Genomic DNA, 57,345 nt, shown 5'->3' on the forward strand with positions numbered 1-57,345 from the left:
GCGCCGGTCAGCGCGGCCGAGTACGGAATGCCCCAGGCATTGACGTGGAACATGGGCACGACCGGCAGGATGGCGTCGCGCGCGGAGATGCACATGACGTCGGGCAGCGCGGCCGCATAGGCATGCAACGTGCTGGAGCGGTGGCTGTAGAGCGCGGCCTTGGGGTTGCCCGTGGTGCCGCTGGTGTAGCACATGCTCGAAGCGGTGTTCTCGTCAAAGCTGGGCCAGTCGTAATCGGCCGCTTGCGCGCCTATCCAGCTTTCATAACTTTGCAGATTCGGGATGCCGGAATCGGCCGGCAGCTTGTCGGCGTCGCACAGCGCGATGTAGTGTTTGATGCTCGGGCAGCGGGCGTGCACGGCCTGCACCAGCGGCAGAAAGCTCAGGTCGAAGCACAGCACCTGGTCTTCGGCGTGGTTGGCGATCCAGGCGATCTGGTCAGGGTGAAGGCGCGGGTTGATGGTATGCAGCACGCGGCCCGAGCCGCTCACGCCGTAATAAAGCTCCAGGTGGCGGTAGCCGTTCCAGGCCAGCGTGGCGACGCGGTCGCTGAAGGCCAGCTTGAGGCCGTCCAGTGCCCTGGCGACGCGGCGCGCGCGCTGGCCGAGGTCTTTGTAGGTGTAGCGATGGATGTCGCCTTCAACCCGCCGGGAGACGATTTCCGCGTCGCCGTGGTGGCGTTCCGCAAATTCGATCAAACCGGAAATTAGCAGTGGCTGGCTTTGCATTAACCCGAGCATCAAGAGTCTCCATTGTTTTACGTAAACATCCGCAAGCGGCCCATCATGCCGCAGCACAGCGGCACGGTCATGCGGGATTGCCCGTGAATTCACGGGCCCATGTCAGGTAGGGGACAATTTGCCCATGACCTCCGCAAACCTTTCAGCGCCCGATACCGCGGCCACCGGCGACACCCTGGCTTGGCGCAACAGCTTCGCCGGCCTGGGCCCGGACTTCTACACCGAGCTTCAGCCCACACCCCTGCCCTCGCCCTACTGGGTCGGCAAAAGCCGCGCGCTGGCGCGCGAACTCGGGCTCGAAGACAGCTGGCTCGAATCAGCGGACACGCTGGAGGCCCTCACGGGCAATCGCCTGTTGCCGGGCTCTCGGCCCCTGGCCAGCGTCTACAGCGGCCACCAGTTCGGCGTCTGGGCCGGGCAGTTGGGCGACGGCCGCGCGCTGCTGCTGRGCGAAATAGACACCCCGCTCGGGCCGCAGGAAATCCAGCTCAAGGGCGCGGGCCAGACCCCCTATTCCCGTATGGGCGACGGCCGGGCCGTGCTGCGCAGTTCGATCCGTGAATTTTTGTGTTCCGAAGCCATGCACGGCCTGGGCATCCCGACCACGCGGGCGCTGTGCGTCACGGGTTCCGACGCGCCGGTGCGGCGCGAGGAAATCGAAACCGCTGCCGTGGTGACGCGCACCGCGCCCAGCTTTATCCGCTTCGGCCATTTCGAGCACTTCAGCTATACCGGCCAGCACGCCCAGCTTAAGACGCTCGCCGACTACGTGATAGACCGCTTCTACCCCGCCTGCCGCGAAGCGCCGCAGCCCTATGCGGCGCTGCTGGAGGCTGTCAGCGAGCGCACGGCGCATTTGATGGCGGCGTGGCAAGCGGTTGGCTTTTGCCACGGCGTGATGAACACCGACAACATGAGCATCCTGGGGCTGACCATCGACTACGGACCCTTCCAGTTCCTGGATGCCTTCGACCCCGGCCACATCTGCAACCATTCGGATGCCCAGGGCCGCTATGCCTACAACCGGCAACCCAATATGGCTTATTGGAACCTGTTCTGCCTGGGCCAGGCCCTGCTGCCGCTGATCGGCGAGCAGGAACTGGCACTGGCCGCACTGGAACCCTACAAAACCCTGTTCCCCGAGGCCCTGTACGCCCGCATGCGCGGCAAGCTGGGCCTGGCGGACGAGCGGCCCGAGGACAAGGCCCTGGTGGACGACACCTTCAAGCTGCTGGCCGCCAACAAGGCCGACTACAGCATCTTCTGGCGGCGCCTGAACGGCTTCACGCCGCAAAGCGGCCATGAGCCGGTGCGCGACCTGTTTTTCGACCGCGAATCCTTCAATGCCTGGGCCCTGCAGTATTCGGAACGGCGGGCCGGCGCCGACCCCGAACTGCGGGCCGCTTTGATGCAGAGGAACAACCCGAAATTCGTGCTGCGCAACCATCTGGGCGAGGAAGCCATACGCGCCGCGAAACTAAAAGACTTTTCGGGTGTCGATACCTTGCTTGCCCTGCTGCAGTCCCCATGTGAGGAACATCCCGGCCATGACAGCTTTGCCGGTTTCCCGCCGGACTGGGCTTCATCGATTGAAATCAGTTGCAGTTCGTAACATCAAAGTCAACACTCTCAGGACCTAGAACATGAGCGCCAAGATCCAGAAAACCGACGCCGAATGGAAAGCCCTGCTGGCCGAAAAAGGGGCCGAACCGGCCGCCTTTGAAGTCACCCGCCACGCCGCCACCGAACGCCCCTACACCGGCAAATACGAGGCCGTCTGGGCTGACGGCAGCTACCACTGCATCTGCTGCGGCGCCAAGCTCTTCGAGTCGGAAACCAAATTCGACGCGGGTTGCGGCTGGCCCAGCTTTTCCGAGGAAGCGGTGCCGGGCGCGATCGAGGAAATCGTGGACCGCAAGCACGGCATGGTGCGCACCGAAACGGTGTGCGCCAGCTGTGGCGCGCATCTGGGCCACGTGTTTCCCGATGGGCCGAGCCCAACCGGCCTGCGCTACTGCATGAATTCCGCCTCCCTGGACTTCAAATCAAAAGCCTGAAGCGGGAAAGGCTTTGGGGCCGGGCCGTGCGCCCGGCCGGGGATCATTCAAGGGCCTGCCCTTAGGCCAGATAATCAGCACATGAAAATTCTTTTCGACTTTTTGCCGATAGCGCTGTTCTTCGGCATGTTCAAGTACGCCGAAGGCCACAAGGACTGGGCCGCCTCTACCGCCACCGAATGGCTGGGTTTCATGGTGTCTGGCGGCGTGGTGGGCGCCACTGAAGCGCCCGTGCTGCTGGCGACCGTGGTGGTGATCATCGCCACGCTGGCGCAAATCCTCTGGCTCAAGGCGCGCGGCAAAAAGGTCGACACCATGCTGTGGGTGAGCCTGGGACTTGTCACCGTGCTGGGCGGCGCCACGATCTACTTTCACAGCGAGAACTTCATCAAGTGGAAGCCCACGGTGCTCTACTGGGTCATGGGCACGGCCCTGCTGGTCGGCCAGCTGGTCTTCAAGAAAAACGGCATCAAATCGATCATGGGCGCGCAGATGGCCTTGCCGGACGCGATCTGGCGCGTGGTCAACCTGAGCTGGGTCGGCTTTTTCGCCGTGATGGGCATCCTCAACCTGTGGGTGGCCTTCAATTTCCCCACCGCCACCTGGGTCAACTTCAAGCTCTTCGGCGGCCTGGGCCTGATGGTGGTGTTTGTGCTGGCGCAGGCGATTTACCTCAACAAGCACATCAAACCCGGCACCACGCCATGACCGCAGCCCTTTCCAGCGCCCTGCCCGTGCGCACCGCGGAAATCGAGCAGCAGCTCCAAGCGCGGCTGCAGCCCACGCGGCTGGAAGTGCTCGATGAAAGCGCCGCCCACGCCGGGCATGCCGGCGCCAACGCCGAAGGCTTCGGCACCCATTTCCGCATCCGCATCGCGAGCCCGCTGTTTACCGGCCAAAGCCGGGTGGCGCGGCACCGGCTTGTGTATGATGCACTGCAAAATTTCATTGACCAGGGCCTGCACGCCGTGGCGATCGAGATCATCGAGTCACCCTGAAACCTGGCGGCGCCCCCGGAATTTCGGCCGCGAAGGCCGGGCATCATCCAGACATCCACAGCATTCATCAAAGGACTGCAAGACATCATGAAGAAACAATTTTTACTGGCCACCGCCGTTGCGGGCCTGCTGGCCTTTGGCGCTCAAGGCGTGATGGCGCAGAACCTGGCCATCGTCAACGGCAAGGCCGTTCCAAAAACCCGCCTGGACTCGCTGGCCCAGCAGGTTGCCAAGTCGGGCCGTCCCGTGACGCCGGACATGGAAGCCCAGCTGCGCGAAGAAGTCATCGCGCGCGAGGTCTTCATGCAGGAAGCTGAAAAGCGCGGCCTGTCCACCAGCGACGACGTCAAGGTGCAGATGGAGCTGGCGCGCCAGACCATCCTGATCCGCGAGCTGTTCGCCGACTACCAGAAGAACAACCCGGTTACCGAAGCCGAGATGAAGGCCGAATACGACAAGTTCGCCGAAGCCAACGGCGGCAAGGAATACAAGGCCCGCCACATCCTGGTGGAAAAGGAAAGCGAAGCCAAGGACATCATCGCCAGCCTGAAAAAAGGCGGCAAGTTCGACGACATCGCCAARAAGMAATCCAAGGAYCCCGGMTCCGGYGCCAASGGTGGCGACCTSGAYTGGGCCAACCCCTCCAGCTACGTGCCGGAGTTCACCCAAGCGCTGGTCAAGCTCAGCAAGGGCCAGACCACCGACACCCCGGTGAAGACCGAGTTCGGCTACCACATCATCCGCGTGGACGACATCCGCACGGCGCAGTTGCCTTCGTACGACGAAGTCAAGCCGCAGATCGCCCAGCAGATGCAGCAGCAAAAGCTGGCCGCCTTCCAGACCGACCTGCGTAAAAAAGCCAAGGTGGAATAAGCGCCACCGAACCGGTTCAAAAAAGCAGCCTTTTGGCTGCTTTTTTATTGGGCGCTTTCCAATCGGGGGGCGATTTGCGTGAATTGCCGATTGACGAAGGTGGCGCGGGCCGTTCCAATGGCTCACATCTTTCAGGAGGTCCCATGTCAAACCGCCTTGCCTTGATCCCCTTCTCCTCATTTCCCGCCCCGCTGCTGCGCGGGCTGCTGCTCGGCGCGGCCCTGCTGCTCGGCCTGCCGGCCTTCGCGCAGAACGGCAAAACCGAAGTGCTCTGGCTGGGCCAGGCGGCCACGCGCATCACCACGCCCACGGGCAAGGTCATCATGATCGACCCGTGGCTCACATCCAATCCCAAGACGCCCGCCAATTTCCGCGCGCTGGAGGCGCTGGGCAAGGTGGACCTGATCCTGGTGACGCATGCGCATTTCGACCACTTTGCCGATGCGCCCGCGCTGGCCAAAATGCACAACGCGCCCATGTACGGCCCCGCCGGCCTGAACCAGACAGTGGCCGCGCTGGGCATACTGCCCGCGGAACTCGCACCGCGCTTCGGCAAGGGCGGCACCATCATGCCTTTCGGCCCCACCGGCGTGAAGATCACGGCGGTGCATGCCGAGCACTCCTCGGAGCTGGCCTACAAGAACCCGGCCACCGGCAAGGACGAGGTGCAGCCCGGCGGTGAGCCTGTAGGCTTCATCCTTGAAATGGAAAATGGCTTCAAGCTCTGGCACATGGGCGATACCGCAGTCTTCGGCGACATGCGGCTGATCGGCGACATGTACCGGCCCGACCTGGTGCTCATCCCCATTGGCGGCCATTTTGTGATGAACCCGGTGGACGCCGCCATGGCGGTGCGCGAAATGATACGGCCCAGGTTCGCGCTGCCCATCCATTACGGCACCACACCCGTGCTGCGCGGCACACCGGCCGAATTCAACGCGGCGCTCGGGACCGCGCCCGGCACGGCGCGCATGGTGGCGCTGGACCCCGGCCAGAAACTGGACTTCTGAGCGCCATGGCTGGCTCCGATCCTCTTTCCGCCCTTCCCCAACCCGTGCAGGATGCCCTGCAACGCGGCAACCTGGTCGAAGCCATCAAGCTGATGCGCGCCGGCACCGGCCTGGGCCTGAAGGAAACCAAGGATGCGCTGGAAGCCTATATGCGTGGCGAGCCGCCGGCTGGCGGCTTTGCCCCCAAGGCTTTGGCTACCGGCGCGCCCCTGCCCGCGCAGGTGCAAGAGGCGCTGGACCAGGGCAACAAGATAGAGGCTGTACGGCGCTTGCGGGGCCTGACGGGCATGGGGCTCAAGGAAGCCAAGGATGCGGTGGAGGGCGTGAGCGATGACGCGGGACCGGGCGCGAGCGACGGCCTGTCTCCCGGCCAGGTGCGCGGCTCGAACGGCTTGTGGTGGTGGCTTGTTGCGCTGGCCGTGCTGGGGCTGGCTGCGTTTGCGCTGCTGGGCTGCGCCTCCACGCCGCCGGCACCCGTCGCCGAACTGGCGCCTTCCGGCAGGCTCAAGGCCGCCATCAACTTCGGCAACCCCATCCTGGCGGTTCGCATGCCGGACGGTTCACCGCGCGGCGTCTCGGTGGACCTGTCCAACGAACTCGGCAGGCGCCTGGGCGTGCCGGTGGAGCTGGTGACCTTCACCTCGGCCGGCAAGGTGGTAGAAGCGGTCAGGGATGCGCAGGTCGACATCGCCTTTGTCGCGATAGACCCGGTGCGCGGCGCCGACATGCTGCAAACGCCGCCCTACGTCATCATCGAAGGTGCCTACCTGGTACGAAACGATTCACCGATACGCCGCAACGAAGACGTGGACCAGGCGGCGAACCGCGTCGTGGTCGGCAACGGCAGCGCCTACGACCTCTACCTGACCCGCGAACTGAAAGCCGCGAAGCTGGTCAAGGCCCCGACCTCGCCGGCGGTCACCGACGTCATGGTCGCGCAGAACATCGAGGTTGCGGCCGGCGTCAAGCAGCAGCTGGAGGCCGACGCGAAACGTGTGGCGGGCCTGCGCCTATTGCCGGGACGCTTTATGGTGATCAACCAGGCCATGGGCCTGCCCAAGGGGCGTGAGGCCGGTGCGCGTTACCTGGCGGATTTTGTTGAGGAGATGAAGGCCTCGGGGTTTGTCGCGCAGGCCTTGGCGCGGCATGGAATCGAAGGGGCGGCTGTCGCCCCGCCCAGCCGCTAAGTCCCTAAGGCCGGGAAATCAATCCCGCCGCAAGGATTGCAGCATCTGCAGCGCGGGCCTGTTGACCGCTGCCGCGTCGCCATTGCTCAGGATGGTGAACCCCACCTGCAGTTCGCCGATTGTGACCATTCCCTGGGTCAGGTTGAGGTATTCACCGGGCTTCGGCGCCCGGTCTGTGGCCGAGAAGTAGGCGCCGAACAGGCCCTGGCCCGACAGCTCACGCACGGGAAGCTCCGCCTCGACAGCCTGCGGCTTGGCCTTCTCGGCAGCGGCCGCCACCATCGCGCGCAGGAAGTCCGGTGTCAGCGGTTTGGCGTCGGCACGCATCGACCAGAGGGGCGTCACCATAATCTGGAAGTTTTTCTCGGTGATGGATGACAGGACGACGGTAGGCGGCAGCTCTGGCGCGGCGCGCCGTACCTGGCCCCGCCAGCCCACGGGAAGCGGGATGACCAGTGCCGGCCGCTCGGGCAGCGCCACACGCATGTCGGCGGCCATAGCGCCGCAGGCGAGCAATCCGGACAGGATGGCGATAGAGGCGCGTTTGAGCAGTCGATTCATGGTCATCTCAGGTTAACGTCGTTGATCAACCCACCCACTTGCGCGCGTTGTGCCACAGGCTCATCCACGGGCTGCGCTCGCTGGGAGTGCCTGACGTCCAGCTCTTCTGGATGTTGCGGAACACGCGCTCGGGGTGAGGCATCATGGCCGTGAAGCGGCCGTCGGCCGTGGTCACGGCCGTCAGGCCGCCGGCGCTGCCGTTGGGGTTGGCCGGATAGGCTTCCGTGGGCTGGCCGTGGTTGTCGGTGAAACGCATCGCGGCAATCGCCTTGGACGCATCGCCGCGGAAGGCGAAATTGGCGTAACCCTCACCGTGCGCGACCGCGATCGGCATACGGCTGCCGGCCATGCCTTGCAGGAAGATGCTGGGCGATTCCAGCACCTCGACCATGCTCAGGCGCGCCTCGAAGCGCTCGCTGCGGTTGGTGGTGAAACGCGGCCAGGCTTCGGCGCCCGGGATGATGTCGGCCAGCTCGGCGAACATCTGGCAACCGTTGCAGACGCCCAGGCCGAAGGTGTCCTGGCGCGCGAAGAATGCCTTGAACTCCTCGGACAGCACCGGGTTGAAGGTGACAGAGCGTGCCCAGCCTACGCCTGCCCCCAGGGTATCGCCGTAGCTGAAGCCACCGCAGGCCACAATGCCCTTGAAGTCGGCCAGTTTGGCGCGGCCGGTCTGCAGGTCGGTCATGTGCACGTCACAGGCTTCAAAACCGGCTTCGGTGAAGACGTAAGCCATTTCCACATGCGAGTTGACGCCCTGCTCGCGCAGCACGGCCACACGCGGTCGAGCCGACAGGTTGAGCGCAGGAGCGGCGGGCATCTTGGCGGGGTCAAAGCCCGGTTGAACGTGCAGGCCCGGGTCGGCGGGGTTGCCGGCGGCCGCGTGTTCGGTGTTGGCGCAAACAGGGTTGTCGCGCTGCTGGCAGATCTTCCAGCTGACAGAGTCCCAGACCTGGTGCAGGTCTTGCAACTTGGCCGAGAACACGGCCTTGGTGTCGCGCCAGACCTGGATCTCGCCCTTGCCGACTTCGAGCGAGGCGTGCTGCGGGCGGGTCTTGCCGATGAAATGGCTGAATGGGGAAAGGCCGTGCTCGCGCAGGGTCTGCATGACCTCATTGCGCGCGGCGGTGGCCACCTGGATCACGGCGCCCAGCTCTTCGTTGAACAGCGCCTTGAGCGTGAGTTCTTCGCGCCGCGCGCCGACCTGGCTTGCCCAGTTCTTGCTGTCGCCGGTGTCCATGCGGCTGTCGGAAATGCCGTCGCCTTCGACCAGCAGCATGTCGATGTTGAGCGACACGCCCACGTTGCCGGCAAAACCCATTTCACAGACCGCGGCAAACAAGCCACCGTCACTGCGGTCGTGGTAAGCCATGAGCTTGCCCTCTTTGCGCAGCGCGTTGATGGCATTGACGAGGTTGACCAGGTCTTTGGGGTCGTCGAGGTCGGGCACCTCGCCCTCCTCCTTGTTGAGCGTCTGCGCGAGGATGGAGCCGCCCATGCGGTTTTTGCCCTTGCCGAGGTCGACCAGGATCAGCGTGCTGTCGGCCTCATCGCGGTCCAGCTGCGGCGTCAGCGTGCCGCGCACATCGGGCAGCGTGGCGAAGGCGCTCACGATCAGCGAGACCGGCGAGGTGACCTTCTTGCCGGCGTCGCCCTCGCTCCACACGGTGCGCATGGACAGGGAATCCTTGCCGACGGGAATCGACACGCCCAGCGCCGGGCACAGTTCCATGCCCACGGCCTTGACGGTTTCATACAGCGCGGCATCCTGGCCGGGTTCGCCGCAGGCGGCCATCCAGTTGGCCGAGAGCTTGACGCGCGGCAGTTCAATCGGCGCGGCCAGCAGGTTGGTGATGGCCTCGGCGACCGCCATGCGGCCGGAGGCGGCCGCGTTGACGGTGGCCAGCGGCGTGCGTTCGCCCATGCTCATGGCCTCGCCGGCAAAACCGCTGTAGTCGGCCAGCGTGACGGCGCAATCGGCCACCGGCACCTGCCAGGGGCCGACCATCTGGTCGCGGTGCGTGAGGCCGCTCACGGTCCGATCGCCTATGGTGATCAGGAAACGCTTGGAAGCGACGGTCGGGTGGCYCAGCACGGCGATCGCGCTTTTTTGCAGGTCCACGCCGGTCAGGTCGATCGGCTTGACCGAGTGCTTCACGGACTTCACGTCGCGGTGCATCTTGGGCGGTTTGCCCAGCAGCACGTTCATAGGCATATCCACGGGAGCGGCCGCGTCCTTGTCGGACAGCATCAACTGCTTTTCTTCCGTCGCCACACCAATCACGGCAAAGGGGCAACGCTCACGGTCGCAGAAAGCCTGGAACTGCGGCAGCGATTCGGGCGCGACCGCCATCACGTAGCGCTCCTGGCTTTCATTGCTCCAGATTTCCTTGGGCGAGAGGCCGCTTTCCTCGAGCGGCACGGCGCGCAGGTCAAACTTCGCGCCGCGGCCGGCGTCGTTCACCAGTTCCGGGAAGGCGTTGGACAAACCACCAGCGCCCACGTCATGGATCGCCAGGATCGGGTTGGCCGCACCCAGCTGGGCGCACTGGTTGATGACTTCCTGGGCCCGTCGCTCGATCTCGGGATTGCCGCGCTGCACCGAGTCRAAGTCGAGCTGGGCCGCGTTGGCGCCTGAGGCCATGGAACTGGCCGCGCTGCCGCCCATGCCTATGCGCATGCCGGGGCCGCCCAGCTGGATCAGCAGTGTGCCGGCCGGGAACAGAATCTTTTTGGTGAGCGCCGCATCAATCGTGCCGACGCCGCCCGCGATCATGATGGGCTTGTGGTAACCCCAGCGCTGGCCGCCCACGGTCTGTTCGTATTCGCGGAAGTAGCCGTTCAGATTGGGACGGCCGAACTCGTTGTTGAAGGCCGCGCCGCCCAGCGGGCCCTCGGTCATGATCTGTAGCGGGCTGGCGATGTGTTCGGGCTTGCCGTAGTCGCCGTCAAACAGCCTGGACACCGTGAAACCGGTCAGGCCCGCCTTGGGCTTGGAGCCGCGACCGGTCGCGCCTTCGTCGCGGATCTCGCCGCCCGCGCCGGTGGAGGCGCCCGGGAAAGGCGAGATTGCCGTCGGATGGTTGTGGGTCTCGACCTTCATGAGCACTTGCATCTGCACGTCGTCGGTGGCGCTGTAGGTCTGGCGACCGGTGGATTCAGCCGGTTTGGCGTAAAACCGCTGGATTTTGTAGCCCTCCATGACGGAGGCATTGTCCGAATAGGCCACCACCGTGTGCTGGGGGTGCAGCTTTTCGGTGTTGCGGATCATGCCGAACAGGCTTTTTTCCTGCGGCACGCCGTCAATCGTGAAGTCGGCGTTGAAGATCTTGTGGCGGCAGTGCTCGCTGTTGGCCTGGGCGAACATCATGAGCTCGACGTCGGTCGGGTTGCGCTTGAGCTGCGTGAAGGCGTTGACCAGGTAGTCGATCTCGTCGGCGGCCAGCGCCAGGCCGAACTCGGCGTTGGCTTTTTCGAGCGCGGCCTTGCCGCCGGCCAGCACGTCAATCGTTTGCAGCGGCGCGCCCTGCAGCTCGGTGAACAGGCCCGCGGCTTCCGCGCGGTCGAACATCACGCTTTCGGTCATGCGGTCATGCAGCAGGCCGGCGACCTGCTCGCGCTGGGCGGCGCTCAGGGCGGTTTTGCTGAAAAAGCCGGTTTTCAGCGTGATGCGATATTCGGTGATGCGCTCGACGCGCTTGACGGCCAGGCCGCAGTTGTGGGCGATGTCCGTGGCCTTGGAAGCCCAGGGCGAGACGGTGCCGAATCGCGGCGAGACGATAAAGGCCAGGGCTTCACCGGCTTTGCCGTCGGCCGGGCAAGGTTCGCCGTAGGTGAGCAGCGCCGCAAGCTGGGCCTTGGCGGCCGCCGAGGGCGGCGACTCGGTCGCCACTAGGTGCACAAAGCGGGCGCTGATGCCGACGATCTTGTCGTGGATGGCTTGCAGGCGGGGAAGGAGTTGCTGGACGCGGAAGTCGCTGAGGGCGCTGATCCCGTGGGGTTCGCCCTCAAAAGTCGTCAGGTGCAGGGTCACGGTAGCGGTGGCCTTGTAGTGGGAAGTGGGCAGCTCATGGCTGTTTAGAACCTGTTCAACGTCTTTTTGGAGATCGCATTGGAGTGCAATCGGGATGAGTGGATGCTTCGGATGCGCCGCATGGGCTGATGCCCATGCAAGCAACCGGGGCGTCCAATCGCCCGATTTCACTCCAACCCTTCGGGCAAGTGCCTTTTCGGGCGGTCTGCGGCGTTGCGGCGCTTGCCCATAGCTGGGCTATGGGCTGCACACCGCGCCTTGCATCCCATCCCGAAAAGGTACTTGTGCGATTCCAAAAAGACATTGAACAGGTTCTTAGGGTTTAACACCGCCTGCAAGCGCCTGGTGGGACCGGGTTTTGCGGGGTACGCGTTAACCCGTAATTTTATCAGCGACTGGGGGCTTGCCGCGCCTGCCGGGCATCGCCAGCGAGCACTTTCGCGCTTCATTCGGGCCAAAAACGCAAAAGCCCTTGGCCCTATGCTGAAAATGCATGCGCCTGGGAGCGGTGGGATAATCGGGGCCATGAGTATTACTTACAAAGATGCTGACGGGATTGAAGGCATGCGCCTGGCCGGCAGGCTGGCTTCCGAAGTACTGGATTACCTCGCCCCCTTCGTGAAACCGGGCGTGACCACCAATGAAATCGACCGCCTGGCCCACGACTACATGACCCAGGTCCAGGGCACCATCCCCGCCACCCTGGGCTACGGCCCCCCGGGCTATGTGCCCTACCCCAAATCGCTGTGCACCTCGGTCAACCACCAGGTCTGCCACGGCATTCCCAACGACAAACCGCTCAAAAAAGGCGACATCGTCAACATCGACGTGACGGTCATCACCAAGGACGGCTGGCACGGCGACAACAGCCGCATGTACCTGGTCGGCGAGGCCTCGATCGCCGCCAAGCGCCTGTGCAACATCACCTATGAAGCCATGTGGCAGGGCATCATGCGCGTCAAGCCCGGCGTGCGCCTGGGCGACATCGGCTTCGCGATCCAGGCCTTCGCCGAAAAGCAGGGGTTTTCGGTGGTGCGCGAGTTCTGCGGCCACGGCATCGGCAAGAACTTCCACGAAGAACCCCAGGTGCTGCATTACGGCCGCCCCGGCACGCTCGAAGAACTGGTGCCCGGCATGACCTTCACCATCGAACCCATGATCAACGCCGGCAAGCGTGACATCAAGGACGGCCCCGAAAAAGACGGCTGGAGCATCGTGACGCGTGACCATTCGCTGTCCGCCCAGTGGGAACACACCATCCTGGTGACCGAGACCGGCTACGAGGTGTTGACCCTGTCCGCCGGCAGCCCGGCGATTCCGGCCTTTGTGCCGCAGCAAAGCCAGCTCCAGGCCACGGTCAGCGCCTGAGCGGGGCACCACCAGTGCCGGTACCGCGCGCGTCCTCCGACACGGCCCCTGCCACATTGAACGGCCTGGGCCCGGTGCGTGAGCAGTACAAGGCCGGCAAAGCCGACCTGCTGGCCTCGCTGGCGGCCAGCGGCGCATCCTCGCGCGGCATCCACAGCCTGCTGCAAAAATTCGCCCGCCACGCCGACGCCACGCTGCAGGCACTCTGGGAAGGCGCCGGTTTCCCGGCCGCGGCCTGCCTGGTCGCCGCTGGCGGCTTCGGCCGCGGCGAGCTGTTTCCCCATTCCGACGTGGACGTGCTGCTGCTGCTGCCGGACAACGCCGACGTCGACGCGGACCCGGCCCTGAAAGCCAAGGTCGAGCGTTTTATCGGCGCCTGCTGGGACGTGGGCCTGGAAATCGGCTCCAGCGTGCGGACCGCTTCCGGCTGTGTCGAGGAAGCCTCCAAGGACGTCACGGTGCAGACCTCGCTGCTGGAGGCGCGCCTGGTCGCCGGTTCGAAAAAAAACTTCCAGCAGCTGCAAAAACGCCTGGCCGCCGTGCTGGACCCGCAGGCCTTTTACGTGGCCAAGACCCTGGAATTGCGCCAGCGCCACAACAAGTTCGAGAACACGCCCTACTCGCTTGAGCCCAACTGCAAGGAATCGCCGGGTGGCCTGCGCGACCTGCAGGTGATCCTCTGGGTGGCGCGCGCCGCCGGCCTGGGCAAGTCCTGGGATGACCTGGCCCGCAAGGGCCTGGCCACGCCCTTCGAGGTGCGGCAGATCAAGGCCAACGAAGCGCTGCTGAGCCTGATACGCGCCCGCCTGCACCTGATCGCGAGCCGCCGCGAAGACCGCCTGGTGTTCGACCTGCAGACCGCCGTGGCGGAATCCTTCGGCTATTCGGCCGAGGCCGACGACGGCAGCAAGCTGCCGCGCCGCGCCAGCGAGGCGCTCATGAAGCGTTATTACTGGGCCGCCAAGGCCGTGACCCAGCTCAACCAGATCCTGCTGCTCAACATCGAAGAGCGGCTGAACCCCAACACCTATCCGCTGCGGCCCATCAACGAGCGTTTTTGCGACAAGGCCGGCATGCTGGAAGTGGCCAGCGACGACCTGTACGCGCGTGAACCGCACGCCATCCTCGAAACCTTTTTGGTCTACGAGACCACCGTCGGCATCAAGGGCCTGTCGGCGCGCACCCTGCGCGCGCTCTACAACGCCCGCGGCCTGATGAACAGCAAGTTCCGCAGCGACCCGGTCAACCGCGACACCTTCCGCCGCATCCTGCAGCAGCCCGAGGGCATCACGCATGCCATGCGGCTCATGAACCAGACCTCGGTGCTGGGCCGCTACCTCTGGATCTTCCGCAAGATCGTCGGGCAGATGCAGCACGACCTGTTCCACGTCTACACGGTGGACCAGCACATCCTGATGGTGCTGCGCAACGTGCGGCGGTTTTTCATGGCCGAGCACTCGCACGAGTACCCGATGTGCTCGCAGCTCGCGGGCGGCTGGGACAAGCCCTGGATTCTTTACATCGCCGCGCTGTTCCACGACATCGCCAAGGGCCGCGGCGGTGACCATTCAGAGCTGGGCTGCAAGGAGGTGCACATCTTCTGCCGCCAGCATGGCATTGCCGCCGAGGACGCAAAGCTGATCGAATTCCTGGTCGGCGAGCACCTGAGCATGAGCCGCATCGCGCAGAAGGAAGACCTCAGCGACCCGGAGGTCATCGCGGCATTCGCCAAACGCGTGGGCAACGAACGCTATCTCACGGCGCTGTATCTGCTGACGGTGGCCGACATACGCGGAACCAGCCCCAAGGTCTGGAATGCCTGGAAAGGCAAGCTCCTCGAAGACCTGTACCGCTACACCCTGCGCGTGCTGGGCGGCCGCGCGCCCGACGCGGATGCCGAGGTCGAGGCCCGCAAGCGGGAGGCCCTGACCACCCTGGCCCTGCACGCCGAACCCTTCGAGGCGCACAAGGCGCTGTGGGATACGCTGGACGTCAGCTATTTCATGCGCCATGAGGCCTCCGACATCGCCTGGCACGCGCGCCAGCTTTCGCGCCACGTCGGCAAGGCCAAGGCGATTGTCCGGGCGCGGCGATCCTCAGCAGGCGAAGGCATGCAGGTGCTGGTCTATACGCCCGACGCACCCGACCTGTTCGCGCGCATCTGCGGCTACTTTGACGAAGCCGGCTTCAGCATCCTGGACGCCAAGATCCATACCGCCCAGAACGGCTATGCGCTGGACACCTTCCAGGTCGTGAGCCCGACGCTGGCCGACCATTACCGTGAACTCGCGGCCATGGTGGAAGCCGACCTGGACCGCACCATCGAGGAGCCCGGCCCGCTGCCCCCGCCCGGCAAGGGCCGCGTGTCGCGCCGCGTCAAGAGCTTCCCGATCGCGCCGCGCGTGGACCTGCGGCCCGACGAAAAAGCCCAGCGCTGGCTGCTCAGCGTTTCAGCAAGCGACCGTGTCGGGCTGCTGTACCGCATCGCGCGGGTGTTGGCGCGCCACCGGATCAACCTGCAGCTGGCCAAGGTCAGCACCCTGGGCGAGCGCGTGGAAGACACGTTTTTGATCGACGGCCCCGAACTGCAGCACAACAAGGCGCAGATCGCGATCGAGACGGAGCTGCTCGAAGCGCTCAATACCTGATGGAATGGGATTTCAGACGGCCGGCTGGCGCAGGTAGCGCAGCAGCCGCCCCTTGTAGCTGCCTCCGGCCGGCAATTCGGTCACACGCGTCTCGGTGCGTGAATAGCCCAACCCATCCATCATGCGGTTAAAGCTCGCGCGGTTGCCGCGGTCCGGGTCCACGATCAGCACCTCGGTGTGCGGCAACGCATGCAGCTCGATGAACTGCGACAGCACCTCAGGCTGGCCGCGGTCGTAGAGCACGTCGCTGCCGATGATCAGGTCAAAGCGCTCCAGCAGAGGGTTGGCGCGCGACCAGTTGCCGGTCTGGTACTTCATCGCCGGCAGGTGGTTGAGTTTGAGGTTTTCGAGCAGGAATTCCGCCGCCAGCGGATGGCAGTCGCTGGCCGTGATGTTGCCGCCGCGCCTGTGCACGACCAGGCTGGCCAGCGCCAGGCCGCAACCGAGTTCCAGGATGCGCTTGCCTTCAAGCTCGAAGGTCAGCATGGCATGGGCCAGCACCCGGCCCGAGGGCCAGAGCAGCCCGAAGATGGGCCAGGCCGACGAGGAGATGCCTTCGCGTTCGGCCTCGCCCAGGGGATCATGGAATTGCTGGCGATCCAGCAGCGAGCGCAGCTGCAGGTCGTCGCCGCTCCCGCTCACGGTTTCATATTTGAGCAGGTAAGGCGGAGGGGAGGCAGCTCCGGTGATGGGAACTGCTCCCGACGCGGGAGCGAGCAACATCCGGAAATTTCCTTGCGTGGCAACACGCTCAAACGGGGCGAAATTGCCCTCAACCGGGGCCAGTGTACGCCTCCGCCGTCCCCGTCGCAGCGATGCTCACCTTGGCCTCGTCATCGGCCAACGCATCCAGACTCAGCGTTTTTCCAGCTGCTTGCCGGTCAGGCTCTTCAGGAATGCTTCGATGTCCTTGCGGTCGGCCGGCGGGATTTCCCGTCCCAGTTGATGGCGGCCCATCAACTGGATGGCCTCATCCAGGCTCTCTACGGCGCCGTCATGAAAATACGGGGCGGTGATGGCGACGTTACGCAAGGAGGCGACGCGGAATACGTGCATGTCTTCGTCTTTTTTGGTGACCAGCAAGCGCCCCTTGTCCGTCTCGACCATGGCGCCGCGGCCCTTCCTGGCACGGTCGCCATAGTAGTCGCCGATCAGGCTGAACTTCATGAACGTGTTGCCCCCCACATTGATTCCGTTGTGGCAACCCACGCAGCCGTTGCTCTTGAACTTGTCGTAGCCGACTTTTTCCTGCGCGGTGATCGCCTTGTCATCTCCCTTGAGCCAATCGTCGAAGCGCGAGGGCGTGACCAGGGAACGTTCGAAACTGACAATGGCTTCGCTGGCATTCTTCTGGGTCACGGGTTCGTCACCGCCATAAATGGCCTTGAACTCGGAAACCATGGCAGGGTCGGCCGCAAGGATCGTGAGCACCTTGCCCCAGTCGTGGGCCATGGTGTCGGCGTTGCCGACCGATCCCGAAATCTGGGCCTCAAGGTCCTTGGTGCGGCCCGTCCAGTTGAGCCCTGCTGTGTTGTAGCGCACATTAAAAATTGTGGGCGAATTCAGTTCACGCACCTTGCCGAATGCGCTGACGGAATGCCGGCGGGAATCCGCCCCTCCGGCATGCGGGAGATGGCAGGATTGGCACGATACCGTGCCATCGCCCGAAAAACGCTTGTCCGCAAACAACTTCTCGCCCAGTTTCACTTTGGCCGGGTCAACGTCGGTCACCTTGTCAGGCAACGGAAGAATGGGTTCCAGGGAGCGGGTGGCCTGGGCGATCGCAAGCAATTGGCTGGCCCCGGCTATCGTCGCCGCCAGGACGGCCAGTTTGAACAAATGCACACTCATGCTTTCTCCTTCAGGCGCTAGCCATTGACCGTTCGTCTGCTGACTGTCGCAGATGGGCATAAAGCAGAGTGATCTTCTGGCGGTGCGCAACGGCCGGCGCTACGCCATACATCGGAATGTCTCTTTAATATTTTTCCATCGCCCCCGGCTGGCCGTTCTTCTTTTTAGTCGTCGTCCGACGCATCCAGCCCGGGAAAGAGTACTTCAGTGAAACCAAACTGCGTGAAATCGCGGATGCGCATGGGGTACAGCGTGCCGATCAGGTGGTCGCATTCATGCTGCACCACACGCGCATGAAAGCCTTCCACCGTGCGTTCTATCGCATCGCCATACTGGTCAAAACCAGCATAGTGGATGCGCGAATACCGCGGCACCACGCCGCGCAGCCCGGGCACCGAGAGGCAGCCTTCCCAGCCGTCCTCTTCCTCGGGGCCCAGGGGTTTGATCACCGGGTTGAGCAGCACCGTACGCGGCACCAGTGGCGCGTCGGGATAGCGTGGGTTGACCGCGTCGGTGCCGAAAATCACCAGTTGCAGGTCCACGCCGATCTGCGGCGCCGCCAGACCCGCGCCGTTGACGGCGCGCATGGTGTCGAACATGTCCGAGATCAGCAGGTGCAGCTCGTCGGTGTCGAAAGCGGTGACGGGCTGGGCGACACGCAGCAGCCGCGGGTCACCCATCTTGAGGATTTCGCGAATGGTCATGCGCCGATTATGGCGGCGTGGCACCCGTTTGGATATGACCCAAGAGCCGCTCACAAAACCCAGCGAAGCGGTCCTGGCTAGGCGCGTCGCCGCAGACAGTGCACCAGCACGGCAAGGCGGCGCAACAACGCCAGGAGGGTTTTGTGTGCGGCTCTTAACGCCAATGCCTGTAGCCCCAGCCTCGGTAATAACCTGGCGCGGGTACCACCACAACAGGGGCGGGTTCAACATACACGGGGCGGGACGGGTAAACCGCCACGGGTGGGCCGACAGGGGCGACGACGCAACCGGACAGCAAGGCGGCCAGGCCGGCGGCCGCCACCAGGGCGGGCAAACGTTTGTTATTCATGGAAAGCTCCTGTGTGTACAGGTCTTTTCAACGTCCGGCGAGGGCCTCCGGCCTGACGTCCCGCGTGCAAACCCCGGTAACGCCATGTAAGCCGAAGCCGGCGACAGCTACTCCGTGGTGCCGGCGCTGCGGCAGACCTGGCTCACCATGCAAAGATCGTCAGGAAACGTCACTCTGACGGCCCGGCCAACATGGCCAGCAGCGCAGCCTCATCAATCACGGGCACGCCCAGTGTTTGCGCCTTGACCAGCTTGCTGCCGGCCTCCTCGCCCGCCACCACGTAGTCGGTCTTCTTGCTGACCGAGCCAGCCACCTTGCCGCCGGCGGCCTCGACCCTGTCCTTGGCCTCGTCGCGGCTCAGGGTCGGCAAGGTGCCGGTGATGACAAAGGTCTTGCCCGACAGCGGCTGCGGCGCCCGGGCGGCGGGCTCGCCCTCTTCCCAGGTGACGCCGCAGGCGCGCAGCTGCTCGACCACTTCGCGGTTGTGCGGCTGCTCAAAGAAGGTGCGAATGCTTTGCGCGACGATGGGGCCCACGTCGCTGACTTCCAGCAACTGTTCTTCGGTCGCGTCCATGATGCTGTCCAGCTTGCCGAAATGCCGTGCTAGTTCCTTGGCCGTGGCCTCCCCGACGTGGCGTATGCCCAGGCCGAACAGGAAGCGCGGCAAAGTCGTCTGCTTGGATTTTTCGAGTGCTTCGAGTAAGTTGTTGGCCGATTTTTCGGCCATGCGGTCCAGCTCGGCTAGTGCCGTGAGGCCCAGCTTGTAAAGGTCGGGCAAGGTGCGGATGATGTTGGCGTCCACCAGTTGCTCGACCAGCTTGTCGCCCAGGCCTTCGACCTCGACGGCGCGGCGGTGCGCGTAATGCAGGATGGCCTCCTTGCGCTGGGCGCCGCAGAACAGGCCGCCCGTGCAGCGGTAGTCTGCTTCGCCTTCCTCGCGCACGGCGTCCGAGCCGCAGACCGGGCATTTGCGCGGCATGCTGAACTGCGGCGCATCGTGCACGCGTTTTTCAAGCAGCACGCTGACGACTTCGGGGATCACGTCGCCCGCGCGGCGCACGATCACGGTGTCGCCCACACGCACGTCCTTGCGGCGCGCTTCATCTTCGTTGTGCAGCGTGGCATTGGTCACGGTGACGCCACCAACAAACACCGGCGCCAGCTTGGCCACCGGTGTGAGCTTGCCGGTGCGCCCCACCTGCACCTCGATGGCCTGCACGGTGGTGAGCTGTTCTTGTGCCGGGTATTTGTGCGCCACGGCCCAACGCGGTTCGCGCGAGACAAAGCCCATCTTTTTCTGCAGCGCCAGGCTGTTGACCTTGTAGACCACGCCGTCGATGTCGTAAGGCAGGCTGTCGCGCTGCTTGCCCATGGCCTGGTGGAAAGCGATCAGCTCGGGAGCGCCCTGCGCAAGCTGCGTCTGTATTGCCACCGGAAAACCCCAGGAGCGCAGCGTCAGCAGCAACTGGAGGTGGCTCTCGAAGGCCGGGCCGCCCTCTTCCGCCGGCGTGACCTCGCCCAGGCCGTAGGCAAAAAAACTCAGGCGCCGCCGCGCGGCCAGGGCCGGATCCAGCTGGCGCACACCGCCAGCCGCCGCATTGCGCGGGTTCACGAAGGTTTTTTCGCCCTTGGCGCCTTGCGCGATCTTCTCGCGCTGCTTTTCGTTGAGCGCCTCAAAATCGGCGCGGCGCATATAAACCTCGCCGCGCACTTCCATGACCGGCGGAGCGTCAGCGGGCAATCGAAGCGGAATCTGGTTGATGGTGCGGATGTTCTGCGTGACGTCCTCGCCGACCTCGCCGTCACCGCGCGTGGCGGCCTGCACCAGGATACCGTTCTCATAACGCAAGCTCATGGCCAGGCCGTCGAACTTGAGTTCGGCCACGTACTCCACCGGCGGGTCTGACTCGGCCAGGCCCAGTTCCTTGCGCACGCGGGTGTCGAAGTTTTGCGCGCCCGTCGCCTCGGTGTCGGTTTCGGTGCGTATGCTGAGCATGGGCAGCTTGTGGCGCACGCTGGCGAACTGGTCCAGCGGCTTGCCGCCCACGCGCTGGGTCGGCGAGTCCGGCGTCAGCAGTTCGGGGTGGGCGGCTTCAAGTTCCTGCAGCTCCCTGAACAGCCTGTCGTATTCGGCATCGGGGATCGTGGGCTCGTCAAGAACGTAATAGCGGTGCGCATGCAGGTGCAGTTCCGCGCGCAGGGCGGCGGCGCGCGCCGCGGCGGAAGTTGGCTGCGGCGACGGTTGGGGCTGCGCAAACAGGTCTTTGGTGGCCATGGAAACACTCGAAATGGGGCGCAAGGCCGGGGAAAATCAGGAAAAAAGCCGGCGCCCCAGCACCGAACCCGCCGACAAATCGCGGCTGTCCAGCGTGTCGTAGAGCTGCTCGAGGTCGGCGTGGATGACTTCCATGGCCTCGGGGCGGATCAGGTTGCCGTTGTCATCGATGATCACGCCGTCCATGTTGGCGGCCAAGGCCAGCGCGGCTTCGCACATGCGGGCGAAGGGCTGCTCGGAGCGCAGCACCTGCGGCACGTCCAGCGACAGGGTGAGTTCGCGCAGGGCCGTCTGTTCGGGGTCTTCGGCCATGGCGGCCTGGGTGTCGAAGGCCAGGCCCAGGATGGGCGCGTGGCCCTGCTGGCTGGCCGGCAGCACCATGCGGCCGGGAATGGAGCCGGCGACAAAACCCAGGCGTGCCGCGCTTTGCTGCACATAGCCGGGGCTCCAGGCGGTGTTGACGGCGCGCAGCGTGAAACTCAGTTGCGCGTCGTGGGCACTGGCGAACTGGTCGAGTTCGCGGGCACGCGCGACTTCATCCAGCATCTCGGGAAACTCGGGCTCACCGCCCACGGCGTCGGCAAAGGCCTGGGCCTTCATGACAAATTCGGAGTATTCGATCTGGTTCAGCGCGCCGGTGCGGTTGGCCAGTTGCACACCGCACTGGAAGGCGCTGTAGCGGTGGCCGGCCGTGGGGAATTCCCATTCGCCGGTGATCACGCTGAGGCCTTCGACACCGAAAGGCTTGCTGCCGGCGCGGCGCGTGCTGGGCATGGCGGCCAGCGCGGCTTCGCCCGAGACCACGCCCTCGAGGGCAACGGCCGCCATGGCGTCGATCAGGATGTCCAGGCCCGGCTTGCGCTCGGGCGTGGTAAGCCGGGTCAATGAATTGAGGGAGGCCAAGCCCGAATCGGCGTCGAAACTGGGCTCCAGGCGCTCCGGCTCGCCGCCTTCATCACCCTCGGTTTGGGGATGGTTTGCCGTAGCCGGTTCAGGCATAGGCACGGCCTCCGGCGTAGCACGCTTGGGCAGGTTGCGGCGCGACGACCAGGCACTGTGCGCCACGACGCCGGCCAGCACCAGCCCGCCCACCACTGCCAGACTGATCTGCAAAGTGCTCATTGTGGGATCAGGCTGCTTCTGCGAAACCGATGGCGGCTTCCATGTCCACCGCCACGATGCGCGAAACGCCCTGTTCCTGCATGGTCACGCCTATCAGCTGTTCGGCCATTTCCATGGCGATCTTGTTGTGGCTGATGAACAGGAACTGGGTTTCCTTGCTCATGGAGCGCACCAGCTTGGCGTAACGCTCGGTGTTGGCGTCGTCCAGCGGCGCATCGACCTCATCCAGCAAACAGAAAGGCGCGGGATTCAGCTGGAAGATGGCAAACACCAGCGCGATGGCCGTGAGCGCTTTTTCGCCGCCGGACAGCAGGTGGATGGTCTGGTTCTTCTTGCCGGGCGGCTGGGCGATCACCTGCACGCCGGCGTCGAGGATTTCCTCGCCGGTCATCATGAGCTTGGCGTTGCCGCCGCCGAAGAGCTCGGGGAACATGCGGCCGAAATGGCCGTTCACCGTCTCGAAAGTGCTCGAGAGCAGGTCGCGCGTTTCGATGTCGATCTTCTTGATCGCATCTTCCAGCGTGGTCATGGCCTCGTTCAGGTCGGCGGACTGCGCGTCGAGGAATTGCTTGCGTTCGCGCGCGGTGCTCAACTCGTCCAGCGCGGCCAGGTTGACGGCGCCCAGCGACTGGATTTCGCGGTTGATGCGGTCGATCTCGCCCTGCAGGCCGGTGAGGCGCACATTGCCGGACAGGATGGACTGCTCGACGGCGGCCAGGTCGGCCTGGGCATCGGCCAGCAACTGCGCGTACTGCTCAAAGCCCAGGCGCGCGGCCTGCTCTTTCAGCTGGAACTCGGTGATGCGCTGGCGCAGCGGGTCGAGCTCGCGCTCCAGCTGCAGGCGGCGCTCGTCGCTGGCGCGCAGCTTGCTGGTCAGGTCGTCGTACTGGCTGCGCTTGGCGCCCAGGTCGGCCTCGCGCTCGAGCTTCACGCTCAGGGCGCTTTGCAGGCCGGCCTGCGCGGCGGCGTCGGTCAGGCGCGTGAGCTCTTCGCGGGCCTGCGCCTCTTCGCTGGCGATGGAGGCGGCTTGCTGCGCGGCGATGTCGATGGAGCGGGTCAGCTCTTCGCGGCGTGAGGCCAGGCTGCGCAATGCAAAGGTGGCTTCCTGGGCCTGGCGCTCGAGTGTGCGCTGCTGCTCGCGCGACTCGCCGAGCTTGCGTTCGGTTTCGATCACGCGGTCGTCGAGCTGCGCATGGCGCTCCTGGCTGTCGGCCAGTTGCATGTCGAGTTCTTCAAAGCGGCCCTCGGCCGTGACCTTGCGCTCCTGCAGCTCACCGAGCTGGGCTTCGATTTCGGCCATGTCGGCCTGGATCTGCTCGCTGCGCGCGCGGGTCTGCTCGGCCAATTGTGTGAGGCGCAGCACTTCGACCTGCAGCTCGTGGGTGCGGCTCTGGCCTTCGGCGGTTTCGCGGCGGGCCGTGGCCAGGCGCTGGGCCGCGTCGGCGTAGGCGGCTTCAGCGCGCACCAGGGCGGAGCGGGCTTCCTCGCTGATCAGGGCCTGGGCCTTGAGCTGCTTGTCGAGGTTTTCAATTTCCTGGGCGCGGGCCAGCAGGCCGGCCTGCTCGGAATCCTGGGCGTAAAAACTCACGCTGTGGTGCGTCACGGCATGGCCGCTCTGCACAAAAATCACCTCGCCGGCCTGCAGCTTGTCGCGCGCGGCGAGCGCGTCGTCCAGGCTGGCGGCGGTGTAGCAGCCGTTGAGCCAGTCGCCCAGCAACGCCGATTGCCCGGCGTCGTTCAGGCGCAGCAGCTCGGTCAGCGGCTTGAGGTTGATCGCGGCATTGACGCGCGTGGGCGCGGCGGCGCCGGGCGGCGAATAAAACGCGAGCTTGGCGGGCGGCGTGCCCTGCCCGTCGCTGCCGGCAAAGCCGCGCACCATGTCGAGCCGGCTGACTTCGAGCGCGCCCAGGCGTTCGCGCAGCGCGGCTTCGAGAGCATTTTCCCAGCCTTGTTCGATGTGGATGCGGCTCCACAGGCCCTGCAAGCCGTCCAGGCCGTGCTTGGCCAGCCAGGGCTTGAGCTTGCCGTCGGTCTTGACCTTTTCCTGCAAGGCCTTGAGCGCTTCCATGCGCGCCGACAGGTCGGCCCGCTTGGCGGATTCGGTATTGACCGTGTGCTGCAGCGTGCGGCGCTCCTCGTCGAGCTGCGGCACGCTGTCGGTCAGCTCGTGCAAACGGGCCTCGGCTTCGGCCTGGGCTTCCTGCGCGGCGGCGAACTGGGTATTCAGGTTGGCCAGCCGGGCTTCGTCGGGTGCGTTGAGCGCGTTGCGGTCGGCGGTGAGCTTTTCAAGCCGCAGGCTTAAGGAGCGCGACTGCTCTTCGATGTTGCGCTGGTCGGCGGCCAGCACCTGGATCTGCTGCTGCACCTGGCCCACGCTGGCGCGCTGCTCGTTGGCCTTGGCCTGGGCCTGGCGCAGCGCGTCTTCGAGCGCGGGCAGCTGCGTCTGGTGTTCTTCGGTTTGCGCGGCCAGCAGTTCGGCTTTTTCCTCGGCCTCGATGGCCTGCGCGGCCAGGCTTTCGGTTTCGACGGCGGCGTCTTCCTTGCGGGTGGCCCACTGCGTGGTCTGTTCCTTGAGCTGGTTCAGCCGCTGCTCGACGCGCTGGCGGCCGTCGACCACAAAGCGGATCTCGGCTTCCAGCCGGCCGACTTCGGCGCTGGCTTCATAAAGCTTGCCCTGGGCCTGGTTGACCTGGTCGCCGGCCGCATAGTGGGCCTGGCGAATGGTTTCCAGATCGGCCTCGATGTGGCGCAGGTCGGCCACGCGGCTTTCCAGGTCGTTCACGGCTTTTTCGGCATCGGCCTTGACCTTGGACTGGTCGGCCTCGCTCTCTGCGCGTTTCAAGAACCACAGCTGGTGCTGCTTGAGGCTGGCGTCGGCATGCAGGGTGTTGTAGCGCAGGGCCACTTCGGCCTGCTTTTCGAGCCGGTCGAGATTGGCGTTGAGTTCGCGCAGGATGTCTTCGACGCGGGTCAGGTTCTCGCGGGTGTCTGACAGGCGGTTGGCGGTTTCGCGGCGGCGTTCCTTGTACTTCGACACGCCGGCGGCTTCCTCGAGGAAGAGGCGCAACTCTTCGGGCTTGGACTCGATGATGCGGCTGATGGTGCCCTGGCCGATGATGGCGTAGGCGCGCGGGCCCAGGCCGGTGCCCAGAAACACGTCCTGCACGTCGCGGCGGCGCACCGGCTGGTTGTTGATGTAGTAGCTGGAGGTGCCGTCGCGCGTCAGCACGCGCTTGACGGCGATCTCGACAAACTGGCCCCACTGGCCGCCGGCGCGGTGGTCGGCGTTGTCGAACACCAGTTCCACGCTGGAGCGGCTGGCCGGCTTGCGSSTSGTGGTGCCGTTGAAGATSACGTCCTGCATGGACTCGCCGCGCAGTTCGGAAGCCTTGCTCTCGCCGAGCACCCAGCGCACCGCRTCCATGATGTTGGACTTGCCGCAGCCGTTGGGGCCTACCACACCCACCAATTGGCCCGGCAAGASAAAATTGGTGGGCTCCGCGAATGACTTGAAACCTGATAGCTTGATCGAATTGAGACGCACGGCTGTCCCTGTTTTTATGAGCTTGAGCGTAGCCCGAGGCTAACTCGTTGATTCTTATAGCGTTTTACGGCAAACGCTGACATATCGGGTGCCGCTTTCGGCAAGCGGCACGGTCCGTCATGTTACCCGAGCGGGACCGGGATTTTGCCGGGAAAAAGGCCCTTGACGGGGCTGGCGTGAAACACTTTGCTTCGCGCCGCGCGGGCCCGGCCCGGGCGCCTTCCGCCCCGTCGCGGCGGGCCAGCCTTAAACCACCCTCGCCAGCACCGCTGCCGCGGCATGGGGCCTGGCGTTCAAGCTATCAATTTGGCAGCAGCCTGCCCCCCTTGGACAGGCGGATCAGGCGGCCAGTCGTTTTGGAGCCGGGCCAAGGCTGGATAATCCGGGTATGAATCCCCTGCTTTCACGTCTCCAGCCCTATCCTTTTGAGCGGCTGCGCCAGCTGCACGCCGACGTCACCCCCAATCCCGCCTTCAAAGCCATCAGCCTGGGCATAGGCGAGCCCCGCCATGCCACACCGCAGCTGATCAAAGACGCGCTGACGGCCAGCCTGAGCGGCCTGGCCAGCTACCCCGGCACCCTGGGCGAGCCCAAATTGCGCCAGGCCATGGCCGACTGGGTGGCCCGCCGTTACGACCTCAAGCTGGACCCGGCCACGCAGATCCTGCCCGTCAACGGCTCACGCGAAGCCCTGTTTTCACTCGCGCAAACCGTGCTGGACGCCGGCAAGCCCGGGGCCACCGTGGTCTGTCCCAACCCGTTCTATCAAATCTACGAGGGCGCGGCCCTGCTGGCGGGCGCCCAGACCTGGTTCGCCCCCAGCGACCCGGCACGCAACTTCGCGGTCGACTGGGCCGGCGTGCCCGAGGCCGTCTGGGCCAAGACCCAGCTGGTGTTTGTCTGCTCGCCGGGCAACCCCACGGGCGCCGTGATGTCGCTTGGCGAGTGGAAGCTGCTGTTCGAGCTCAGCGACCGCCACGGCTTCGTGATCGCCTCCGACGAGTGCTACAGCGAAATCTACTTCCGCGACGAGGCACCCCTGGGCGGCCTGCAGGCGGCCGCCACGCTGGGCCGGCATGACTTCAAGAACCTGGTTTCGCTGACCAGCCTCTCCAAACGCAGCAACGTGCCGGGCCTGCGCAGCGGCTTTGTGGCCGGGGACGCCGCCCTGATCAAGCCTTTTTTGCTCTACCGCACCTACCACGGCAGCGCCATGAGCCCTGTCGTGCAGGCCGCCAGCATCGCGGCCTGGAACGATGAACGCCACGTGACGGACAACCGCGCGATGTACCGCGAAAAATTCGCCCAGGTCACGCCCATGCTCTCGGCCGTGATGGACGTCGCCCTGCCCGACGCGGGCTTTTACCTGTGGGCCGGAATCCCCGCGTCTTTCAAGGGCTCGGACACCGCGTTTTCGCGCGAGCTGCTCGCTCTCTACAATGTCGTGGTGTTGCCGGGCAGTTACCTGGCGCGCGACGCGCAGGGGCACAACCCCGGCGCCGGCAGAATCCGCATGGCGCTGGTGGCAGAAACCGCCGAATGCGTGGAAGCGGCGCAGCGCATCGTTCAGTTCATCCAATCCAAAATTCACTGAAAACAAGACCGAAACCAACATGACACAAGACAACCTGCAAAGCACCATTGACGCGGCCTGGGAAAATCGCGCGAACCTGTCGCCCCAGTCGGCCCCCAAGGAAGTGCTGGACGCCGTCGAGCACACCATCGCCCAGCTCAACAGCGGCAAGCTGCGTGTGGCCACCCGGGAAGGCGTGGGCCAGTGGACCACCCACCAATGGATCAAGAAAGCCGTGCTGCTGAGCTTTCGCCTGAAGGACAACGAACTGATGCGCGCCGGCGACCTGGGCTTTTTCGACAAGGTGCCCACCAAGTTCGCCCACCTGAGCGAAGCTGAAATGCGCGCCACCGGCGTGCGCGTGGTGCCGCCCGCCGTGGCGCGCCGCGGCAGCTACATCGCCAAGGGCGCGATCCTGATGCCCAGCTACGTCAACATCGGCGCCTGGGTCGGCGAAGGCACCATGGTCGACACCTGGGCCACCGTGGGCAGCTGCGCGCAGGTCGGCAACAACGTACACCTCTCCGGCGGCGTGGGCCTGGGCGGCGTGCTTGAACCCCTGCAGGCCAACCCCACCATCATTGAAGACAACTGCTTCATAGGCGCGCGCTCCGAAGTCGTCGAAGGCGTGATCGTCGAAGAAAACTCGGTCATCTCCATGGGCGTCTACATCGGCCAGAGCACGCCGATTTACGACCGTGAAGCCGACACCGTGACCTACGGCCGCATCCCTGCGGGTTCCGTCGTGGTCTCGGGCAACCTGCCCAAGGCCGGCGGCAAGTACAGCATGTACTGCGCGGTGATCGTCAAGCGCGTGGACGCCAAGACGCGTTCCACCACCAGCCTGAATGATTTGCTGCGTGACTGAACACGGCCTTCGGGCTTGATGACACATATTGAATTGACTGGGAGCGGACTATGAGCACGATGGAAAGAATCCTTCGCTTGATGGCGGACAAAAAAGCGTCGGACGTTTACCTGTCGGCCCATTCGCCCGCCCTGATCAAGATCAACGGCCAGGCCATTCCCATCAACGCGCAAATCCTGCCGCCGGACGCCCCGCGCAACCTGCTGGCAGAAGTGCTGCCGCCCGAGCGCATCGAGGAGATGGAAGAAATCGGCGAGCTCAACATGGCACTGCCCATCGCCGGCCTGGGTAATTTCCGGATCAGCGCCTTCCGCCAGCGCAGCACCTATGCCGCGGTGATCCGCTTCATCCCCACGGAAATTCCGCCGCTCGACAGCCTGAACGTGCCGCCCATCCTGGCCGACCTGATCATGGAAAAGCGCGGGCTGCTGCTGATGGTGGGCTCCACCGGCGCCGGCAAGAGCACCACGCTGGCCGCGATGATGGACCGCCGCAACGAGATCTCGCTGGGCCACATCCTCACGATCGAGGACCCGGTCGAGTTCCTGTTCACCAACAAGAAGTCGGTCGTCAACCAACGCGAAGTCGGCAGCGACACGCAATCCCTGCAGGTGGCGCTCAAAAATGCATTGCGCCAGGCGCCCGACGTGATCCTGATCGGCGAAATCCGCGACCGCGAAACCATGTCGGCCGCCATTGCCTATGCGCAGTCGGGCCACCTGTGCCTGGCCACCATGCACGCCAACAACAGCTACCAGGCGCTCAACCGTATCCTGAGCTTTTACCCGGTCGAGGTGCGCAGCACCATGCTGGGCGACCTGGCCGCGGCCCTCAAGGCCATCGTGTCGCAGCGCCTGCTGCGCACGCAGGACGGCGGCCGCACGCCGGCGGTGGAGGTCATGCTCAACACCAAGCTGATCGCCGAGCTGATTGAAAAAGGCGACTTCTCCGGCGTCAAGGAAGCCATGGAAAAATCCATGGCCGAGGGCTCCCAGACCTTCGAGCAGGACATCGCCAAACTGATCGTGGACGGCACCGTCACCCGCAAGGAAGGCATTCTCTACGCCGATTCGCCGACCAACCTGATGTGGCGCCTCGAGAACGACTTCGCCGTCAAGGCCAAGATGCTGGAGCCCGAGGAAGACCCGGATGACGAACCGTCCTTCACCGAAATCACGCTGGACGTGAAGCACTAGAAAAACACGACGGCGCTCGTCTCTTCGGGCCGACTCGAACGCGACTGAACGACCATGTCCCGAACCCTGCACCTCGCCGAGCAACTGATTGCCCGCCCTTCCGTCACGCCCGACGACGCCGGCTGCCAGGCCTTGCTGATTGAACGCCTGGCGCCGCTGGGCTTCGAGTGCGAAACCATCGCCAGCGGCCCCGAGAGCTTTCGCGTGACCAACCTCTGGGCCAAGCGCGCGGGCAAGGCCTCCGGCGCTGCGGCGCCGGCCAAAACCCTGGTGTTCGCCGGCCACACCGACGTGGTGCCCACCGGCCCGCTGGACCAGTGGCTGAGCCATCCCTTCACACCCAGCCACCGCGACGGCATGCTCTACGGCCGCGGTGCCGCCGACATGAAAACCTCCATCGCGGCCATGGTGGTGGCGGTCGAGGAGTTCCTGGCCGCCCATCCCGACCCGGCCCTGTCCATCGCCTTCCTGGTCACCAGCGACGAGGAAGGCCCGGCAGTCGACGGCACGGTCATGGTCTGCGAGCAGCTCAAGGCGCGCGGCGAGGTACTGGACTATTGCATCGTGGGTGAGCCCACCTCGGTCGCCCAGGTGGGCGACATGATCAAGAACGGGCGCCGCGGCACCCTCAGCGGCAAGCTCACCGTCAAGGGTGTGCAGGGCCATATCGCCTATCCGCACCTGGCCAGAAACCCTATCCACCTGTTCGCGCCGGCGCTGGCCGAACTTGTGGCCACCCAGTGGGACGCAGGCAATGCCTTCTTTCCCGCCACCAGCTGGCAGGTGTCCAACATCCATGGCGGCACCGGCGCGTCCAACGTGATTCCGGGCGACCTCGTGGTGGATTTCAACTTCCGCTTCTGCACCGAATCCACCCCCGAAAGCCTGCAACAGCGCGTGCAGGCCTTGCTGAGCCGCCACCAGCTCGATTACGACCTCAAGTGGACGCTGGGGGGCCTGCCCTTTCTGACCACACCCGGCACGCTGGTCGACGCGGTACGTGGCGCCATCCAGGCAGAAACCGGGCTGCAGACCGAACTCTCCACCACCGGCGGTACCAGCGACGGCCGTTTTATCGCCAAGATCTGCCCGCAGGTCATCGAATTCGGCCCCCTCAACGCCACCATCCACAAGATCAACGAGCATGTGCCCGTGAGCTCGCTAGACCCGCTCAAGAACATCTACAAGGGCGTGCTGGAACGGCTGGCTGCGGCATGACCCAAGCCGCGACACCCCTGACGGTGCTGGCACTGGTCGAACAGATGGCGGCCAGGCTGGACGCCGCGGGCCTGAGCTTTGCGGACGGCTTTGGCCAGGGTACGACCAATGCGTTTGACGAGGCTGCCTGGCTGGTGCTCTGGAAGCTGGGCCTGCCGCTGGACGACCTCGATTCGGTTGAGGCCCGGCCGGTGAGCCCTGAAGAAGAAGCGCAGGTCGCCGCGCTGCTGGACGCGCGCATCAGCACCCGAAAACCCGCTGCCTACCTCACGAACGAAGCCTGGCTGATGGGCCTGCCCTTTTACGTCGACGAGCGCGTGATCATTCCGCGTTCCCTGATTGCCGAACTCCTGGCCGACGCCAGCATAGACCCCTGGCTGGGGGAACACACCCACCGCGTGCTCGACCTGTGCACCGGCAACGGCAGTCTGGCCGTGCTGGCCGCCATCACCTATCCCGACGTGGCGGTGGAGGCCGCCGACATCAGCCTGGACGCTTTGGCTGTGGCCCGCATCAACGTGGACCGCCACCACCTGGACAGCCGCATCACGCTGCTCGAGTCCGACGGCCTGGCCGCCTGCGCGGGCGAGTACGACCTGATCCTGTGCAATCCGCCCTATGTCAACGCGGCCAGCATGGCCGCCCTGCCCCCTGAATTCCGCGCGGAACCGGGCCTGGCGCTGGCCGGCGGAGCCGACGGCATGGACTTTATTCGAGGCCTTCTTCAAAACGCGGCCCGCCATATGAGCGAAAATGCGATCCTGGTGCTGGAAATCGGCAATGAGCGCGAGAATTTCGAGCGCGCCTTCCCGACGCTTGAACCGCTGTGGTTCGAAACCAGCTCGGGTGCCGACCAGGTCTTGCTGCTGACGCGCGAACAACTGGCTTGATGCCCAGGCTTTGTGCCTGGTGACTGGCGCGGCGCTTGCATGGCAAGCCGCGCAACACCCTCGCCGCCCGATTAATTTTCCTGAAGTTTCCAATTCAATGATTACCCTCAAAAACGTCGTGCTGCGCCGCGGCGCCAAAGTGATTCTGGACAGCGCGTCCGTCACCCTCAACCCCGGCGAAAAAATCGGCCTGGTGGGCCGCAACGGCGCGGGCAAGTCCTCGCTGTTTGCCATGCTCAACGGAACACTGCATGAGGACGGCGGCGAATTTTCCATTCCCACACAGTGGCGCATGGCGCAGGTGGCACAGGACATGCCCGAAACCGAGCAAAGTGCCACCGACTATGTGATCGAAGGCGACGTAGTGCTGATGGCCGCGCAAGCCGAGGTGACAGCCGCTGAAGAAAGCGGCGACGGCGACCGCATGGCGCACGCCTATATGGAGTTGTATGACTCTGGCGCGCATGACTCGCAGGCGCGCGCACAGGCGCTTATCCTGGGTCTGGGCTTCAAGGTCAGCGAACTGGACAACCCGGTCAACAGCTTCTCCGGCGGCTGGCGCATGCGCCTGCAGCTGGCGCGCGCGCTGATGTGCCCTTCCGATTTACTGCTGCTCGACGAACCCACCAACCAYTTGGAYTTGGACGCWYTGGTCTGGCTGGAAGCCTGGCTCAAACGTTACCAGGGCACCATGCTGGTCATCAGCCATGATCGTGAATTCCTCGATGCCGTGACCGACGTGACGGTGCACATCGAAAGCGCCAAGCTGACCCGCTACGGCGGCAACTACAGTAAATTTGAAGACCTGCGCTCCGAGCAGATGGCGCTGCAGCAGACTGCGTTTTCCAAGCAGCAGGACAAAATCGCCCACCTGCAGAAGTTCATCGCGCGCTTCAAGGCCAAGGCCAGCAAGGCCAAGCAGGCGCAAAGCCGCGTCAAGGCGCTGGACCGCATGGAGAAAATCGCGCCGCTGCTGGCCGAAGCCGACTTCACCTTCGAGTTCAAGGAACCGGCCAACTTGCCCAACCCCATGCTGTCGATGCAGAACGCCTACTTCGGCTACCCGCCGCCCGAGGGCGCACCTGAGGGCACGCCGCCTACCGTCATTGTGCAAAACGTCAGCAAATCGGTGCTGGCCGGCCAGCGCATCGGCATCCTGGGCGCCAATGGCCAGGGCAAATCCACGCTGGTAAAAACCGTCGCCCGTGCGCTCGCTCCCATCGAAGGCGAGATGATTGAGGGCAAAGGCCTGAACATCGGCTACTTCGCCCAGCAGGAACTGGATGTGCTGCGCCCTGCCGACAACCCGCTGGAGCACATGATCCGACTGGTCAAGGAAGTCACTGCTGCCGGCAAGATGGGCAACCAGCCCACGCGCGAGCAAGACTTACGCAGCTTCCTGGGTAATTTCAATTTCGGCGGCGACATGGTCAAGCAGGCCGTGGGCAGCATGAGCGGCGGCGAAAAAGCCCGCCTGGTGCTGTGCATGATCGTCTGGCAGCGCCCCAACCTGCTGCTGCTCGACGAGCCGACCAACCACCTGGACCTGGCCACGCGCGAGGCGCTGTCCATGGCGCTCAACGAGTTTGAAGGCACGGTGATGTTGGTCAGCCATGACCGCGCCTTGCTGCGCGCCGTCTGCGACGAATTCTGGATGGTGTCGCAAGGCGGTGTCGCTCCCTTTGATGGCGACCTTGACGACTACCAGAAATACCTCCTTGACCACGCCAAACGCCAGCGCGAAGAAGCCAAGAAGGCCGGCGGCGCGGCCCCGGCCGCCAAGGCAGCCGCACCGGCCGCGGCTGTGGAAGAAAAGAAGCCCGTGCCGCGCGAGACGCCCGAGCAGCGCAAGCTCGACGCGCAGCGCCGCCAGCAGCAGGCCGAGGCCACCAAGCCGCTGCGCAAGGAAATCGAGAAAATCGACCTGCGCATGAAGGCCCTCAGCACCGAGCAGGCCAGCCTGCAGGCCCTGTTGGGCACCACCACCGCACCAGCGGAACTGGCCCAGGCCGGCAAGCGCCTCAAGGCCATCGAGGGAGAAATAGGCATGCTGGAAGAACGGTGGCTGGAGCTGACCGAGCAGATCGAGACCGCTGCGGTATAAAGTGAGCTGGGCGGGCCAATCCGGTCCCTCACCACCTCACTGACAGGGAGTTCGCAGCATGCTATCCATACTCGGAACCATTGTTGTCGGTTTGATCGTCGGCCTGATTGCGCGTGCCCTGAAGCCGGGCAACGACAGCATGGGCTTCATCATGACTGTTTTGCTGGGCGTCGCCGGCGCCTTCGCGGCTAAATACGCGGGCATCGCCACCGGTTTTTACAAAGAGGGCGATGCCGTGGGCTGGATTGCCTCCATCGTCGGCGCCATCGTCCTGCTGCTGATTTACGGCCTGCTCACCAAAAAGCGCGGCTAGCCGCGAAAAGGTAGCGTCATGCCCACTGCCCTGCAAATGGCGTCCGGCGACGCAGCCCTCGCTGCCGCCGTCAAACGCAGCCGCAAGCTGCTCAACCGGCGCGCCATGGTCGCGGCCGCGGCCAGCGCAGTGCCCGTCCCCGGCCTAGACTGGATGGTGGACGCGGCCATGCTGTCCAGGCTCATTCCCGAGATCAACCAGGAATTCGGCCTCACGCCGCAGCAGCTCGACCAGCTGGAGCCCAACAAACGCGACCAGGTGCAAAAAGCCGTGACCCTGGTGGGTTCAGTGCTGATCGGCAAATTCATCAGCCGCGACCTGGTCATCAAAGCCGCCACCAAGATAGGCGTGCGCCTGACGGCCAAGCAGGCCGCCAAGTACGTGCCACTGGCAGGCCAGGCCGTCGCGGCCGCCGTCGGCTACGCGGCCATCCGCTACTTCGGCGAAGAGCACATGAAGGACTGCATACGGGTGGCTAGGCAGGCGCAGCTGGATGTGTCGGCGCTGGGGTATTCGGCATAAGCCGAGACCTCTGGCAAATCCAGGACTTGAGCTTGAGACGGTTGAGATATCCGAGGAATTCGAAGTTACAACCTGGATATTTTGAGTGGCTGAATCCACTTCCTGGCGGTCTCTAATTGTCTCGCTTGGGTACGTCAGGCTTGGGTAGAACTTACTAGGCTGCCACGTGGCACGCCTGTGACAGTGGGCTGCGCCTTTAATGCATTGGTTGATTTTTCAAACAAAAGCAGAATCAGGAACGGCAAAGCAAGAGACATGTTCCGAAATTCATCCTGATAACCCATGGTTACAAGAAGGCCTCCTAAAGTTAGAACGGAGACAGTGGCTGCAATTAACGTCGGCGTTATGCTCGAGCGCCACCCGACAGTCAATACGAATGCAGAAAAAATCAAAAAAGTCATTCTAGGAAAATCAGTTCCTATGGAATAGAAATCCCAAAGCCTCAGCCAATGCTCGGGCACTGACCAAAATTCTAGGTTTTCCGGCAGATGCCACTCAGACACATTGCCAGGCAATCCCGAGTACGTAAACCGAACGGATGCCAACAACACCAAGCACAGAGCTATTGCTAGCGAGGCATACATTGCAACTCTTTTTTGATTTAGATGTAGCGAGTAAGGGATCAGATAAAGCACCATCAGCAAAGCCGTTTCCTTGTTTAATTGCATTAGCAGCAATGTAAACAACGCGAGTAGCCAACGCGACTCAAGGACAAGACAGATTAAGGCTAATGCTCCGAGCTGCTCAATGAAATCATAAAAATACCCGCCATTCAGAAACATGGTCGGCATGACCATGGCGTAAAGGATCATCGCTGCCTTTGCGCCAGCACTTGTCGCCCCTAATTTAATGGCAGCTCTATACATGAGGAGGATTGAGGCGCCCAATGAACAGAACATTAGTGCGACCATCAGGACGTAGCGGCTACGATATTCGCTATGTGACCAGTCCTCCATGGAACGTTTGGACATTACGGGGGCAAATCTTTCGCGCTCCTTGACAAAGTGTGAGACATATTTCTCAAAAAGGATGGGGGCGACGGTATCAGCAAGCTCAATACGAAGCGCTGACGGCAGGGCTTCATCTAAAACCTTGATTGCCGTTGGCGCGAGAATCCTGAATGCGAATGGTCGATGTGCGCTACGTTCCAAAAACATTTGCAAGCTGCTTCTGGTTGAACCATCCATCAAGCTGTAGTGCAAAAGGAAGTCATGAATGACGACCAAGGACAGCAGTACGGCAAGAAAAATCTGAATTAAATTAAATCGTCCAATTTGATTAATTGTTCTGTATTTTTCCGAATTAATTTTCTGCCCCCTCATGCTTGTAGAACTCTTCTCTTGTTGCGGCTTATTAAAGTTTTCTGCTTGTATCAACCCAGGAGTCAGGTCACCATCGGTGATGCTTCGGGACGGCACATCTGTGTATGCCTGCACCATGAATGTACGTCATCCAAGCGGGCGCTTCGGGGGGCTATGCCTTGACTCCCGCTGGACAGGAGTTTAGCGCCGAGCAACAGCCACAAGGAGGTAGTCCGGTGACACTTTTATCGGGCCCTCAAAGACAAAAGGACCTAGCCTTGCGGCTAAGTCCTTGATGTAAATGGTGGGTTCTGACAGATTCGAACTGTCGACCTACGGATTAAGAGTCCGCTGCTCTACCAACTGAGCTAAGAACCCGGAATTCTGGTGGGACCAGCGGGGGTCGAACCCACGACAAACGGATTAAAAGTCCGCTGCTCTACCAACTGAGCTATGGTCCCAAGAAGGTATCTCGCGATACATCCCGGTTTTTGCTGCTTCGAGGGCAGCAAAGCCTTGAATTATAGCGTGGTTTTTCAGCGCTCCGCAAAAACTCAGGCGGCAATTTTGTCGAGTGCCCAGCCAGCCGCGCACAGGCCGAAGGTGGACGTCACGCTGACCACCGACCCATAACCGTGGCAGTTCAGGCTGCCGTCGCTTTGGGCCGCGGCGGCGGGCTGCAATACGGCCTCGCGGCTGAACACGCAGGCCACGCCGATCTTGCCCTTGCGCGCGGCGCCGTGTTCCTTGCGCAGCCGGTAGCGCAATTGCGCCAGCAAGGGGTCGTGCGTGACCAGGGACAGGTCGTCGATGTCCACGCGGTGCGCCAGCCGCTTGCCGCCGGCGGCGCCCACGCTGACCAGGTTCACCTTGTTGGCGATCGCCCAGGCGGCCATGGCGGTCTTGGCTTTGACCTGGTCACAAGCGTCGATCACGGCCAGCTGCTTGCGGTCAAAGGCGCCTTCCAGGCCCAGGATGCCAGGCCAGTTGGCGGCATCGACAAACTCTTCAATGCCGTCCACGCGGCAGCCCGGATGGATTTGCGCGATGCGCTCACGCATGGCCTGCACCTTGGCCTGGCCCAGGGTGCTGTCCAGCGCGTGGACCTGGCGGTTGATGTTGGATTCGGCGATGTGGTCGAGGTCTATCAAGGTCAGCCGGGCCACGCCACTGCGCGCCGCGGCTTCGGCCGCCCAGGAGCCTACGCCGCCCAGGCCCACGACCACGATGTGCGCCTCGCGTATGCGCTGGGCGCCCGCCGCGCCGTAGAGGCGCGCCAAGCCGCCGAAGCGGCGTTCCAGGTCGGCGGGGAGGTCTTCAAGGATGGACGTCATGGGCTGTGAAGGAGGATGCCTCAAGCCGAGCGCTCAAGCCGCCAGATCTGGTATTTCAATCCCGCCACGCAGCCCGCGAGGATGGCGGCGAGCGCCACAAAGCTCGTGAGGCTCAGGGTCGAGATGCCGGACAGGCCCTGCCCCACGGTGCAGCCCATGGCGCAGACGCCGCCAACGCCCATGAGCGCGGCGCCCACCAGGTGGTTGGCGGTGTCTTCCGCGTCGCGAAAACCTTCCCAGCGGAAATTGCGCGACAGCAAGGCGTAGACGGCCGAGCCGGCCACCACGCCGAACACCGACACGATGCCCAGCGTGAGCACCTTGCTCTTGTCGCTGAAGAACATCAACCAGTCCACGGTATAGGCCACGGGCGAGACAAAGCTCAGTGCTTCCGCCCGGCCCGAGTTGGTGGCGAGGAAGGCTTCCTGCAAGGTCTCCGGATGTTCGGCCACATAACCGAGATGCCCGCTGACCCACCACATGGCCACGATGACGCCGCCTATGCCCAGGCCGGCCAGCAGGTTGTCGAAGCGGCGGAACTCTTCGCCGAACAGCGCCCAGACGATCAGGCCCAGGCCGATGAGGATGGCCAGACCTATGCCGGCGGCGGCCGGCGTGATGCCGATGGCGCCGGCCACCCAGTTGGGCAGGCTCGCGTTGGCGGTGAAATCAAGGGCCACCTTGTCGACGGTTGCCACGCGGACCACGGCCGTGATGCCCTTGAGCGTGGCGAAGGCGGCGATGCCCATCACGGCAAACACCACGACCGACTTGAGACTGCCGCCGCCTATGCGCACCAGCGTCTTGCTGCCGCAGCCCGAGGCCAGCACCATGCCGAAGCCGAACAGCGCGCCGCCCACCAGGGCCGAGAGCCAGATAAAACGGTTGGAGGCATACAGCGTCTTGGCGGGATCGATCACGCCGGCCGCGGCCATGGTGAAGAAGCCCAGCATGGCCACGCCTATGGCCATGCCCCACATGCGCATGCGGGTCCAGTCGCCCATGTTCACGATATCGCTGACGGCGCCCATGGTGCAAAAGTGCGTGCGCTGGGCAATCGCGCCAAAAACCATGGCCAGAATAAAACCGGCCCAGAGAACCTGGGCCGTGAGACTGTTGAGTGCGGAGATGTCCATCGCCCGATTTTAGGGGCGAATGCGCCGGGAGAATGGCTCGATACCCCCGCAGGCCGGATAGCCTGCCCGGGGCGCGGCCTACTTCAGCTTGGCCAGCCGTTCCTTGGCGACCGAAGCCGCTTCAGCCTGGGGATAGGCCTTGACCAGGTCTTCCAGCGTCTTGCGGGCCGACTTGGTGTCCTTGAGTTCCACCTGGCAGTTGGCCAGCGAGAGCAGCGCTTCCGGCGCGCGCATATGGTCGGGCTCGGCCGTCACGAGCGAGCGGAAATTGGTCACCGCATCACGGTAATTGCGCAATGCGTACTGCGCATTGCCCAGCCAGAACAAGGACGAAGCCCGGTAGCCGGTCTGCGGGTAGCGCTTCAGGAAGGCCAGGAATCCGGTCTGCGCGCCCGCGAAGTCGCCCTTGCGAAGCGTGGCCAGCGCGGTTTCGAACTCCTGCCTTTCAGCGGGGTCGGCGACAAACTCCTTGCCGTCCACGTTGACCTTGCCGGGCTCGAACTTGCGCAGGCGCTCGTCGACGCCCGTGGTCAGGTCCTTCTGGGTGCGCTGCATCTCGGCCACATTACGCGTGAGATTTTCGTTCTGCCCGCGCATGGTGGCCAGCTCGTTGCGCAGGGCGTCGATCTGGTTGGACAGGTCCAGCAGGCTGCGGCGCAACTGGGCATTGTCCTCGGTGGTCCTGCGCAGCTCTTCGGCCGTGCGGGTTTGCGCCGCGTCGACTTTCTGGCGCAAATCGAGGATCGCCCGGCGAGCCTCGTCATCTTCAAACAGGCCCGCATGCGCATTGAACGCGAACAGGCCGGCCGCGAGGGCCGCGGCGATCCGGAACGTCTTCACGGTCGGTACCCGGCTTAACGGTAGTTCAGTTCAGCGCGGCGGTTCTTCGCCATGGCTTCCTCGTCGGAGCCGGGAACCGCGGGTTTTTCCTTGCCGAAGCTCACGGCCTCGACCTGCGCATCCGACACGCCCAGCAGGCCCAGCGCACGGCGAACGGCTTCGGCGCGGCGCTGGCCCAGGGCCAGGTTGTACTCGCGGCCGCCGCGCTCGTCGGTATGGCCTTCGATGTTCATCTTGCGGGCTTTGTTGGCGGTCAGGAACTTGGCATGGGCTTCGATCGTGCCCTGGAACTCGGGCTTGACCACATAGCTGTCGAAGTCAAAGTAGATGATCTTGGCCACATTGGCTGGGCCCTGGAGCGACGCATCGGCGCCCTGGATCTCCACGGGTGCGACGCCCCGGCCTGTGGCGCCCGACGGATCGCCCTGCGTGGTCTGGCCCGTGCGGTCTTCGACGGGAACGTCATTGAGCTTGACGTTGGAGCCGCAGGCCGTCAGCGTGGCCGCCAGGACGAGAGAGGAGATGATGGAAAAAACGGTGCGTTTCATGGAGTACCTCTGCAAAAAATAAAAAATGGGCCGGGTTGACGATTGAAAAAAAGACCGCTGCCGATCAGCGCTGGAAAGGGCCCCAGTCGGGCTCGCGAATATCGCCGCTGGCGCCGGACAGCTTTGCCTTGATCTTGCCGTCCAGCGTGGTGGTCATCAGCGCTTCCCTGCCCTGCTGCTGGGTGGCGTAAACGATCAGGCGGCTGTTGGGCGCGAAGCTTGGGCTCTCGTCGGCCGAGGTTTCGGTGATTGGAGTGACCGTCCCGGTGGCAAGTTCCATGACGTGCAGCTTGAAGGCGCCGCCCACCCGGGAGACATAGGCCAGCCAGCGCCCGTCGGGGCTGATCGCGGGGGAAATGTTGTAGCCCCCGGTGAAGGTGACGCGCTCGGCATTGCCGCCGCCCGGGCTCATACGGTAGATCTGCGGCGCGCCGCCGCGGTCGCTCACGAAGTAGATGTAGCGGCCGTCGGGCGAGAACGCCGGTTCGGTGTCGATGCTGGAAGACTGGGTCAGCCGTTTCGGCTCGCCGCCATTGAGGCCGATCGCATAAAGCTGGGACCCGCCGTCGCGGCTCAGCGTCGCCACGAGCTGCTTGCCGTCCGGCGACCAGGCCGGTGCGCTGTTGGAGCCGCGGAAGTTCGCCAGCAGGCGCCGCTTGCCGCTGGCCACGTCATGCGCGTAGATCACCGGCTTGCGGGATTCAAAGGACACATAAGCCAGTTGCGAGCCGTTGGGCGACCAGGCCGGTGAAATGATGGGCTCCGGGCTGGTCAGGGCCGACTGCGCACCCTCACCGTCGGAGTCGGCCACCCAGAGGTTGTACTTCTGGGCCGCCTTGGTCACATAAGCGATGCGCGTCGAGAAGATGCCCTTCTCGCCGGTCAGCTTTTCATAGACGAAATCGGAAATGCGGTGGGCCGACAGCCGCAGGTCGGCCGGGCCCACGGTGTAGCTCTGCCCGCCCAGGTCTTGCCCGCGCACGATGTCCCAGAGGCGAAGGCGGACGTCGTAGCGGCCGTCGGCCAGCAGCGTCACGCTGCCCGTGACCATGGAATCCGCGCCCTTTTGCCGCCAGGCGCCCAGATCAGGGCGGGTGTTTTCATCGGCAGTGACGCCGGTGGTGTCGACCGGGCGGAACATGCCGCTGCGTTCGAGGTCGGCCCGCACGATGGCGCCGATTTTCTGCGGCGCCTGCGCATCGCCGCGAAACGCGGCAACGGCGATGGGCAGCTGGGTCAGGCCGACGCCGGACACCTCGACGCGAAACTGCGCGAAAGCCGGCAAGACAGGGAAAGCGCTGGCCGCCAGCAGGCTGACGAGGGTACGGCGGCGTAGAAAAGGTGCAATGCTCATAGGGGAGATTGGGATCCGTGCAGGGAGGTTATTTTGACGGTGGAAGCAAGGGCAGAGGAAGGCTCAAGTTCACGAAGCCCTTTTTCGGCCAGGACCACATCGGTTTTCATGCGTTCAAGCACCCTTTTTTTGTTGATGGATTCCTGGTCGCGCGGGTTCTCGCGGTGCCAGAGGTGGAAGACTTCGGTGCCCATGAAACCGTTTTTCCGGTGGACGCCCAGGTTGTGGAGCCTGAGTACGAGGTCGGCATCTTCATGCCCCCATCCCTGGAAGGTTTCGTCGAATCCATTGACATCGGCAAAGTCCGAACGCCAGACGCCAAAGTTGCAGCTGCGTATGCCATGCCAGTGAAAGCCTTGTTTTACCCTGAATAAACGCCGCGGCCAGGGGAGCAGGTGCAATAATTTGTTGCTGTCCCCCCTGAGCCGCGCACCCAGCCAGAACCATACAGGACGGCTGGGCAGGTCGATAGCGCCATTGACTACACGTTCTGTCAGACGTTCGCTGATAAGCACCCGGCTCCCGTTCAGGAAACAGCCTTTTTCGGCCAGCCGCGTGTGCTGCGCCACAAAGGCCTTGTTGGGCACGCAGTCCCCGTCGAGGAACACCAGGTAGTCGCCCGTCGCCTGGCTGGCGCCCAGGTTGCGCGCCCGCGCCGCCGTAAAGCCCACATCGGGATGCCAGATGTGGCGCGCCGGGCACCTGAACGCCGGGCACTGGTCGAACAGCATCCGCACCTGCTCGGGCCGCGAACCGTCGTCGGCCACCAGCACCTCATGGCCTTCATCGCACTGCGCGGCCAGCGAGCGCAGCACGGCCAGCAAGGCATCCGTGCGGTTGTAGGTCAGGACGATGAAGCTGATCTTCATGGGGCGTCCGGCACTCCCTTGGCCTCGCGCCGCAGCAGCCAAAGCTTGAGATAACGGTAATAGGTGCCTTCGGCGTTCGAGATCGCCAGCACCAGGCCCATCCTGCCGTCCAGGAAACCCAGGCGCAGGACATAGGTGCGTATGAAGGCCCACAGGCCGTGCCCTATGGCCTTGCCGACCGAGGCCGACCGGCCTTTGCCCAGCAGGCTTTGCGCGCCCGCCGTGGAATAACGGTTGGCCTTGTCCAGCACCGCCTCGAAGTTGCGGAAACTTTCATGCAGCAGCTGCGAACGCAACTGGCCTGTCGGCCCCTGGGCCAGGACTTTTTCGTGCACCAGGTCCTCGCTGAAGCGAGCTGCGGCGCGGCGGAACAGGCGGGTGACCCGGTCGGGGTACCAGCCCGAATGGCGCATGTATTGCCCGCAATAGCTCGAGAGCCGGGGAAAGCAATACACGTCGAAGGCCGGCGCCTTGAGGCAAGCCAGGATTTCCACTTGCAACTCGGGCGTCACCCGCTCGTCGGCATCGAGCGACAGCACCCAGTCCGAAGTGGCCAGCGCCAGGGCGCGGTTCTTCTGGATGCCGAAGCCCTGCCAGTCGGGGCTGGCGCTGACCTCGGCGCCCAGGGAACGGGCAATCTCCACGGTGTCGTCGGTGCTGCCGGAATCAAGCACCACCACCTGGTCCGCGAAGCTCACGGAACGAAGGCAGGCCGCTATGTTGTGGGCCTCGTTGTGGGTGATGACGGTGACGGACAAGCTTGCCAACGGTGCCTTTTTGATGAGGTGAGAGAAGCGCCGGCGCAGGGCGCCTGCACAGGATTTTGCCAGTGAAACAGGCCCTCTCCATGCGCCGACAGCATAGCAGAGCCCTCCCCGCCGCCCGGCCTCCGGACGGCAAGTGGAATCGCCGATAATGCGGCATCCATCAGGCAACCCCACGACCATTTTGCGAATCAAGACAATCAATTTCCGGCTTGCCGTCATCTGCCTGGCGGCGGCCTCCGTGGGGTTGTCAATCGCCATCATCAGCATCGCCAAGCTGTTTCTGCTCGGCTGCGTCCTGGCTGTCCCCTTGCTCGCCAGGAACCTGCCCAAAAATGGCGCCTCCCTGACAAAAACCTGGACGCCGTGGGCGGTGCTCACGGCGCTGCTGGCATTTGTGCTGAGCCTGGCCTGGACTGTCGCGCCGCAGGGAGAGGCATTGGGCTCGCTCGCCAAATACGGCAAGCTCCTCATCATCATCGTGATGATGGGACTGATCCGGGAGCGCCGCGAGGCAATGTATGCCCTGGGTGCATTTGCGTTTTCGCAAGTGCTGGTGGTCGCCAGTTCATGGCTGCTTTTTGTCCACCTGCCCGTCGCCTGGGCAAGCTCCCGCACCACACTGAGCCACTACACGGTCTTTTCCGGCTATCTCGACCAGGGCATCATGAGCGCCGTCTTCGCCGCGGTGTGCTGGCATTTGCGGAGCCTGGTGCCCGGCCGCTACGGCCCGCAAGCGGCCGCCGTGGTGGCTGTGGCCGCCCTGGCCAACGTGTTCTTCGTACTGGCCGGCCGCAGCGGCCAGGTGGTCGGCGTCGCCCTGTTGTCGCTGGCCATCATGTGGCAGCTTCCCAAAAGGTACCGCATCGCCGCGGTCGCGCTGCCCTTCCTGCTGGTGCTGGCGCTGTTTGTGAGTTCACCGACGATGCGGGAAAGGCTGACCTTGCTCAAGACCGAAGTGCAAGCCTATTCGCCGCAGCGGGACACCAACACCTCATCGGGTGTCCGGCTGACTTTCTGGCGAACGGCTGCCCAGCTCACCGCCCAAAAGCCGCTTGCCGGCGCGGGCATCGGCAGCTGGAGCACTGAATACAACCGGATCGAACACCAGAAAAACCCGGCGCATAAAGACATAGAGCCCAACGGCAACCCGCACCAGGAATACCTGCTGTGGGGCGTGCAGCTCGGCATTCCCGGCCTGTTGCTGATCGCCGCCTTCATGCTCTCCGTGCTGCGCGACACCTTGAAAATGGAAACGCCCTACGCCCGGGCCGCGCAGTCCGCCTTGCTGGCGCTGGCTGTCGCCTGCCTGTTCAATTCCAGCCTTTATGACGGCCTAATCGGGGATTTCTTCTGCGTCCTGATCGGCCTGCTGCTGGCATTGGGCTTGAGCAAACCCGCCGGCCCGCCCTCACCCGAACGCGCAACGTGAGCGCCTCCGCCGACACCGCTACCGCCGCCACGGCCCCAAGGCAGAGCCTGTGGCGTCGCCTCGCGCGGGTCTGGCCCTACTTCAGCGGCTCGCGCACCGGCTGGGCGCTGGCCGTGGGCGCGACCATCGTCGCTTCGGCCACCGAGCCCTTTGTGCCGGCCCTGCTCAAGCCCCTGCTGGACCGCGGCTTCCAGAAAGGCGCGCTCGACCTCTGGCTGGTGCCGGTCACGCTGATCCTGCTGTTCGCCGTGCGCGGCATCTCCGGCTTCGTGGCGCAGTACGCCCTGGCCAAGGTCACCAACGAGGGCCTGCAGTCCCTGCGCCGGGCGATGTTCGGCAAGCTGCTGAGCTCGCGCCTGTCGCTGTTCGCGGACCAGTCCTCCAGCGCCATCGCCAACACCGTGGTCTACGAGGTGTTCAACGGCTCGTCGATGATGATCAATGCCGTCATGAAGCTGGCGCGCGACGTCCTCACGCTGGCGGCGCTGGTGGCCTACCTGCTGTTCCTCAACTGGAAGCTGATGCTGATCGTCTCGCTGCTGTTCCCGGCAGTGGCCCTGGTGATCCAGCTGCTGACGCGGCGGCTGTACCGCCTGACCCGCGAAAGCCAGGTCGCCACCGACAACCTGGCCTACGTCGTCGAAGAAAACGTGCTGGCCCACCGCGACGTGCGCTTGCACGGCGCGCAGGCCGGCCAAGCCTCGCGCTTCGAGCTACTCAGCAACACGCTGCGCCGGCTGTCCATCAAGTCCACCGTCGCCTACGCCGGCATGAGCGCCATCACCCAGGTGCTGGCCGCCATGGCCCTGTCCGCCGTGATCTCCATTGCCCTGCTCCAGGGCTCGGAAAACACCACCACGGTGGGCGGCTTCGTGGCCTTCGTGACGGCCATGCTGCTGCTGATCGCACCCATCAAAAGCCTGTCCGACGGCGCCACGCCCATCACACGCGGGCTGGCGGCGCTTGAGCGCGGGCTGGACCTGGTCGACCTCATCGAGGATGAAAGCAGCGGCAGCGTCAACAAGGCCAGGGTGGCCGGCGACATTGAGTTTTCCGGCGTCAGCGTAGTCTACAAGCCGGATGCGCCGCCGGCGCTGGACGGCATCAGCCTGTCGATACGCGCCGGTGAAACCGTGGCCCTGGTCGGCTCTTCCGGCTCCGGCAAGACCACGCTGGCCAGCCTGCTGCCGCGCTTTGTCGATTACAGCGCCGGCGCCATACGGCTGGACGGCACCGAGCTGAGGGACTGGGACCTGGCTTCGCTGCGCTCGCAGTTCGCCTTCGTGAGCCAGCACGTCGTGATGTTCAACAACAGCATGGCCTTCAACGTCGCGCTGGGCCAGTCCTTCGACAGGGACAAGGTCGTGCGCTGCCTCGCCGCCGCCAACCTGGGCCAGCTGCTCGAGGAACTGCCGCAAGGCATAGATACCGTGCTCGGCCACAACGCCATGCAGCTGTCCGGCGGCCAGCGCCAGCGGCTGGCGATTGCCCGGGCGCTGTACAAGGACGCGCCCGTGCTCATCCTCGACGAAGCCACCTCGGCCCTGGACACGGAATCGGAAAAAGCCGTGCAGGAAGCCATACAGCGGCTGGCCGCGGGCCGCACCTCGCTGATCATCGCCCACCGGCTGTCCACCATCCAGCACGCCGACCGCATCATCATGATGAACGCCGGCCGCATCGTCGAGCAGGGAAGCCATGCGGCGCTGCTCCAGAACAACGGCGCTTACGCCCATCTCTACCGCCTGGGCTTCCAGGGCGCAGCCTAGAAAGTCATTTCCCGATGCCAGTTTCCATCAGCGGCTTTACCTTTATTCGCAACGGCGTGGGCCTGGGCTTTCCGTTTGAGGCCTCCATCCGCTCCCTGCTGCCCCTGGTTGATGAATTTGTCGTGGCCGTGGGCAAGGGCGAGGACGACACGCTGGAGCGCGTGAAAGCCATCAACGACCCGAAGATCCGCATCATCGAAACCCTGTGGAACGAGCGCATGGCCGACCGCGGTTTTGTCTATGCCCAGCAAAAGATGATCGCGCAGTATTCGTGCACCGGCGACTGGGCCTTCTACCTCGAAGGCGATGAAGTCGTGCATGAGGGCGAGCTCGCCGCCATACGCGCCAGCGTCGAGCGCCACCACCACAACCCGGCCGTCGAGGCGCTGGTTTTTGACTACCTGCATTTCTACGGCTCGCCCGACTGGATCTCCATCAGCCCCGGCTGGTACCGCCGCGAATGCCGGCTGATCCGCAACACCATACGCAGCTACGCGCCCGACGGCCAATACTGGCTGGTCACCACCCAACACAAGCGCGGCCGCAATCCCCAGGCCGCGCTGGCCAACGCGCACATCTACCACTACGGCTGGATACGCCGCAACGAGGAAATGCAGAAGAAGCTGGACCAGGTCAGCAAGTACTGGGGCGAAGCCCGGGCCGCGCAGATCACCTACAGCCAGTTCGACCGCCGCGCCCTCGCCCCCTTCACCGGCACGCATCCCGAGGCGGTGCGGCAATGGCTGGCCACCGAGGCCGAACCTGTGCTGAACATAGACCCGGCCTACAAGCCCACGCCCAAGGAAAACAAATACCACTTCATGCGGCAGGTGGAGACATTGACCGGGCTAGACTTCAGCCGCAAGCACTTCAAGCTGGTGGCCTGAAGCCGGGCACGGTTCAAAGCGGCGCGTCCTTCGCCGCGACGGCGGAAAAGTACAGCGCTTCCTGCTGCAGTGCAATTTCACGCCACTGGTAGTTCGCTGCAAAGGCCGCTGCGCCCCGTGACAGCGTTTCCCGCGGCGCTGCTTGGCCCAGCAAATCCCCCAGCACCCGCGCCAGCTCGCCCGCATCCCGGGGATCATCCAGCAGCAGCGCATTGGCGCCCTGCGCCAGCAGCCCGGCAATGCCGCAGTACTTGGGCCCGCTGACCACCACCGGCAGGCCGTGGGCCATGGCCTCCAGCACCACCATCGCAAAGGTGTCCTCAAAGGTGGGATGCACCAGGATGTCGGCGGCTTCGTAGGCCGGGCTCACGTCCTTGAGGGCCCCCAGAAAGAAAACCCGCGAACCCAGCTTGAGCGCCTCGGCCAATGCGCGGAACTCGGCAATGTGGGCCGGGTTGCCCACCACCGCCAGCACCACGTCATCCGGCAACTGGGTCGTGGCTTGCAGCAAGGCCTGCAAGCCCTTCTTGCGGTAATCGTTTCCGACAAACAGCAGGCAGCGTCCTTCCGCCGGCAAACCCAGCCCTGCTCTTGCCTCGCGCTTGCGGTCCATGGTCACCGGCAGGCAGGGCATGTTGATGCCCGGCGTGACCACCGAAATTACCGCGCGGCAGTTCGGGTAGCTGGCCTCCATGATGGGCCGCAGGCTTTCGGAGGTCACCACCACCTGCCGGCCCGGGCTGGCGGCATAGCGTGCGCGCTCCAGGCCCAGGTAGGCCAGCAGGCGCGGGCTGGTCACGACCTTGATCCAGCGCAGGGCACGGCGCAAGCCTTGGCGCCCCTGGAACAGGCTGTACTTGACCGGCAGCACGTGCACCGTCTGCACCTCGCCGTGCCAGGTGTTCTCATGCGAATGCACCACGTCAAAGCCGCGGCGTGTCGCCCACCAGGTGGCCGTGGCGAACCACAGCTGGTTGATCCAGCGTGGCTTGCGCAGCGGGGCCGAAACCTTGTGATAAATCACGCCCGGCCATTGGTGGTCGATCTGCTGCGCGAACACATGCACCTCGTGCCGGGCCGCGAGCTGCTCGACCAGCGCTATGGAATAACGTTCCGCACCGCCGCCGGTCGGGGAGAAAGTCCGGTTGAAAACGGCGATGCGGAGTTTGCGGGCCTCAGCGGCCGACGGCATGGGCTGGCTCATTTTTTCCGGCGGTCTTCGTAGGCCGTGGCGACCTTGAGCCAGAACACCGGCAAGGTGGTCGAACGCAGCACCGGCACTCGCGGCAGCCGCAGCAGGTCCATGCCCTCATGGCAGCGGCTGCGCTGGGTGGTGGTGGCGGTGGCAAAACCCAGCGTCCTCGCCATCTCGACATGCCTGGCCTCGAAATGGCCGTAGGGATAGCAGAAATGCCCGACCGGCCCGCCCGTGACGGACTCCAGCCCGGTTTTGCCCCGCACCATTTCCTCGACGCAGCCCGCCTCGTCGGTTTCCAWCAGGTTGGCATGGCTGTGGGTGTGCGAGCCTATCTCCTGTCCGCCCGCCACCCATTGGCGGATCTCGCCCTCGTCCATCAGCGGCGTCTGCGGGATGCCGATGCCCTCGTCCCAGATGTTGGTCTTCCCGAGCAGCCCGCTGACCGCATAACAGGTCGACGAAAAGCCCTGTTTCACCAGCACCGGCAAGGCGTGGGTCAGGTTGTTGCGGTAGCCGTCGTCAAAGGTGATGCCCACGACCTTGCCGCTCAACTCGCCGCGCAGGTAAGGCAGCAGGCCGCTCATCGAGAGGCCGGTGTAGCCCAGGCGCTTGAGCCAGGCCATTTGCCGCGCGAAAGCCGCCGGCGACACGTAGAGCCCGCGGAACGGGCTGCTGCCCTTGGGCGGAGCCTCGGCGATCTGGTGGTAGACCAGGATGGGGATGGGTTGGCGGTTCAGGGTCGGCATGGACGGAAAGGGTTCACAGCAGCACGATGTCGTATTGCTCCTGCGCCATCGCGGCTTCGGCCTGCAGGGAAATCGGCTTGCGGATGAAGTCGCTGAGGCTGGCCAGGTGCTGGCTTTCCTCGTCGAGGAAGAGTTCTATCACCTTGGGCGAGGCCACCACGCGGAATTCGCGCGGGTTGAACTGGCGCGCCTCGCGCAGGATCTCGCGCAGGATGTCGTAGGTCACGCTGCGCGCGGTCTTGACCACGCCCTTGCCCATGCAGGCGCTGCAGGGCTCACACAACTGGTGGGCCAGCGATTCGCGCGTGCGCTTGCGTGTCATCTCCAGCAGGCCCRGTGCAGAAAAACCGTTGACCGTGGTCTTGATGCGGTCGCGCGCCAGCTGTTTCTGGAATTCGGCCAGCACCGCGTCGCGGTGGTTTTCCCGGATCATGTCGATGAAGTCGACGATCACGATGCCGCCCAGGTTGCGCAGGCGCAGCTGGCGCGCGATGGCCTGCGAGGCCTCCAGGTTGGTCTTGAAGATGGTGTCGTCGAAATTGCGCGCGCCGACAAAACCGCCAGTGTTGACGTCCACCGTGGTCAACGCCTCGGTCTGGTCGATGATCAGGTAGCCGCCCGACTTCAAGTCCACGCGACGGCCCAGGGCCTTGGCGATCTCCTCGTCGATGTTGAAGAGGTCGAAGATGGGCCGCTCGCCGCCATAGTGCTGCAGCTTCTGTACGGTGGCCGGCATGAACTCCATGGCGAAAGTCTTGAGCTTTTCGAACTGCTCGCGCGAATCTATGCGTATGGTCTGCGTGTCCYCCACCACCAGGTCGCGCAGTACGCGCTGCAGCAGGTTCAGGTCCTGGTGCAGCACCGAGGCCGGCGGCAGGCGCAGCGAGGCGTCCTTGATGCGCGCCCAGGTCTTGCGCAGGTAGGTGATGTCCTCGGCCAGTTCGGCATCCGTCGCGTCCTCGCCGTTGGTGCGCAGGATGAAACCGCCGCCCATGTCGCCGGCCAGGGCCTGCACGCGCTGGCGCAGCTCCTCGCGCTGCCGGGGCGGTATTTTCTGCGAGACGCCGATATGGTTGTCCTGCGGCAGGAAGACCAGCAGGCGGCCGGCGATGCTGATCTGCGCCGTCAGGCGCGCGCCCTTGGTGCCTATGGGGTCCTTGAGGACCTGCACCATCACCGCCTGGCCTTCGAACAGCTGTTTTTCAATCGGCTGCAGCGAGGCCATGGCCGGCGCCGTGAGGCCGCCGGCTGCGGCCTGGGCATCGCTGTCGGCATGGCGGCTGCTGATGCTGCTCATCAGATCGGCCACGTGCAGAAAGGCCGCGCGGTCCAGCCCGATGTCGATAAAAGCCGACTGCATGCCGGGCAGCACCCGGGCCACCTTGCCCAGGTAGACATTGCCGACCAGGCCGCGTTCCAGCGTACGTTCGACGTGAAGCTCCTGCACCGCGCCGTGCTCGACCACCGCCACCCGGGTTTCCTGGGGCGACCAGTTGATCAGGATGTCTTGTTGCATGGGGGTCCTGAAAAAGTGTGGAGTTCGGAGGCTAGAGGCGAATGCCGGCGGCTTTCAGTAAAAGCGCCGTTTCCCTCAGCGGGAGCCCCATGATGCCACTGTAGCTGCCGTCTATCCGGCTGATGTGCATGGCCACCCTGCCCTGCACCGCATAAGCGCCGGCCTTGCCCATGGGCTCGCCGCTGGCCACGTAGCTGCGTATCTCGGCCGATGTCAGTTCGTCAAAACTCACGCGCGAATTGCTCAGCGCCGCGAAACGGCGGCGCCCTGCCTGCACCGCCACGGCGGTCAATACCCGATGCGCGCCGCCCGAGAGTTCGCCCAGCATACGGGCCGCGTCTTTCGCGTTATCCGGCTTGCCGTAAATCACGCGTCCCATGGCCACGGTGGTGTCCGAACAGAGTATGGGCGCCGGCGGCAGCTTGCGCCGCTTCATGCGCGCAACCGCCGCATCGAGCTTGAGGCCGGTGACACGCTGGACGTAGCTGGCGGGGGCCTCGTTCCTGAGCACAGCTTCCAGCGATTCGGCATCTTCTTCAGCGTCCGGCAGCAGCAACTCATGGCGTACGCCGAGTTGCTCCAGCAGTTGCCGCCGCCTTGGGCTTTGCGAGGCCAGGTAGATGAAGTCAACCATGGACGGGACTACTCACGATGATAGGGATGGTTGATGGTGATGCTCCACGCGCGATAGAGCTGTTCAATCAGCAGCACACGCACCATGGCATGCGGCAAGGTCAGGTCCGAGAGGCGCAGGCGTTCATGCGCGGCCTGCTTGAAACCGGCGTCCAACCCGTCGGGCCCGCCTATCACGATGGCCACGTCGTCGCCGGACAGCTGCCAGGCTTTAAGCCTTTCGGCCAGGGCCACGGTGGTCACGGCTGTGCCGCGTTCATCGAGCGCCACGACACGGGTGCCGCGCGCGATGCTGGCTTCTATGCGCCCGCGCTCGGCGGACAGCAGGTTTTCCAGGGTCTTGGAGGCGCGCGGCTCGGTYTTGAYGGCYTTGAGCTCGACCTTGAGTTCGGGCGGAAAGCGTTTGGCGTAGTCGTCGTAGGCCGTCTGCGCCCAGTCGGGCACCTTCTGGCCGACGGCTACGATCGTCAGCCTCATTTGCTCCGGGAAGCGGTTTTCCTGGGGGCGGGTTTCTTCGCCGTGGTCTTGGCGGCGGCCACGGCCGTTTTCCGGGCGACGACCTTTTTGGGTGCCGGGACCTTGACGATGGGCGTCTTCACGGCGGGCTTGGCCGTCTTGGCTCCAGCGCGCGCCGGCTTGGCGGCGGGCTCGGCCACCGTCGCGGTCGCGTTGCGTTTGGCGGTCCAGTCGTTGGTCTTGCCGACGCGTCCCACATAGCTGGAGTCAGGGGCCTTGGCGGGCGCCTTGGCTGGTGCTTTTGCCGCCGATTTGGCAGCCGTCTTTGCGCCTGGTTTGGCGGCGGTTTTAGCGCCGGCGCGGGCTGCCTTGGGCTTGGCCGCGGGTTCGGCGTCGGGTTTGGAGGCCTTCACCAGCGGCGCGGGCGCACCGAGTTTCTGCTTGATGGGCTTGTCGCCCCAGAGCTCTTCGAGGTGGTAGTACTGGCGAATGGTCGGCTGCATGATGTGCGCCACCGCGGCGCCGCAATCGACGATGATCCATTCCCCGTTGTCTTCGCCTTCGATGCGCGGCTTGGCGAAGCCGGCGTCGCGCACCGCATCGCGCACGCTGGCGGCCAGCGCCTTGGTCTGGCGGTTGGAGCTGCCCGAAGCGATGATCACGCGCTCGAACAGCGAGGTGATGTGTTCGGTGTCGAAGACCTGGATGTCCTGCGCCTTGACGTCCTCCAGGCCATCAATGATGGCGCGCTGCAATTTCTGCACATCCTTTTTATCGGCGGCGGCGGAGGTTTTGGCGGTGGTGGAGGTCATGCAGTGTTGTGCTTCGATAAGGTAGGGAATTAATGGGAACGGTATAGCTGGTGCAGTGAAATATAACGCGCAACGGCTTCAGGGACCAACCGGGTAATTTCCCCCGCCGTGGCCGCGCCGGAAGCCGTTAACTGGCGTATCTGGGTGGCGCTCACGGGCATCAGGGGGAGATCGAGCAGGGTAAAACGGCTGCCGCGGCTTTCATAGGCCTCAAACTGAGGCTCGGCCGGCATGGATTGTGCGCGGCCAGCTATACAAATTATAGCAAGGTCAATGATGTCCTGCCACCGGTGCCATTGCCGGAAGGCGGCGAACTGGTCGGCGCCTATAAACAGGTAGAGATGGGCGCCCGGATTCTCGGCCTGCAGCGCCAGAAGTGTGTCTATTGTGAAGGTCGGCCCGGGGCGCTGCACCTCGCGTTCATCGACCTGCACATGGGGAATCGGCTCGAACGCCAGCCTGGCCATGGCCAGCCGGTGGGCCGGCGCGCTCAGGGCCTGCGACTTGTGCCAGGCATGGCCCGTGGGCACCACATACAGCGTGTCCAGCCCGAACTGCGCGACGGCAGCCTCGGCCAGGGCCACATGGGCGTTGTGCGGCGGGTCGAAAGCGCCGCCAAAGACGCCGATGCGTTTGCTCGCGGGAGGCGGCTTTGCGTTCAAACCCAGTCCCGCCGCGGCAAAAACGCCGTGTACAGGCGCTCTTCAGGGCTGCCGGGCTCGACGCCGCGCTGGTAGGACCAGCTCGCCAGCGGCGGCATGGACATCAGGATGGACTCGGTGCGGCCGCCCGACTGCAGGCCGAAATGCGTGCCGCGGTCCCAGACCAGGTTGAATTCAACGTAACGGCCGCGCCGGTAAAGCTGGAATTCGCGCTCACGCTCCCCGTAAGGCGTGTCCTTGCGCCGCTCCACGATTGGCAGGTAGGCCTGCAAGAAGGAGTCCGCCACGCCCTGCATCATGGCAAAGCTGCGCTCGGGGCCAAGTTCCTGGAAATCGTCAAAAAACACGCCGCCTATGCCGCGCTGCTCCTGCCTGTGCTTGAGGTAGAAGTATTCGTCGCACCACTGCTTGAAGCGCGGATACTTGTCCTCGCCGAAAGGCACCAGCGCGTCCTTGCAGGCCTGGTGGAAATGCACGGCGTCTTCCTCGAAGCCGTAATACGGCGTCAGGTCCATGCCGCCGCCGAACCAGCAGACCGGTGCATCGGGGCTGGCAACCGGCGTCGCGGCCAGCATGCGCACATTCATGTGCACCGTCGGCACATAGGGATTGCGCGGATGGAACACCAGCGAAACGCCCAGCGCCTCAAACGGCGCGCCGGCCAGTTCGGGCCGGTGCTGCGTCGCCGAGGGCGGCAATTTGGGCCCGCGCACATGCGAAAAGCCGCAGCCGGCGCGCTCGAACACCTTGCCCTGCTCCAGGATCATGGTCAGCCCGTTGCCCTGCAGCGTCTCGCCGGGCTCCTTCTGCCAGCGGTCGGCCACAAAAGGGCTGCCGTCGATGTCGGAGATGGCGCCGGTGATGCGCTGCTGCAGCGCCAGCAAAAAGTCTCGAACGCCTGAAATATCGGTAGTCATGCTGAGGTGTTCCCCAAGAAACGGGCGCCGGGCAGCGGCACCCGTCCGGTGATCAGGGCTTGAGCGCGCGCCAGCCGATGTCCTTGCGGTACTGCGCGCCGTCAAAGCCTATGCCTTGCGCCACTTCATAAGCGCGCTGCTGCGCGGCTTTCACCGTGCTGCCCAGCGCCGTCACGCAGAGCACGCGGCCGCCCGAGGTCAGCGTCGCGTCGCCTTCCTTGCGCGTTCCGGCGTGGAACACCATGGCGTCCTCGGGCGCGTCGCCGGGTTTGACCAGGCCGTGGATCACATCGCCCTTGCGCGGGTTCAGCGGATAGCCGTGCGCGGCCATCACCACGCCCAGGGCCGGACGGCGGTCCCAGTCGAGCTCGATCTGGTCCAGCCCGCCCGAGGTGGCCGCCATCATCACGTCATAGAGGTCGGTCTTGAGCCGCATCATGATGGGCTGGGTTTCCGGGTCGCCCATGCGGCAGTTGAATTCGAGTGTCTTGGGCTTGCCCTCGGCGTCGATCATCAAGCCCGCGTACAGGAAACCGGTGAAGGGAATACCGTCTTTTTCCATGCCCTTGATGGTCGGCAGGATGATCTCGCGCATGGCGCGGCCGTGCACCTCGGGCGTGACCACCGGCGCCGGCGAATACGCGCCCATGCCGCCGGTGTTCGGGCCTTCGTCGCCGTCCAGCAGGCGCTTGTGGTCCTGGCTGGTGGCCATGGCCGCCACGTTCTTGCCGTCGCACATCACGATGAAGCTGGCTTCCTCGCCCTGCAGGAACTCCTCGATGACGACGCGCGCGCCGCCCTCGTTGTGCGTCACGCCCAGCGGGTTGAAGTCCGGGTTGGGCGCGAGCATGAATTCGATGGCCTCGTGCGCCTCGTGCAGCGTCATCGCCACCACCACGCCCTTGCCGGCCGCCAGGCCGTCGGCCTTGACGACGATGGGCGCGCCTTTTTCGTCCACGTAGGCGTGGGCCGCGGCCGCGTCGGTAAAGGTTTCGTATTCGGCCGTGGGAATGCCGTGGCGCTTCATGAAGGCCTTGGAAAAGGCCTTGGAGCTTTCCAGCTGCGCGGCAGCCTTGGTCGGGCCGAAGACCCGCAGGCCGTGCGCGCGGAATTCATCGACCACACCGGCGGCCAGCGGCTGCTCGGGGCCCACCACGGTCAGCGCGATCTTTTCGGCCGCCGCCCATTCGCGCAGCGCCTTCACGTCGGTGATCGCGATGTTTTCCAGCCGCGCATCGAGCGCCGTGCCGCCGTTGCCGGGCGCGACGTAGACCGCCTGGACTTTCGGGGACTGGGCCAGTTTCCAGGCCAGCGCGTGCTCACGGCCGCCACCACCAATAACAAGAACTTTCACGGGAGGTTCAATCTAAAAAACAGCAAATAGCTGAGGTACACAACAAGAATAAATACGATGCCGAAAATGACCTTGGCGGCCGCCTTGCCTCGGCGCTGCATCTCCAGCGCCTGGTCGTTGACTTTGCCGGCCTTCATGATGTTGGCCCGGGTTTCGTCGACCAGCGACTTCTGCACGGCCAGGGATTCCTTCTGCAACGCAATGGCCTCGCCGCGCAGGCGGTTGCCCTCCTGCAGCAGGGTTTCAATGCGGGCCAGCCGTTCCGAATCGTCCATCATCTCACCCTTGGGCTTCAGTTTTCGAGCGCCGCATTGTGGAACACGTCCTGGGTGTCGTCCAGGTCTTCCAGCACGTCCAGCAGCTTCTGCATCTTGCGGGCGTCGTCGCCGGTGAGTTCAATCGTGTTGTCGGCGCGCATGGTGACTTCGGCGATCTCGGGCTTGAGGCCGGCAGCCTCCAGCGCGTTGCGCACGGCCTCGAAGCCGGTGTAGGGCGTGAGCACCTCGATAGCGCCGTCTTCATGCGTGATCACGTCGTCGGCGCCGGACTCCAGCGCCACTTCCATGACCTTGTCCTCGCTGGTGCCGGGCGCAAAAATCAGCTGGCCGCAGTGCTTGAACTGGAAGGCCACCGAGCCCTCGGTGCCCATATTGCCGCCATTCTTGGAAAAGGCGTGGCGGATCTCGGCCACGGTGCGCACCTTGTTGTCGGTCATGCAGTCCACGATGATGGCYGCGCCGCCTATGCCGTAGCCCTCGTAGCGCACCTCTTCGTACTGCACGCCTTCCAGGCTGCCGGTGGCCTTGGCGATGCCGTATTTGACGTTTTCACTGGGCATGTTGGCCGCTTTGGCCTTGTCCACCGCCAGACGCAACCGCGGGTTGATGCCCAGGTCGCCGCCGCCCATGCGGGCCGCGACCATGATCTCGCGCATCACGCGCGTCCAGATTCGCTGGCGTTTTTCGTCCTGGCGGCCCTTGCGGTGTTGAATATTCGCCCATTTACTATGACCAGCCACGACGGAAACCCTTTATTCAATGCTTTTTGGTGATTAATTGATTTAATCTACAAACCGCATTTTACTTTTTCACCCACTCCACACCGCCATGGCCGAAACCACCGCCCTCCCCCTGCTCATCGCCCGCAACGCCGACACCCAGTGCGAACTGCTGCCCGGCCTGGCGAACCGCCACGGCCTGATCACCGGCGCCACCGGCACCGGCAAGACCGTCACGCTGCAGACCCTGGCTGAGAATTTCTCGAAAATCGGCGTTCCGGTCTTCATGGCCGACGTCAAGGGCGACCTGACCGGCATCAGCCAGGCCGGCACCATAGGCGCCAAGATGGCCGGCGTGCTCAAGGAGCGCGGCATAGAGATTCCCGAATCGCTGGCCTGCCCGGCCACGCTGTGGGACGTCTTCGGCGAGCAGGGCCACCCGGTGCGCGCCACCGTCTCCGACATGGGGCCGCTGCTGCTGGGCCGCATGCTCAACCTCAACGAGACCCAGGCCGGCGTGCTCAACCTGGTCTTCAAGATCGCCGACGACAACGGCATGCTGCTGCTGGACCTCAAAGACCTGCGCGCCATGCTGCAGTACGTGGGCGACAACGCCAGCGAGTTCACCACCCAGTACGGCAACGTCAGCGCCGCCAGCGTGGGCGCCATCCAGCGCGGCCTGCTGCAGGTCGAAAGCCAGGGCGGCGAGAAATTCTTCGGCGAACCCATGCTCAACATCAGCGACTTCATGCAAACCGTTGATGGCAAGGGCGTGATCAACATCCTGGCCGCCGACAAGCTCATGAACTCGCCGCGCCTGTATGCCACCTTCCTGCTGTGGATGCTCTCCGAGCTGTTCGAGCAGCTCCCTGAAATCGGCGACCCCGAAAAGCCCAAGCTGGTCTTCTTCTTCGACGAGGCACATTTGCTCTTCAACGAAGCGCCCAAGGTCCTGGTCGAACGCATCGAACTGGTGGTGCGCCTGGTGCGCTCCAAGGGTGTCGGCGTGTATTTCGTGACGCAAAACCCGCTGGACATCCCCGATTCGGTGCTGGCCCAGCTCGGCAACCGCGTGCAACACGCGCTGCGCGCCTTCACGCCACGCGACCAGAAGGCCGTCAAGGCCACGGCGCAAACCATGCGGCAAAAGCCCGGCCTGGACATCGAAACCGCCATCACCGAACTGGCCGTCGGCGAGGCGCTGGTCAGCCTGCTCGACGCCAAGGGCCGGCCCGGCATCACCGAACGCGTCTATGTACTGCCGCCCGGCAGCCAGATCGGCCCCATCACACCGGCGCAGCGGCAGGCCCTGCTCCAGGGCTCGCTGGTCGCGGGCGTCTATGAAAAAACCGTGGACCGCGAATCGGCCTACGAAAAAATCAAGGGCCGGGCCGAAGTGGCGGCGACCGAAGCGGCCAAGGCGCCCCAGGGCGGTGCGGCCGGCACCAGCGACTCCGGCGGCATCATGGGTGGCCTTAACGACGTACTGTTCGGCACAACAGGCCCGCGCGGCGGCAAGCACGACGGCCTGGCCCAAAGCATGGCCAAGTCCGCCGTGCGCACCATGGGCTCGGCCGTGGGCCGCGAGATCATCCGCGGCGTGCTGGGCAGCATCTTCGGCGGCAAGAAACGCTGACGGGGTGGCCAGGCGTTAAAGGCTCTATAGGCCGGCGCCCGAAGGCGCATGCACCCGGCCCAGGAACTCCCGCACCAGCGGCACGATCTCTTCCAGGTTGGTTTCCAGCGCCCAATGCCCGCCGCGCAGCAGGTGAAACTCGGCGCCGGGAATATCGCGCAGATAGGCTCTCCCCGCGCC

At 64.4% G+C, this 57,345-nt stretch carries 51 protein-coding genes, 2 tRNA genes and 1 pseudogene (2 of these 54 cut by a window edge); 22 read left to right on the top strand and 32 right to left on the bottom strand.

The window, feature by feature from the left end; translation table 11 throughout:
* Positions 1-740: the beginning of a 3-(methylthio)propionyl-CoA ligase gene (locus AC1D1Y_RS03900; RefSeq protein ID WP_477681191.1), read on the bottom strand. It extends 889 nt beyond the left edge of the window; the window shows 740 of its 1,629 coding nt (coding positions 1-740); it begins with the start codon at positions 738-740; its stop codon lies off the left edge, out of view.
* A gap of 124 nt (positions 741-864) precedes the next feature.
* On the opposite strand from AC1D1Y_RS03900, the gene AC1D1Y_RS03905 reads away from it, so the two are divergent.
* The 8 genes and pseudogenes from AC1D1Y_RS03905 to AC1D1Y_RS03940 all read left to right on the top strand — a co-directional run bounded on the left by AC1D1Y_RS03905 (position 865) and on the right by AC1D1Y_RS03940 (position 6,865).
* Entirely contained in the window at positions 865-2,352 is a 1,488-nt protein-coding gene (locus AC1D1Y_RS03905; RefSeq protein ID WP_477681192.1) for a protein adenylyltransferase SelO, read from the top strand.
* Positions 2,353-2,383: 31 nt separating this feature from the next.
* Positions 2,384-2,797: a peptide-methionine (R)-S-oxide reductase MsrB gene (msrB, locus tag AC1D1Y_RS03910; RefSeq protein ID WP_477681193.1), complete on the top strand. Its 414-nt coding sequence runs from the start codon at positions 2,384-2,386 to the stop codon at positions 2,795-2,797.
* A gap of 81 nt (positions 2,798-2,878) precedes the next feature.
* Entirely contained in the window at positions 2,879-3,505 is a 627-nt protein-coding gene (locus AC1D1Y_RS03915) for a septation protein A (RefSeq protein WP_477681194.1), read from the top strand.
* A complete protein-coding gene (locus AC1D1Y_RS03920) occupies positions 3,502-3,795 on the top strand; it encodes a BolA family protein (RefSeq protein WP_477681195.1) in 294 nt (97 codons plus the stop codon). The genes AC1D1Y_RS03915 and AC1D1Y_RS03920 overlap by 4 nt, the downstream gene beginning before the upstream one ends.
* An 87-nt stretch (positions 3,796-3,882) precedes the next feature.
* Complete coding sequence (locus tag AC1D1Y_RS03925; protein WP_477681196.1) at positions 3,883-4,668, top strand: peptidylprolyl isomerase; 786 nt, start codon at positions 3,883-3,885, stop codon at positions 4,666-4,668.
* A gap of 143 nt (positions 4,669-4,811) precedes the next feature.
* Positions 4,812-5,678, top strand: coding sequence for a metal-dependent hydrolase (locus AC1D1Y_RS03930; protein ID WP_477651879.1), 867 nt, complete (start codon positions 4,812-4,814; stop codon positions 5,676-5,678).
* 149 nt (positions 5,679-5,827) lie between these two features.
* Positions 5,828-5,992, top strand: a pseudogene (gene rplL, locus AC1D1Y_RS03935) (50S ribosomal protein L7/L12); the annotation flags it as partial.
* Between the two features lie 129 nt (positions 5,993-6,121).
* Complete coding sequence (locus AC1D1Y_RS03940; RefSeq protein WP_477681242.1) at positions 6,122-6,865, top strand: ABC transporter substrate-binding protein; 744 nt, start codon at positions 6,122-6,124, stop codon at positions 6,863-6,865.
* An 18-nt stretch (positions 6,866-6,883) separates the two neighbouring features.
* On the opposite strand, the gene AC1D1Y_RS03945 is transcribed toward AC1D1Y_RS03940, so the two are convergent.
* The gene (locus AC1D1Y_RS03945) at positions 6,884-7,426 is read right to left on the bottom strand and encodes a hypothetical protein (protein WP_477681197.1); all 543 of its coding nucleotides are present in this window, start codon (positions 7,424-7,426) and stop codon (positions 6,884-6,886) included.
* Between the two features lie 25 nt (positions 7,427-7,451).
* Positions 7,452-11,459 (bottom strand): phosphoribosylformylglycinamidine synthase, encoded by a 4,008-nt coding sequence (gene purL / locus AC1D1Y_RS03950; RefSeq protein WP_477681198.1) that lies wholly within the window; start codon positions 11,457-11,459, stop codon positions 7,452-7,454.
* 525 nt (positions 11,460-11,984) lie between these two features.
* On the opposite strand from purL, the gene map reads away from it, so the two are divergent.
* Both map and AC1D1Y_RS03960 read left to right on the top strand, forming a co-directional pair.
* Positions 11,985-12,827, top strand: coding sequence for a type I methionyl aminopeptidase (gene map / locus AC1D1Y_RS03955; RefSeq protein ID WP_477651882.1), 843 nt, complete (start codon positions 11,985-11,987; stop codon positions 12,825-12,827).
* A 56-nt stretch (positions 12,828-12,883) separates the two neighbouring features.
* Positions 12,884-15,475, top strand: a complete 2,592-nt coding sequence (locus AC1D1Y_RS03960) for a [protein-PII] uridylyltransferase (RefSeq protein WP_477681199.1) — start codon at positions 12,884-12,886, stop codon at positions 15,473-15,475.
* 12 nt (positions 15,476-15,487) lie between these two features.
* Here the strand turns inward: AC1D1Y_RS03960 and AC1D1Y_RS03965 are convergent, their stop codons facing one another.
* The 7 genes from AC1D1Y_RS03965 to smc form a co-directional block, all read right to left on the bottom strand.
* Positions 15,488-16,198, bottom strand: coding sequence for a class I SAM-dependent methyltransferase (locus tag AC1D1Y_RS03965; RefSeq protein ID WP_477681200.1), 711 nt, complete (start codon positions 16,196-16,198; stop codon positions 15,488-15,490).
* Between the two features lie 132 nt (positions 16,199-16,330).
* Positions 16,331-17,326, bottom strand: coding sequence for a cytochrome-c peroxidase (locus tag AC1D1Y_RS03970; RefSeq protein ID WP_477681201.1), 996 nt, complete (start codon positions 17,324-17,326; stop codon positions 16,331-16,333).
* A gap of 164 nt (positions 17,327-17,490) precedes the next feature.
* Positions 17,491-18,030 (bottom strand): peptide deformylase, encoded by a 540-nt coding sequence (def, locus tag AC1D1Y_RS03975; protein WP_411879299.1) that lies wholly within the window; start codon positions 18,028-18,030, stop codon positions 17,491-17,493.
* A gap of 154 nt (positions 18,031-18,184) precedes the next feature.
* Complete coding sequence (locus tag AC1D1Y_RS03980; protein ID WP_477651886.1) at positions 18,185-18,379, bottom strand: hypothetical protein; 195 nt, start codon at positions 18,377-18,379, stop codon at positions 18,185-18,187.
* 169 nt (positions 18,380-18,548) lie between these two features.
* Entirely contained in the window at positions 18,549-20,654 is a 2,106-nt protein-coding gene (ligA, locus tag AC1D1Y_RS03985; protein WP_477681202.1) for an NAD-dependent DNA ligase LigA, read from the bottom strand.
* A 36-nt stretch (positions 20,655-20,690) separates the two neighbouring features.
* Positions 20,691-21,776: a cell division protein ZipA C-terminal FtsZ-binding domain-containing protein gene (locus tag AC1D1Y_RS03990; protein ID WP_477681203.1), complete on the bottom strand. Its 1,086-nt coding sequence runs from the start codon at positions 21,774-21,776 to the stop codon at positions 20,691-20,693.
* A gap of 7 nt (positions 21,777-21,783) precedes the next feature.
* Positions 21,784-25,320 (bottom strand): chromosome segregation protein SMC, encoded by a 3,537-nt coding sequence (smc, locus tag AC1D1Y_RS03995; protein ID WP_477681204.1) that lies wholly within the window; start codon positions 25,318-25,320, stop codon positions 21,784-21,786.
* A 388-nt stretch (positions 25,321-25,708) separates the two neighbouring features.
* Between smc and dapC the strand changes: the two genes are divergently transcribed.
* The 8 genes from dapC to AC1D1Y_RS04035 all read left to right on the top strand — a co-directional run bounded on the left by dapC (position 25,709) and on the right by AC1D1Y_RS04035 (position 34,004).
* Positions 25,709-26,914: a succinyldiaminopimelate transaminase gene (dapC, locus tag AC1D1Y_RS04000; protein WP_477681205.1), complete on the top strand. Its 1,206-nt coding sequence runs from the start codon at positions 25,709-25,711 to the stop codon at positions 26,912-26,914.
* A 19-nt stretch (positions 26,915-26,933) separates the two neighbouring features.
* A complete protein-coding gene (gene dapD / locus AC1D1Y_RS04005) occupies positions 26,934-27,761 on the top strand; it encodes a 2,3,4,5-tetrahydropyridine-2,6-dicarboxylate N-succinyltransferase (protein ID WP_477677899.1) in 828 nt (275 codons plus the stop codon).
* Between the two features lie 50 nt (positions 27,762-27,811).
* Positions 27,812-28,957, top strand: coding sequence for a PilT/PilU family type 4a pilus ATPase (locus tag AC1D1Y_RS04010; protein ID WP_477651892.1), 1,146 nt, complete (start codon positions 27,812-27,814; stop codon positions 28,955-28,957).
* Between the two features lie 54 nt (positions 28,958-29,011).
* The gene (dapE, locus tag AC1D1Y_RS04015; RefSeq protein WP_477681206.1) at positions 29,012-30,175 is read left to right on the top strand and encodes a succinyl-diaminopimelate desuccinylase; all 1,164 of its coding nucleotides are present in this window, start codon (positions 29,012-29,014) and stop codon (positions 30,173-30,175) included.
* A complete protein-coding gene (prmB, locus tag AC1D1Y_RS04020; RefSeq protein ID WP_477681207.1) occupies positions 30,172-31,065 on the top strand; it encodes a 50S ribosomal protein L3 N(5)-glutamine methyltransferase in 894 nt (297 codons plus the stop codon). The genes dapE and prmB overlap by 4 nt, the downstream gene beginning before the upstream one ends.
* Before the next feature lie 97 nt (positions 31,066-31,162).
* Entirely contained in the window at positions 31,163-33,169 is a 2,007-nt protein-coding gene (locus AC1D1Y_RS04025) for an ABC-F family ATP-binding cassette domain-containing protein (RefSeq protein ID WP_477651895.1), read from the top strand.
* 58 nt (positions 33,170-33,227) lie between these two features.
* Positions 33,228-33,482 carry a GlsB/YeaQ/YmgE family stress response membrane protein gene (locus tag AC1D1Y_RS04030; RefSeq protein WP_477677895.1) on the top strand — a complete coding sequence of 85 codons (255 nt, stop codon included), beginning with the start codon at positions 33,228-33,230 and terminating at the stop codon, positions 33,480-33,482.
* An 18-nt stretch (positions 33,483-33,500) separates the two neighbouring features.
* The gene (locus AC1D1Y_RS04035) at positions 33,501-34,004 is read left to right on the top strand and encodes a hypothetical protein (RefSeq protein WP_477681208.1); all 504 of its coding nucleotides are present in this window, start codon (positions 33,501-33,503) and stop codon (positions 34,002-34,004) included.
* 134 nt (positions 34,005-34,138) lie between these two features.
* Here AC1D1Y_RS04035 and AC1D1Y_RS04040 read toward each other — a convergent pair whose 3' ends face one another.
* From AC1D1Y_RS04040 to AC1D1Y_RS04085, 10 genes are all read right to left on the bottom strand, one after another.
* Positions 34,139-35,443, bottom strand: coding sequence for a hypothetical protein (locus AC1D1Y_RS04040; protein ID WP_477681209.1), 1,305 nt, complete (start codon positions 35,441-35,443; stop codon positions 34,139-34,141).
* A 164-nt stretch (positions 35,444-35,607) separates the two neighbouring features.
* Positions 35,608-35,683, bottom strand: a tRNA-Lys gene (locus tag AC1D1Y_RS04045).
* A 7-nt stretch (positions 35,684-35,690) separates the two neighbouring features.
* Positions 35,691-35,766, bottom strand: a tRNA-Lys gene (locus AC1D1Y_RS04050).
* 93 nt (positions 35,767-35,859) lie between these two features.
* A complete protein-coding gene (locus tag AC1D1Y_RS04055) occupies positions 35,860-36,639 on the bottom strand; it encodes a tRNA threonylcarbamoyladenosine dehydratase (protein WP_477681210.1) in 780 nt (259 codons plus the stop codon).
* A gap of 20 nt (positions 36,640-36,659) precedes the next feature.
* Entirely contained in the window at positions 36,660-37,775 is a 1,116-nt protein-coding gene (locus AC1D1Y_RS04060; protein WP_477681211.1) for a YeeE/YedE family protein, read from the bottom strand.
* Positions 37,776-37,853: 78 nt separating this feature from the next.
* The gene (ybgF, locus tag AC1D1Y_RS04065; protein WP_477681212.1) at positions 37,854-38,615 is read right to left on the bottom strand and encodes a tol-pal system protein YbgF; all 762 of its coding nucleotides are present in this window, start codon (positions 38,613-38,615) and stop codon (positions 37,854-37,856) included.
* Positions 38,616-38,629: 14 nt separating this feature from the next.
* Positions 38,630-39,163, bottom strand: coding sequence for a peptidoglycan-associated lipoprotein Pal (gene pal, locus AC1D1Y_RS04070; protein ID WP_477681213.1), 534 nt, complete (start codon positions 39,161-39,163; stop codon positions 38,630-38,632).
* A gap of 64 nt (positions 39,164-39,227) precedes the next feature.
* Positions 39,228-40,517: a Tol-Pal system beta propeller repeat protein TolB gene (gene tolB, locus AC1D1Y_RS04075; protein WP_477681214.1), complete on the bottom strand. Its 1,290-nt coding sequence runs from the start codon at positions 40,515-40,517 to the stop codon at positions 39,228-39,230.
* On the bottom strand, positions 40,514-41,386 hold the full coding sequence (locus AC1D1Y_RS04080; protein ID WP_477681215.1) for a glycosyltransferase family 2 protein: 873 nt from the start codon (positions 41,384-41,386) through the stop codon (positions 40,514-40,516). The genes tolB and AC1D1Y_RS04080 overlap by 4 nt, the downstream gene beginning before the upstream one ends.
* Entirely contained in the window at positions 41,383-42,153 is a 771-nt protein-coding gene (locus tag AC1D1Y_RS04085; RefSeq protein ID WP_477681216.1) for a glycosyltransferase family 2 protein, read from the bottom strand. The genes AC1D1Y_RS04080 and AC1D1Y_RS04085 overlap by 4 nt, the downstream gene beginning before the upstream one ends.
* A 148-nt stretch (positions 42,154-42,301) precedes the next feature.
* On the opposite strand from AC1D1Y_RS04085, the gene AC1D1Y_RS04090 reads away from it, so the two are divergent.
* From AC1D1Y_RS04090 to AC1D1Y_RS04100, 3 genes are read left to right on the top strand one after another with little or no spacing between them, the layout of a single operon-like run.
* Positions 42,302-43,582 carry an O-antigen ligase family protein gene (locus AC1D1Y_RS04090; RefSeq protein WP_477681217.1) on the top strand — a complete coding sequence of 427 codons (1,281 nt, stop codon included), beginning with the start codon at positions 42,302-42,304 and terminating at the stop codon, positions 43,580-43,582.
* Complete coding sequence (gene msbA / locus AC1D1Y_RS04095; protein WP_477681218.1) at positions 43,579-45,351, top strand: lipid A export permease/ATP-binding protein MsbA; 1,773 nt, start codon at positions 43,579-43,581, stop codon at positions 45,349-45,351. The genes AC1D1Y_RS04090 and msbA overlap by 4 nt, the downstream gene beginning before the upstream one ends.
* A gap of 14 nt (positions 45,352-45,365) precedes the next feature.
* Positions 45,366-46,238: a glycosyltransferase family protein gene (locus AC1D1Y_RS04100; RefSeq protein WP_477681219.1), complete on the top strand. Its 873-nt coding sequence runs from the start codon at positions 45,366-45,368 to the stop codon at positions 46,236-46,238.
* A gap of 13 nt (positions 46,239-46,251) precedes the next feature.
* On the opposite strand, the gene AC1D1Y_RS04105 is transcribed toward AC1D1Y_RS04100, so the two are convergent.
* Genes AC1D1Y_RS04105 through AC1D1Y_RS04155 form a run of 11 tightly spaced genes read right to left on the bottom strand, consistent with a single transcriptional unit; the run spans position 46,252 to position 55,550 of the window.
* Positions 46,252-47,442, bottom strand: a complete 1,191-nt coding sequence (locus AC1D1Y_RS04105; protein WP_477681220.1) for a glycosyltransferase family 4 protein — start codon at positions 47,440-47,442, stop codon at positions 46,252-46,254.
* Positions 47,439-48,182 carry a polysaccharide deacetylase family protein gene (locus AC1D1Y_RS04110; RefSeq protein WP_477681221.1) on the bottom strand — a complete coding sequence of 248 codons (744 nt, stop codon included), beginning with the start codon at positions 48,180-48,182 and terminating at the stop codon, positions 47,439-47,441. The genes AC1D1Y_RS04105 and AC1D1Y_RS04110 overlap by 4 nt, the downstream gene beginning before the upstream one ends.
* Before the next feature lie 13 nt (positions 48,183-48,195).
* On the bottom strand, positions 48,196-49,698 hold the full coding sequence (rng, locus tag AC1D1Y_RS04115) for a ribonuclease G (protein WP_477681222.1): 1,503 nt from the start codon (positions 49,696-49,698) through the stop codon (positions 48,196-48,198).
* A 31-nt stretch (positions 49,699-49,729) separates the two neighbouring features.
* Positions 49,730-50,332, bottom strand: a complete 603-nt coding sequence (locus AC1D1Y_RS04120; protein ID WP_477681223.1) for a Maf family protein — start codon at positions 50,330-50,332, stop codon at positions 49,730-49,732.
* Positions 50,333-50,340: 8 nt separating this feature from the next.
* Complete coding sequence (gene rlmH / locus AC1D1Y_RS04125) at positions 50,341-50,808, bottom strand: 23S rRNA (pseudouridine(1915)-N(3))-methyltransferase RlmH (RefSeq protein WP_477681224.1); 468 nt, start codon at positions 50,806-50,808, stop codon at positions 50,341-50,343.
* Positions 50,805-51,599: a ribosome silencing factor gene (gene rsfS, locus AC1D1Y_RS04130; RefSeq protein WP_477681225.1), complete on the bottom strand. Its 795-nt coding sequence runs from the start codon at positions 51,597-51,599 to the stop codon at positions 50,805-50,807. The genes rlmH and rsfS overlap by 4 nt, the downstream gene beginning before the upstream one ends.
* A 29-nt stretch (positions 51,600-51,628) precedes the next feature.
* On the bottom strand, positions 51,629-52,261 hold the full coding sequence (gene nadD, locus AC1D1Y_RS04135) for a nicotinate (nicotinamide) nucleotide adenylyltransferase (protein ID WP_477681226.1): 633 nt from the start codon (positions 52,259-52,261) through the stop codon (positions 51,629-51,631).
* The gene (hemF, locus tag AC1D1Y_RS04140; RefSeq protein ID WP_477681227.1) at positions 52,258-53,178 is read right to left on the bottom strand and encodes an oxygen-dependent coproporphyrinogen oxidase; all 921 of its coding nucleotides are present in this window, start codon (positions 53,176-53,178) and stop codon (positions 52,258-52,260) included. The genes nadD and hemF overlap by 4 nt, the downstream gene beginning before the upstream one ends.
* Positions 53,179-53,230: 52 nt before the next feature.
* On the bottom strand, positions 53,231-54,532 hold the full coding sequence (gene purD / locus AC1D1Y_RS04145; protein WP_477681228.1) for a phosphoribosylamine--glycine ligase: 1,302 nt from the start codon (positions 54,530-54,532) through the stop codon (positions 53,231-53,233).
* Positions 54,529-54,807 carry a hypothetical protein gene (locus AC1D1Y_RS04150; RefSeq protein ID WP_477677070.1) on the bottom strand — a complete coding sequence of 93 codons (279 nt, stop codon included), beginning with the start codon at positions 54,805-54,807 and terminating at the stop codon, positions 54,529-54,531. The genes purD and AC1D1Y_RS04150 overlap by 4 nt, the downstream gene beginning before the upstream one ends.
* Positions 54,808-54,824: 17 nt before the next feature.
* Positions 54,825-55,550 (bottom strand): YebC/PmpR family DNA-binding transcriptional regulator, encoded by a 726-nt coding sequence (locus tag AC1D1Y_RS04155; protein ID WP_477681229.1) that lies wholly within the window; start codon positions 55,548-55,550, stop codon positions 54,825-54,827.
* 88 nt (positions 55,551-55,638) lie between these two features.
* On the opposite strand from AC1D1Y_RS04155, the gene AC1D1Y_RS04160 reads away from it, so the two are divergent.
* Positions 55,639-57,165: a helicase HerA-like C-terminal domain-containing protein gene (locus AC1D1Y_RS04160; RefSeq protein WP_477681230.1), complete on the top strand. Its 1,527-nt coding sequence runs from the start codon at positions 55,639-55,641 to the stop codon at positions 57,163-57,165.
* A gap of 24 nt (positions 57,166-57,189) precedes the next feature.
* Here the strand turns inward: AC1D1Y_RS04160 and AC1D1Y_RS04165 are convergent, their stop codons facing one another.
* A protein-coding gene (locus AC1D1Y_RS04165) for an alpha/beta fold hydrolase (RefSeq protein ID WP_477681231.1) crosses the window boundary here: on the bottom strand, positions 57,190-57,345 show its 3' end. The gene runs 735 nt beyond the window's last position; only the last 156 of its 891 coding nucleotides appear in the window; its start codon lies off the right edge, out of view; it ends in the stop codon at positions 57,190-57,192.

The sequence above is a fragment of the Polaromonas sp. P1_G1 genome (genome assembly GCF_056405595.1).

Bases quoted from the DNA above. Each gene is read 5' to 3' on its own strand.
- msrB (WP_477681193.1), top strand. From the start codon at position 2,384: ATGAGCGCCAAGATCCAGAAAACCGACGCCGAATGGAAAGCCCTGCTG.
- AC1D1Y_RS03915 (WP_477681194.1), top strand. From the start codon at position 2,879: ATGAAAATTCTTTTCGACTTTTTGCCGATAGCGCTGTTCTTCGGCATG.
- AC1D1Y_RS03920 (WP_477681195.1), top strand. From the start codon at position 3,502: ATGACCGCAGCCCTTTCCAGCGCCCTGCCCGTGCGCACCGCGGAAATC.
- AC1D1Y_RS03930 (WP_477651879.1), top strand. From the start codon at position 4,812: ATGTCAAACCGCCTTGCCTTGATCCCCTTCTCCTCATTTCCCGCCCCG.
- AC1D1Y_RS03945 (WP_477681197.1), bottom strand. From the start codon at position 7,426: ATGAATCGACTGCTCAAACGCGCCTCTATCGCCATCCTGTCCGGATTG.
- map (WP_477651882.1), top strand. From the start codon at position 11,985: ATGAGTATTACTTACAAAGATGCTGACGGGATTGAAGGCATGCGCCTG.
- AC1D1Y_RS03965 (WP_477681200.1), bottom strand. From the start codon at position 16,198: ATGTTGCTCGCTCCCGCGTCGGGAGCAGTTCCCATCACCGGAGCTGCC.
- AC1D1Y_RS03970 (WP_477681201.1), bottom strand. From the start codon at position 17,326: ATGAGTGTGCATTTGTTCAAACTGGCCGTCCTGGCGGCGACGATAGCC.
- def (WP_411879299.1), bottom strand. From the start codon at position 18,030: ATGACCATTCGCGAAATCCTCAAGATGGGTGACCCGCGGCTGCTGCGT.
- AC1D1Y_RS03980 (WP_477651886.1), bottom strand. From the start codon at position 18,379: ATGAATAACAAACGTTTGCCCGCCCTGGTGGCGGCCGCCGGCCTGGCC.
- ligA (WP_477681202.1), bottom strand. From the start codon at position 20,654: ATGGCCACCAAAGACCTGTTTGCGCAGCCCCAACCGTCGCCGCAGCCA.
- AC1D1Y_RS03990 (WP_477681203.1), bottom strand. From the start codon at position 21,776: ATGAGCACTTTGCAGATCAGTCTGGCAGTGGTGGGCGGGCTGGTGCTG.
- dapC (WP_477681205.1), top strand. From the start codon at position 25,709: ATGAATCCCCTGCTTTCACGTCTCCAGCCCTATCCTTTTGAGCGGCTG.
- dapD (WP_477677899.1), top strand. From the start codon at position 26,934: ATGACACAAGACAACCTGCAAAGCACCATTGACGCGGCCTGGGAAAAT.
- AC1D1Y_RS04010 (WP_477651892.1), top strand. From the start codon at position 27,812: ATGAGCACGATGGAAAGAATCCTTCGCTTGATGGCGGACAAAAAAGCG.
- dapE (WP_477681206.1), top strand. From the start codon at position 29,012: ATGTCCCGAACCCTGCACCTCGCCGAGCAACTGATTGCCCGCCCTTCC.
- prmB (WP_477681207.1), top strand. From the start codon at position 30,172: ATGACCCAAGCCGCGACACCCCTGACGGTGCTGGCACTGGTCGAACAG.
- AC1D1Y_RS04030 (WP_477677895.1), top strand. From the start codon at position 33,228: ATGCTATCCATACTCGGAACCATTGTTGTCGGTTTGATCGTCGGCCTG.
- AC1D1Y_RS04035 (WP_477681208.1), top strand. From the start codon at position 33,501: ATGCCCACTGCCCTGCAAATGGCGTCCGGCGACGCAGCCCTCGCTGCC.
- AC1D1Y_RS04040 (WP_477681209.1), bottom strand. From the start codon at position 35,443: ATGGTGCAGGCATACACAGATGTGCCGTCCCGAAGCATCACCGATGGT.
- AC1D1Y_RS04055 (WP_477681210.1), bottom strand. From the start codon at position 36,639: ATGACGTCCATCCTTGAAGACCTCCCCGCCGACCTGGAACGCCGCTTC.
- AC1D1Y_RS04060 (WP_477681211.1), bottom strand. From the start codon at position 37,775: ATGGACATCTCCGCACTCAACAGTCTCACGGCCCAGGTTCTCTGGGCC.
- pal (WP_477681213.1), bottom strand. From the start codon at position 39,163: ATGAAACGCACCGTTTTTTCCATCATCTCCTCTCTCGTCCTGGCGGCC.
- tolB (WP_477681214.1), bottom strand. From the start codon at position 40,517: ATGAGCATTGCACCTTTTCTACGCCGCCGTACCCTCGTCAGCCTGCTG.
- AC1D1Y_RS04080 (WP_477681215.1), bottom strand. From the start codon at position 41,386: ATGAAGATCAGCTTCATCGTCCTGACCTACAACCGCACGGATGCCTTG.
- AC1D1Y_RS04090 (WP_477681217.1), top strand. From the start codon at position 42,302: ATGCGGCATCCATCAGGCAACCCCACGACCATTTTGCGAATCAAGACA.
- AC1D1Y_RS04100 (WP_477681219.1), top strand. From the start codon at position 45,366: ATGCCAGTTTCCATCAGCGGCTTTACCTTTATTCGCAACGGCGTGGGC.
- AC1D1Y_RS04105 (WP_477681220.1), bottom strand. From the start codon at position 47,442: ATGAGCCAGCCCATGCCGTCGGCCGCTGAGGCCCGCAAACTCCGCATC.
- AC1D1Y_RS04120 (WP_477681223.1), bottom strand. From the start codon at position 50,332: ATGGTTGACTTCATCTACCTGGCCTCGCAAAGCCCAAGGCGGCGGCAA.
- rsfS (WP_477681225.1), bottom strand. From the start codon at position 51,599: ATGACCTCCACCACCGCCAAAACCTCCGCCGCCGCCGATAAAAAGGAT.
- hemF (WP_477681227.1), bottom strand. From the start codon at position 53,178: ATGACTACCGATATTTCAGGCGTTCGAGACTTTTTGCTGGCGCTGCAG.
- AC1D1Y_RS04150 (WP_477677070.1), bottom strand. From the start codon at position 54,807: ATGGACGATTCGGAACGGCTGGCCCGCATTGAAACCCTGCTGCAGGAG.
- AC1D1Y_RS04160 (WP_477681230.1), top strand. From the start codon at position 55,639: ATGGCCGAAACCACCGCCCTCCCCCTGCTCATCGCCCGCAACGCCGAC.